Annotated in this window: 46 protein-coding genes and 3 tRNA genes (1 of these 49 running past the window's edge); 22 read left to right on the plus strand and 27 right to left on the minus strand. The window is 70.3% G+C overall.

Features of this window, described 5'->3' with window-relative positions:
* Positions 1-238 precede the first annotated feature (238 nt).
* Positions 239-312, minus strand: a tRNA-Arg gene (locus tag YWY_RS0104325).
* 124 nt (positions 313-436) lie between these two features.
* Positions 437-934, minus strand: a complete 498-nt coding sequence (locus tag YWY_RS0104330) for a MarR family winged helix-turn-helix transcriptional regulator (RefSeq protein ID WP_028846609.1) — start codon at positions 932-934, stop codon at positions 437-439.
* A gap of 110 nt (positions 935-1,044) precedes the next feature.
* On the opposite strand from YWY_RS0104330, the gene YWY_RS20225 reads away from it, so the two are divergent.
* A complete protein-coding gene (locus YWY_RS20225) occupies positions 1,045-4,338 on the plus strand; it encodes an efflux RND transporter permease subunit (RefSeq protein ID WP_038044501.1) in 3,294 nt (1,097 codons plus the stop codon).
* Positions 4,339-4,494: 156 nt separating this feature from the next.
* On the opposite strand, the gene YWY_RS0104340 is transcribed toward YWY_RS20225, so the two are convergent.
* From YWY_RS0104340 to YWY_RS20235, 4 genes are read right to left on the minus strand one after another with little or no spacing between them, the layout of a single operon-like run.
* Positions 4,495-6,216 carry a GMC oxidoreductase gene (locus YWY_RS0104340; RefSeq protein WP_028846610.1) on the minus strand — a complete coding sequence of 574 codons (1,722 nt, stop codon included), beginning with the start codon at positions 6,214-6,216 and terminating at the stop codon, positions 4,495-4,497.
* A gap of 41 nt (positions 6,217-6,257) precedes the next feature.
* Positions 6,258-6,848, minus strand: coding sequence for a hypothetical protein (locus YWY_RS0104345; RefSeq protein WP_156899102.1), 591 nt, complete (start codon positions 6,846-6,848; stop codon positions 6,258-6,260).
* Positions 6,836-8,215: an FAD-binding oxidoreductase gene (locus YWY_RS23055; RefSeq protein ID WP_051309724.1), complete on the minus strand. Its 1,380-nt coding sequence runs from the start codon at positions 8,213-8,215 to the stop codon at positions 6,836-6,838. The genes YWY_RS0104345 and YWY_RS23055 overlap by 13 nt, the downstream gene beginning before the upstream one ends.
* A gap of 6 nt (positions 8,216-8,221) precedes the next feature.
* Entirely contained in the window at positions 8,222-9,325 is a 1,104-nt protein-coding gene (locus tag YWY_RS20235) for an alpha/beta hydrolase family protein (protein ID WP_038044502.1), read from the minus strand.
* A gap of 314 nt (positions 9,326-9,639) precedes the next feature.
* Between YWY_RS20235 and YWY_RS0104360 the strand changes: the two genes are divergently transcribed.
* The 5 genes from YWY_RS0104360 to galT all read left to right on the plus strand — a co-directional run bounded on the left by YWY_RS0104360 (position 9,640) and on the right by galT (position 13,021).
* Positions 9,640-10,392 (plus strand): TetR/AcrR family transcriptional regulator, encoded by a 753-nt coding sequence (locus YWY_RS0104360; protein ID WP_028846612.1) that lies wholly within the window; start codon positions 9,640-9,642, stop codon positions 10,390-10,392.
* A 111-nt stretch (positions 10,393-10,503) separates the two neighbouring features.
* A complete protein-coding gene (locus tag YWY_RS0104365) occupies positions 10,504-10,842 on the plus strand; it encodes an ArsR/SmtB family transcription factor (RefSeq protein WP_156899103.1) in 339 nt (112 codons plus the stop codon).
* Positions 10,839-11,348: an SRPBCC family protein gene (locus tag YWY_RS0104370; protein ID WP_028846614.1), complete on the plus strand. Its 510-nt coding sequence runs from the start codon at positions 10,839-10,841 to the stop codon at positions 11,346-11,348. Before YWY_RS0104365 ends, YWY_RS0104370 begins: the two co-directional genes overlap by 4 nt.
* Before the next feature lie 130 nt (positions 11,349-11,478).
* Positions 11,479-11,982: a GNAT family N-acetyltransferase gene (locus YWY_RS0104375; RefSeq protein WP_028846615.1), complete on the plus strand. Its 504-nt coding sequence runs from the start codon at positions 11,479-11,481 to the stop codon at positions 11,980-11,982.
* Between the two features lie 10 nt (positions 11,983-11,992).
* Positions 11,993-13,021, plus strand: a complete 1,029-nt coding sequence (gene galT / locus YWY_RS0104380; protein WP_028846616.1) for a galactose-1-phosphate uridylyltransferase — start codon at positions 11,993-11,995, stop codon at positions 13,019-13,021.
* Positions 13,022-13,129: 108 nt separating this feature from the next.
* On the opposite strand, the gene YWY_RS0104385 is transcribed toward galT, so the two are convergent.
* The 6 genes from YWY_RS0104385 to YWY_RS0104410 all read right to left on the minus strand — a co-directional run bounded on the left by YWY_RS0104385 (position 13,130) and on the right by YWY_RS0104410 (position 18,947).
* On the minus strand, positions 13,130-14,170 hold the full coding sequence (locus tag YWY_RS0104385) for an asparaginase (RefSeq protein WP_281168971.1): 1,041 nt from the start codon (positions 14,168-14,170) through the stop codon (positions 13,130-13,132).
* Positions 14,171-14,235: 65 nt separating this feature from the next.
* Positions 14,236-15,159: an SMP-30/gluconolactonase/LRE family protein gene (locus YWY_RS0104390; RefSeq protein WP_028846618.1), complete on the minus strand. Its 924-nt coding sequence runs from the start codon at positions 15,157-15,159 to the stop codon at positions 14,236-14,238.
* A 66-nt stretch (positions 15,160-15,225) separates the two neighbouring features.
* Entirely contained in the window at positions 15,226-15,867 is a 642-nt protein-coding gene (locus YWY_RS0104395) for a histidine phosphatase family protein (RefSeq protein WP_028846619.1), read from the minus strand.
* Positions 15,867-16,943, minus strand: a complete 1,077-nt coding sequence (locus YWY_RS0104400; RefSeq protein ID WP_028846620.1) for a phosphotransferase family protein — start codon at positions 16,941-16,943, stop codon at positions 15,867-15,869. The genes YWY_RS0104395 and YWY_RS0104400 overlap by 1 nt, the downstream gene beginning before the upstream one ends.
* A 19-nt stretch (positions 16,944-16,962) precedes the next feature.
* Positions 16,963-17,718, minus strand: coding sequence for an SDR family oxidoreductase (locus YWY_RS0104405; protein ID WP_028846621.1), 756 nt, complete (start codon positions 17,716-17,718; stop codon positions 16,963-16,965).
* A complete protein-coding gene (locus tag YWY_RS0104410; RefSeq protein WP_028846622.1) occupies positions 17,715-18,947 on the minus strand; it encodes an acyl-CoA dehydrogenase family protein in 1,233 nt (410 codons plus the stop codon). The genes YWY_RS0104405 and YWY_RS0104410 overlap by 4 nt, the downstream gene beginning before the upstream one ends.
* A gap of 64 nt (positions 18,948-19,011) precedes the next feature.
* Between YWY_RS0104410 and YWY_RS20240 the strand changes: the two genes are divergently transcribed.
* Together YWY_RS20240 and YWY_RS20245 are read left to right on the plus strand one after the other, a co-directional pair.
* Positions 19,012-19,611, plus strand: coding sequence for a TetR/AcrR family transcriptional regulator (locus tag YWY_RS20240; protein WP_051309726.1), 600 nt, complete (start codon positions 19,012-19,014; stop codon positions 19,609-19,611).
* A 301-nt stretch (positions 19,612-19,912) separates the two neighbouring features.
* Positions 19,913-20,311, plus strand: a complete 399-nt coding sequence (locus YWY_RS20245) for a hypothetical protein (protein WP_425426110.1) — start codon at positions 19,913-19,915, stop codon at positions 20,309-20,311.
* 205 nt (positions 20,312-20,516) lie between these two features.
* Here YWY_RS20245 and YWY_RS0104425 read toward each other — a convergent pair whose 3' ends face one another.
* Both YWY_RS0104425 and hrpA read right to left on the minus strand, forming a co-directional pair.
* On the minus strand, positions 20,517-22,088 hold the full coding sequence (locus YWY_RS0104425; RefSeq protein ID WP_211227481.1) for an acyl-CoA synthetase: 1,572 nt from the start codon (positions 22,086-22,088) through the stop codon (positions 20,517-20,519).
* 378 nt (positions 22,089-22,466) lie between these two features.
* Entirely contained in the window at positions 22,467-26,381 is a 3,915-nt protein-coding gene (gene hrpA / locus YWY_RS0104430) for an ATP-dependent RNA helicase HrpA (RefSeq protein WP_028846624.1), read from the minus strand.
* Positions 26,382-26,837: 456 nt separating this feature from the next.
* Between hrpA and YWY_RS0104435 the strand changes: the two genes are divergently transcribed.
* Genes YWY_RS0104435 through YWY_RS0104455 form a run of 5 tightly spaced genes read left to right on the plus strand, consistent with a single transcriptional unit; the run spans position 26,838 to position 31,679 of the window.
* On the plus strand, positions 26,838-27,485 hold the full coding sequence (locus YWY_RS0104435; protein ID WP_028846625.1) for an ABC transporter permease: 648 nt from the start codon (positions 26,838-26,840) through the stop codon (positions 27,483-27,485).
* A 31-nt stretch (positions 27,486-27,516) separates the two neighbouring features.
* The gene (locus YWY_RS20250) at positions 27,517-28,731 is read left to right on the plus strand and encodes an ABC transporter ATP-binding protein (protein ID WP_051309860.1); all 1,215 of its coding nucleotides are present in this window, start codon (positions 27,517-27,519) and stop codon (positions 28,729-28,731) included.
* The gene (locus YWY_RS0104445; protein WP_028846626.1) at positions 28,728-29,501 is read left to right on the plus strand and encodes an ABC transporter permease; all 774 of its coding nucleotides are present in this window, start codon (positions 28,728-28,730) and stop codon (positions 29,499-29,501) included. Before YWY_RS20250 ends, YWY_RS0104445 begins: the two co-directional genes overlap by 4 nt.
* Positions 29,498-30,484 (plus strand): glycine betaine ABC transporter substrate-binding protein, encoded by a 987-nt coding sequence (locus tag YWY_RS0104450; protein WP_051309728.1) that lies wholly within the window; start codon positions 29,498-29,500, stop codon positions 30,482-30,484. The genes YWY_RS0104445 and YWY_RS0104450 overlap by 4 nt, the downstream gene beginning before the upstream one ends.
* A gap of 28 nt (positions 30,485-30,512) precedes the next feature.
* Positions 30,513-31,679 carry an aldose epimerase family protein gene (locus YWY_RS0104455; protein ID WP_028846628.1) on the plus strand — a complete coding sequence of 389 codons (1,167 nt, stop codon included), beginning with the start codon at positions 30,513-30,515 and terminating at the stop codon, positions 31,677-31,679.
* A gap of 187 nt (positions 31,680-31,866) precedes the next feature.
* On the opposite strand, the gene YWY_RS20255 is transcribed toward YWY_RS0104455, so the two are convergent.
* Positions 31,867-33,855 (minus strand): Hsp70 family protein, encoded by a 1,989-nt coding sequence (locus YWY_RS20255; RefSeq protein WP_245566551.1) that lies wholly within the window; start codon positions 33,853-33,855, stop codon positions 31,867-31,869.
* 344 nt (positions 33,856-34,199) lie between these two features.
* Here YWY_RS20255 and YWY_RS0104465 point away from each other — a divergent pair, with 344 nt between their 5' ends.
* Genes YWY_RS0104465 through YWY_RS0104475 form a run of 3 tightly spaced genes read left to right on the plus strand, consistent with a single transcriptional unit; the run spans position 34,200 to position 37,019 of the window.
* A complete protein-coding gene (locus YWY_RS0104465; protein WP_028846629.1) occupies positions 34,200-34,745 on the plus strand; it encodes a histidine kinase in 546 nt (181 codons plus the stop codon).
* Positions 34,700-35,410 carry a response regulator transcription factor gene (locus YWY_RS0104470; protein WP_245566552.1) on the plus strand — a complete coding sequence of 237 codons (711 nt, stop codon included), beginning with the start codon at positions 34,700-34,702 and terminating at the stop codon, positions 35,408-35,410. The genes YWY_RS0104465 and YWY_RS0104470 overlap by 46 nt, the downstream gene beginning before the upstream one ends.
* Before the next feature lie 7 nt (positions 35,411-35,417).
* On the plus strand, positions 35,418-37,019 hold the full coding sequence (locus YWY_RS0104475) for a hypothetical protein (protein WP_028846631.1): 1,602 nt from the start codon (positions 35,418-35,420) through the stop codon (positions 37,017-37,019).
* A gap of 20 nt (positions 37,020-37,039) precedes the next feature.
* On the opposite strand, the gene YWY_RS20260 is transcribed toward YWY_RS0104475, so the two are convergent.
* The 6 genes from YWY_RS20260 to YWY_RS24770 form a co-directional block, all read right to left on the minus strand.
* Positions 37,040-37,681, minus strand: a complete 642-nt coding sequence (locus YWY_RS20260; protein WP_051309732.1) for a VanZ family protein — start codon at positions 37,679-37,681, stop codon at positions 37,040-37,042.
* A 304-nt stretch (positions 37,682-37,985) separates the two neighbouring features.
* Complete coding sequence (locus tag YWY_RS23060; RefSeq protein WP_051309734.1) at positions 37,986-38,918, minus strand: hypothetical protein; 933 nt, start codon at positions 38,916-38,918, stop codon at positions 37,986-37,988.
* 82 nt (positions 38,919-39,000) lie between these two features.
* On the minus strand, positions 39,001-41,844 hold the full coding sequence (locus YWY_RS0104490; protein WP_156899104.1) for a hypothetical protein: 2,844 nt from the start codon (positions 41,842-41,844) through the stop codon (positions 39,001-39,003).
* 283 nt (positions 41,845-42,127) lie between these two features.
* On the minus strand, positions 42,128-43,105 hold the full coding sequence (locus YWY_RS20270) for a sensor histidine kinase (RefSeq protein WP_051309736.1): 978 nt from the start codon (positions 43,103-43,105) through the stop codon (positions 42,128-42,130).
* A gap of 62 nt (positions 43,106-43,167) precedes the next feature.
* Complete coding sequence (locus YWY_RS20275; protein WP_051309738.1) at positions 43,168-45,405, minus strand: ATP-binding protein; 2,238 nt, start codon at positions 45,403-45,405, stop codon at positions 43,168-43,170.
* Between the two features lie 240 nt (positions 45,406-45,645).
* Complete coding sequence (locus YWY_RS24770) at positions 45,646-47,847, minus strand: ATP-binding protein (RefSeq protein ID WP_156899106.1); 2,202 nt, start codon at positions 47,845-47,847, stop codon at positions 45,646-45,648.
* A 245-nt stretch (positions 47,848-48,092) separates the two neighbouring features.
* On the opposite strand from YWY_RS24770, the gene YWY_RS0104510 reads away from it, so the two are divergent.
* From YWY_RS0104510 to YWY_RS20285, 5 genes are all read left to right on the plus strand, one after another.
* Positions 48,093-48,464: a hypothetical protein gene (locus YWY_RS0104510; protein WP_156899107.1), complete on the plus strand. Its 372-nt coding sequence runs from the start codon at positions 48,093-48,095 to the stop codon at positions 48,462-48,464.
* Between the two features lie 283 nt (positions 48,465-48,747).
* A complete protein-coding gene (locus YWY_RS0104515) occupies positions 48,748-49,392 on the plus strand; it encodes a helix-turn-helix transcriptional regulator (protein ID WP_245566553.1) in 645 nt (214 codons plus the stop codon).
* A gap of 676 nt (positions 49,393-50,068) precedes the next feature.
* On the plus strand, positions 50,069-50,584 hold the full coding sequence (locus YWY_RS0104520; protein WP_038044503.1) for a sigma-70 family RNA polymerase sigma factor: 516 nt from the start codon (positions 50,069-50,071) through the stop codon (positions 50,582-50,584).
* Positions 50,585-51,003: 419 nt separating this feature from the next.
* On the plus strand, positions 51,004-51,753 hold the full coding sequence (locus YWY_RS20280) for a M23 family metallopeptidase (protein ID WP_084609025.1): 750 nt from the start codon (positions 51,004-51,006) through the stop codon (positions 51,751-51,753).
* Between the two features lie 76 nt (positions 51,754-51,829).
* Positions 51,830-52,144, plus strand: a complete 315-nt coding sequence (locus YWY_RS20285; RefSeq protein ID WP_156899108.1) for a hypothetical protein — start codon at positions 51,830-51,832, stop codon at positions 52,142-52,144.
* A gap of 228 nt (positions 52,145-52,372) precedes the next feature.
* Here YWY_RS20285 and YWY_RS0104535 read toward each other — a convergent pair.
* The 4 genes from YWY_RS0104535 to gltX all read right to left on the minus strand — a co-directional run bounded on the left by YWY_RS0104535 (position 52,373) and on the right by gltX (position 54,998).
* A tRNA-Glu gene (locus YWY_RS0104535) sits at positions 52,373-52,445 on the minus strand.
* Between the two features lie 53 nt (positions 52,446-52,498).
* Positions 52,499-52,570, minus strand: a tRNA-Gln gene (locus YWY_RS0104540).
* Positions 52,571-52,657: 87 nt separating this feature from the next.
* Positions 52,658-53,350 (minus strand): HAD family hydrolase, encoded by a 693-nt coding sequence (locus tag YWY_RS0104545; RefSeq protein ID WP_028846637.1) that lies wholly within the window; start codon positions 53,348-53,350, stop codon positions 52,658-52,660.
* Positions 53,351-53,510: 160 nt separating this feature from the next.
* Positions 53,511-54,998 carry a glutamate--tRNA ligase gene (gene gltX / locus YWY_RS0104550; protein WP_028846638.1) on the minus strand — a complete coding sequence of 496 codons (1,488 nt, stop codon included), beginning with the start codon at positions 54,996-54,998 and terminating at the stop codon, positions 53,511-53,513.
* A 98-nt stretch (positions 54,999-55,096) separates the two neighbouring features.
* Between gltX and YWY_RS0104555 the strand changes: the two genes are divergently transcribed.
* Positions 55,097-56,326: an FAD-dependent oxidoreductase gene (locus tag YWY_RS0104555; RefSeq protein ID WP_028846639.1), complete on the plus strand. Its 1,230-nt coding sequence runs from the start codon at positions 55,097-55,099 to the stop codon at positions 56,324-56,326.
* A gap of 55 nt (positions 56,327-56,381) precedes the next feature.
* On the opposite strand, the gene YWY_RS0104560 is transcribed toward YWY_RS0104555, so the two are convergent.
* Positions 56,382-57,140: a fumarylacetoacetate hydrolase family protein gene (locus YWY_RS0104560; protein WP_028846640.1), complete on the minus strand. Its 759-nt coding sequence runs from the start codon at positions 57,138-57,140 to the stop codon at positions 56,382-56,384.
* Positions 57,141-57,268: 128 nt separating this feature from the next.
* Positions 57,269-57,671, minus strand: partial view of a citramalate synthase gene (gene cimA, locus YWY_RS0104565; protein WP_028846641.1) — the end only. The gene runs 1,226 nt beyond the window's last position; only the last 403 of its 1,629 coding nucleotides appear in the window; its start codon lies off the right edge, out of view; its stop codon occupies positions 57,269-57,271.

Raw genomic sequence — 57,671 nt, forward strand, 5'->3', positions numbered from 1 at the left:
CACCTGGTCGCCACCCACCTCGATGAGGCCGGGCTGACCGCACGACAGATCGCCGACTACCTCGGCCACGCCCAGGTGAGCATGACCCAGGACGTCTACATGAACCGCGGAGTGGTCGGGGGAGCAGCGGCGGCAGCGCTCGACGTCATCGCGCCCGAGTGACGAGGGCAAAGATGGGGGTAAAGCGTGGGCCGATCTCCTCGGAGATCGGCCCACGTGCGTTCCACCTGGTCTTCTGCGCCCCCGGCAGGACTCGAACCTGCGACCAAGAGATTAGAAGGCTCTTGCTCTATCCAGCTGAGCTACGGAGGCATCCGTGCGGTGACCGCACGCCCGTTAGTTTATCGATCCGGTCGCCGGGCGCGCGAGGGCGTGGCCGCCGTGTCGGGCCGCTCCTCACCCGTTCGTCCGGCGCCGTCACCTCCCCAGTCAAACCTCACCGGCGGCCCTCCCGCACCGGTCCGGCGCGGTCCCCGCTTCGCTCGTCGCGCAGCTGCCTGGCCGCCGCGATCAGGGAGTGCATCACCTGCTCGAACTGGCGCAGCGTCTCCGTGTCGAGCCGTTCCAGCACCCGCCGGAACTGCGCGGCCCCCGCATCCAGCATGCGGTCGGCCATCGCCTGCCCTTCGTCGGTCAGCTCCACCCGGCGGATCCTGCGATCGTCCGGGTCCACCCTGCGCGCCACCAGCCCCTGCGCCACCAGCCGGTCGACGATCCCGGTGAGCGTGCCCATGGCGACCCGCAACTTGGCCGCCAGCTCGTGACTGGACGCGGGCCCGTCCAGCGCCAGGTGCACCACCAGGCGTAACTGCTGCATGGTGAGCGACGACGTGACGAACGGCGGCTGATGATCGGGGATCAGCGCCCGGGCCAGATCGCGCTGCAGGCAGGCCAGGCTCGTCACCAGTCGCTCCCGCTCGCCCGACCCCGTCACGGCGCCCTCCCAGCCTCGGTCGACTGCTGCGACGCGCAAAAATTTCGCCTGAGGCTAAATGTTAGCATCACGCGAAACGAACGTCCGCCGTTCGACCGAAGGGGTTCGCCATGACCGGGTTGACCAGGCTCAGCCTCGCCAACCGCGCACTGGTCATCTTGATCTCGCTGGTGATCAGCGCCGTCGGCGTGTTCGCCATTCCGCAGCTCAAGCAGCAGCTGTTCCCGTCGCTGAGCCTGCCGATGGTCTCGGTGGTGACGCCCTACCCCGGCGCACCGCCGGAGACGGTCGAGGACCAGGTCACCGAGCCGATCGAGAACCGGCTGCGCAGTTTGGACTCGGTCGAGGAACTGACGTCGGTCTCGGCGGAGAACGTCTCCACCGTGCGGGTCGCCTTCGACTACGGCAACGACCCCGACGAGCTGGTGAACGACATCAAGGCCGCCGTCGCCGAGGTGGAGAACGAGCTGCCGGAGGGTGCCGAGCCGCAGGTCGTCGCGGGCAGCACCGACGACATCCCGGTGCTCGTGCTGGCCGTCAGCAACGGCGACGGCCAACGCAAGCTCGCCGACAAGCTGGAACGGATCGCCGTCCCCGAGCTGGAGGCGATCCCCGACGTGGCGGACGTCGCCATCACCGGCGCGCGCGAGGATCGCGTGGTCATCAAGCCGGACGCGGACGAACTGGCCGAGCGCGGACTGACCACCGCCGCGATCGTCCAGACCCTGCAGGCCAACGGCGTCGTGGTGCCGGCAGGCAGCCTGACCGCAGGCAACCGGTCGATCACCGTGCAGGTCGGCAGCAAGCTGACCAGCATCGCCGACATCGAGAATCTGTACCTGCCACCGGCCGCCCCGGCCACGCCGGGTCAAGGCCCGGGGGCGCAGGCGCCGGGGGCCGGCGGGCCGAACCCCGCCGGCCAGGCCCCAGCGGGGACGCTCGGTAGCCAGAACCCCGCCGCGCAGCAGGCACCCGGCGCCGGGCAGCAGGCTCCCACCGGGCAGCAGGGACCGGCCGGTCAGGCCCGGCCGCAGCCGGTCAAGCTGGGTGACGTCGCCTCGGTCCGCCTCGAGCCGGAGGAAGCCACCAGCCTGACCCGCACCAACGGCAAGCCGAGCCTCGGCCTGTCGATCACCATGGTGACCGACGGCGACGCGGTGGGGATCTCGCACGAGGTGCGCGACCGCATCGACGACATCGCCGCACAGCTCGGCAACGACACCGAGATCACCGTGGTGTTCGACCAGTCGCCCTACGTCGAGCGTTCCATCGAGGACCTGACCACCGAAGGCGTCCTCGGCCTGGTCTTCGCCGTCCTGGTGATCATGATCTTCCTGCTGTCGCTGCGGTCCACCCTGGTCACCGCGGTGTCCATCCCGCTGTCGGTGGTCATCGCGCTGATCGCGCTGTGGATCGGCGACTACTCGCTCAACATGCTCACGCTGGGCGGGCTGACCATCTCCATCGGCCGCGTGGTCGACGACTCCATCGTGGTGCTGGAGAACATCAAACGGCATCTCGGCTACGGCGAACCCAAGCATCGCGCGGTGCTGAACGGCGTGCGGGAAGTCGCCGGCGCGGTGACGTCGTCGACACTCACCACGGTGGCGGTCTTCCTGCCCATCGCGTTCGTCTCCGGCCTGGTCGGCCAGCTGTTCTCGTCGTTCGCCATCACCGTGACGGTCGCCTTGCTCGCCTCGCTGCTGGTGTCGCTGACCGTCATCCCGGTGCTGGCCTACTGGTTCCTCCGGCGGCCCAAGCAGGCAGGGGCGGAAGACGACGAGGAAGCACGCGAGCGGGTGCGCTCGCAGGCCGAGGCGGCCGAGCTGCGCTCGCCGTTGCAGCGGGCCTACATCCCGGTGCTGAGGTTCGCCACGCGGTTCCGCGCGGTCACCATCCTGATCGGCATCGCCGTGCTGATCGGTACCGGGCTCCTGCTGCCCGGGCTGAAGACGAACTTCCTGGACTCCACCGGCCGGGACACCACGCAGGTCAGCATGACCATGCCCGCGGGCACCGACCTGGCGACCACCGACCGCGCGGCCAAGAAGATCGAGCGGGTGCTGGCCGAGACCGACGAGGTCGCCTCGTACCAGGCGAACATCGGGGCGGGCAACCCGATGCTCGGCGGCATCGGTGCCGCCGCCGATCGCGCCACGTTCTCGGTGACGGTCGACGACGAGGCGGAAACCCCCGATGTGGAGGCCAAGCTCAGGGAGCGGATCGCCGAGCTGGACGGTGTCGGCGACGTGACCGTCGGCATCCGCGGCGGCAACGAGGAGATGGGCGGCAACGCCGTCGAGGTCATCGTCACCGGGTCCGACCGCGAAGCGCTGGCCGAGGCGGCCGAGCAGGTCGAGGCGGTGATGACCGACATCGACGGCCTACGCGACGTGACGTCCGACCTGCGCGATGCCGCACCTCGGGTGCAGATCTCGGTGCGCAAGGAGAAGGCCGCCGAGCTGGGGCTGTCCGAAGCGACCATCGGCCAGTACGTCGCGCAGGCGTTCCGCGGCAGCCCGGTGGGCGAGGTGACGGTCGACGGCCGCACCGTCGATCTGGTCCTGGCGTCGGCACAGCGGAAGCCGGCCACGATCGCCGACATCGAGAAGCTGGAGATCCCGACCGCGGCCGGGCCGGTCCGGCTCTCCGACCTGGCCGTGGTGCGCGAAGTCGACGGGCCCACCCAGATCAGCAGGCTGGACGGCGAACGGGCGGTGACGATCTCCGCCGCCGCCGACATCGACGACCTCGGCGCGGTGACCAACGAGATCACCGTGGCGCTGAGGGAGCTGGGCCTGCCGGACGGCACCGACTACCAGATCGGCGGGACCAGCGCCGAGCAGCAGGAGGCCTTCGCCGACCTGCAGCTGGCCATGCTGATCGCCATCGCGCTGGTGTTCATCATCATGGTCGCCACGTTCCGCAGCTTCGTGCAGCCGCTGATCCTGCTGGTGTCGGTGCCGTTCGCGGCCACCGGCGCGATCGGGCTGCTGCGCCTGACCGACACCCCGCTCGGCGTGCCCGCCATGATCGGGTTGCTGATGCTGATCGGCATCGTGGTGACCAACGCCATCGTGCTGATCGACCTGATCAACCAGTACCGGGCACAGGGCATGTCGGTGCGCGATGCGGTGATCGCGGGCGGCAGGCGCAGGCTGCGGCCGATCCTGATGACGGCGGTGGCCACCATCTGCGCGCTGATCCCGATGGCGATCGGCCTGACCGGCTCCGGCGGATTCATCGCACAGTCACTGGCCATCGTGGTGATCGGTGGCCTGCTCACCTCGACGCTGCTCACGCTGGTCCTGGTGCCGACGCTGTACAGCTTGGTCGAGGGCGGCAAGGAACGGATCCGCCGCGGATTCCGCCGGCGCATCGCCAAGCCGAGCGCGGCGGAGTAGCGCACGCTGCTCCGCCGCCTCCGGGCGGGTCGATCGGCCTGCCGTCACCGCGGGCCCGGCATGCCACCGGCGAGCACCGCCGCCCGCCGTCCAGCGGGCGGGTGCCGCTCAGGCGGCTCCGGCCGCGCGGTTCCCTCCCCCACTCCGGAGGTGGCCTCAGGCCGGCCTGCCGGCCCGCTCGAGCATCCGGGTGCACATGCGGTCGGCCATCGCCGCGATGGTCAGCGACGGGTTCGGCCCGACCGGCCCCGGCATCGCGGCGCCGTCCGCGACGTAGAGGCCGGGGTGGCCGAACACCTCCCCGTCGGCGTCGCACACCGCTTCGCCCGGGTGGTCACCGATCGGCGCGCCGCCCAGCGGATGCACGGTGACGATGCGACGGAAGAACCACATCGGGTTGTCCACGAACCCGGTGCCCAACACCTCGGCGATCCGCCGCATGGTCGACCGCAGGCGCTCGAAGTACGCCATGCTCGTCTCCGAACTCCACCGCACGTCGAGCCGGTCGCCGTCCAGCGTCATCACGCCGTCCGGGACGTCCCGGCCCATGCCGAGCAGCGGCAACGCACCCGCGGACAACACACCGTCACCGAGCAAGTCGGACAGCTCGGCGCCCAGGCTGTTGTCCGGCGCCAGCTTCAGCGCGGTGAGCAGCCACCTGCCCAGGAAGGCCCCGATGCGCCACAGGCTTTTCGGCCCGGACGTCTCGGCGATCCACTCGGCGAACGCGGGGTACCCGCCGTCCTGGATGTAGAAGCCGCGATCACGACAGTCCTCCGACACGTCGTCGCAGTCGACGGCATCCGGTACGCGCAACGCGCTGGTGATCACCGGCCCTTCGGTGGCACCGAACTGCCGCACGTTCTCCGCGTCGTCATCGGCGGGCGTGAGGAAGGTGAGCAGGTCGCCGTTGCCGGAGAACTTCGTGCCCAGCGCATCGCTGAGGCCGGGCAGCGTCGCGCGGTTCCGCAGCAGCAGGAACGTCGTGCCGTAGGTGCCCGCGGCCAGGATCAGCTTCCGGCACACGATGCTGCGCCGGGGCATCTCGTCCCAGTCGACGTCGCGCCCCTCGTTCTCCGGCAAGTGCTCCACATAGCCGACGCGGTAGCCGCCGCCGTCCAATGCCTCGATCGTGCGCACTTCGCAGCGCGGCCGGATCTCCGCCCCTTTCGCCACGGCCGCGGACAAATACGTGTGGTCCAGGCTGTTCTTGGCGCCGTCGTTGCACCCGAGGTTGCACTCACCGCACAGGCGGCACGACCTGCGCTGCGCCCCGTGCAGGTTGCCGTACGGCGGGTCGGCCAGCGGCAGGCCGATCGCCGGCGGCTGGCCCGGCGCCGGGGCGAAGCTGACCGCCAACGGCGGCAGCGACCATTCCAGACCCAGCTTCTCCGCCGCCTCCCGCATCGCCTGCGTCTTGCGCGAACTCGCGTATGCGGGAGACTCGAACGGATACGGCGTCACGTCGAGCATCCGCTCGACGGCGTCGTAGTGCGGGTCGAGCTCGGCACGGCCCACCGGCCACTTCTCGTAGCCACCGCCGGGCAGCGGCTCGCACACGAACCAGCGCTCGTCCTTGCGGATCATCACGTTGGCGTAGATCAGCGAGCCACCGCCCAGCCCGCTGCTGACGATCGAGTCGAACCCGCGGAAGGTCCACACGTCGAACAGGCCCTGCAGGCCCTCGGTGGGGTCCCAGAAGGCCCGGCTCATCTGATGCGGGTTACGCGGGAAGCTGCCGGGCGGATACGCCTTGCCCCGTTCCAGGAGCACCACGTCCAACCCGGCTTCGGCCAGCCGGTATGCGGACACCGATCCTCCGAACCCGGAGCCGACCACCACCGCGTCGGCTCGCTCCTCCGGCGCCGCGCTGCGCATCGTGTGAACCTCCCGGCGAATTTCCGACGTGGCGGGGCGTGTCAAGGAAGGTACGCCGCCGCCAGTTTGCGGGCGAAGAGCCAGCCGTACGCGCCCACCGCCCCGACGAACTGCGCTGCCGTGCGTGCTCCGACAGCACGCATCGAAGCGACCGCGCCCAGCAGGCCGAGCAACCCCAGCCGCAGCTCCCCCGCCCCGACGACGTCCGCACCGGCGTCCTTGCCGCGATGCAACGTCACCGACAGCCGGGTGGTGTCCGACCACAGCCGGCGCAGCATCGGTTTGTCCCGCCAGCATTTCACCCCGGCGAGATGGAACCGGCCCTGCTCGCCGAATGCGCTGGTCAAGGGCACCTGGTAGCGCATCAACGCGGTGCCGTCGGCCGGAAACAGCTCGAACACACCGTCGGAGAACGGCACCGGGTCGCGCACGCCGGGCATCGCCACGGTTCCGGACATGCCGGCTCGTGGGGTCTGGGCGCCGACGAACGCATGGATGTCCGCGATGTGCACGACGGCGTGCAGCGTCATGGTCCAGCCGGTGCGGCGGCCACGCTCCGCCGCCTGCTCCGCGTCGGCGACCCCGAGCACGAACGGACCGGACATCCGCTCGCGGAACGTCAAGCCAACCATCGCGCCTCCGGGCCGCTTTCCTCGTCGCCGTAGCGCGCGTTCGGGTCCAGCCGCCTGCGGCGATGCGGATCCGAGCCGGTGCGCGTGTGCAGGTAACGGAAGGCGCCGTGTGCAAGCGCGACGTCGTCGATCCGCTCGACGACGGTGGACAGGACCCGCTCGGTCATTCTCGCCGGGTCCACGGTCGCGGTCACGGTGATCTCCGCGTGGCGGACGCCGTCCCGGTCACCGCTGAGGTAGGCGGACCGGATCGGCTTGAAGTACAGCGTCAGCGGGCCGATCGCGCCCGCCCGGCGGGCTGCCGCGCACGCGTCGAGCATGCCGCGGGCCACCTCCGCGGCGGCTTCGGCCGGCGCGATCGTGATGAACATGCGGGTGGGCGCACCGACCGTGGCGTCCGCCAGCTCGTCCGCGAACCGCTCGACCCGGTCGGCCGTCGTGTAGACCGGCGGCAGCACCATGGCGGCGACCCCGGCGTACTTGGCGACCGCCGCGGCGGACCGCGGCAGGAACGCCGTCGCGGCACCGATCGCCCGCTGGCAGCCCCGGGCCAGACGGCTCCGCACCACCCTGTCCGCCCGTTCCGCCGCCGGGTGGTACCGCGAGATCTGGCCGCAGCCCGCCTTGCCGAGGTCGATCCAGAACGCCCGGGCGTACCACGCCTGCCCAGGGGAGACGAGCATTTCCGCCGCCTTGGCCAGGAACTCCGGCAGCTTGCCGGTGACGATGCGGTCGTTGCGCAGCAACGTCCGCCGCTTGTCGATCCGCAGCACCTCGACGGTCAGTTCGGTGATCACGCCGTGCCGTCCCAGGCCGGCGAGGACGCGCCGGAACGCCGGGTCGGTCCGGCCACAGCGATGGACCTCGCCGGCGAAGTCGACGTACTCCAGTTCGCTCACCGTGTCGGCGAACAAGCCGAACCGGTGCGACGCCGGGCTGATCCCGCCGACCGAGGCGAACCCACCCGCGGTGAGGTCCCCGTGGTCACCGACGACCTTCAGGCCGAGTCCGCGCTCGGCCAGCCGCCGGTCCACGTCGCCCAGCCGCACCCCGGCCTGCATCGTACAGGTGCCTGCCCGCTCGTCGATCTCGACGACGCGGTCCATCAGCTCGGTGAGCAGCACCGCACCGCCCTCGGCGGTGACCAGACCGTTGCTGGAATGACCGCTGCCGCGCACGATGAGCCGCTCGCCCGCGGCGGCCGCTTCCCGCACCGCCCGCACGACCTCCTCGGTGGAGCGCGGCAAATACACCTTGAACGGCCAGCGTGGCCGTGTCGTGGGGTCGCCTACCCGTTCCCAGTCGTACGCCAGCCAGGACAGCGCGGCATGAGACAAGGCGCGGTGCCCGGCCGACCGATCCCGCATGTGCAATCAGCCCGCCTGACGCTTGAGGAAGTCCACCATCCTGGGGAAGACGTCGCGCGCGACGTACCGCCCCATGAACACGTCCTGGTGACCATAACCGTCGAAGATCTCCAACTCGTGGCGGCCCGGCGCGACGGCTTCCAGCCGCTCGTAGCACACCTGGTTGGAGTCGGTGAAGACGCGATTGGCCGTCCCGGTGGTGAGCAGCACGGGGGTGCGGATCTCGGCGGCCGCGGCGAAGTAGTCCTCGGGCAGGTCCGGGTGGCGCCGCCGGTCGTAGGTCACCGCCTGCCCGGCGCGCACCATCTTGGCCACGTGCCGGTAGTAGGAGAACCCCGTCGGGCCGTACAGGTCGGCGCTGCGCTCGTGGGTGACCGGGTGCAGGTTCTCGTGCCGGTACAGCGCGGGGTGACCGCTTCCCCACATCAAGCTGAGCATGTGGCAGGCCGACGTGTCGCACTCCGGGTGGAACAGGCCGATCAAGCGGGCGATGAACCCGCCGCGCGAGCAGAGCGGCTGCTCGCTCCACTTGGGCCCGATCCAGCGCAGCCCCAGCAGATCTTCCAGGATCACCGGCGCCACGGCCAACTTGATCCGGGACCACAGCGGCACCCGCGGGGTCAGGCCGACGCTGTTGGCGACGATGCTGCGCACGCGCCCGGCCACCCCGTCGACCTGGCCGAACACCGCCATCATGATGGCGGTCGAGCCGAGGCAGTGGGCGATGACGTGCACCGCGTCCACGCCCGTGGTCCGCGCAATCAGCTCCAGCGCCGGGGCGAAGTCGTAGCGGGCCACTTCGTCCAGCGTGTCGCGCCTGCCTTGGGTGTTGTACGGGTGCCGGTTGCTGAACCGGACGTCGGCCGTCCAGACGTCGGTGAACCCGTTGTCCAGCAGAAAGCTCACCAGGTTCCGGTGCTCCGGCATGATGAACATGTCGCTGGACGTGGTCAAGCCGGACACCACCAGCACCACGTCGTCGCACGGCTGACGGCAGAACCGCAGCAGGCTCAGCTCCAGGCCGTCCTCGGTGCGGTAGCGATACGTGGACACGTCGGCGCCGCGGACACCGTCCAGCGTGTACTGCGGAATGGAACGCTGGGGACCCACTTGGCACCTCCGTCCCGCCGGCTGCGCACCGCGCGCTCCCTCGCGTCAGCACGGTAGCCGACCGATGTGCGCCCGCGCGCCCCTTGCCGCCCGGCGTGCGGGCACGGTGGGCCAGTGCCGGAGGCGGGGCCCCACCCCCAGAAGCGGCCCCGCCCCCGCGAGAATCCCTCCCCCTGCCGTCGGATCCCTGTACACTGGTCTTGACAGAGAACACTGTTCTCGACGGAGAGAGTAGTCAACCAATCTGTTCTCCGTCAAGAACACGCGATCAGAAAAGTTGACGGTGTTCTCGTCGACGAGTAAGGATGCCTGACATGCCGAGCGCCGAAGCCGCGAAGAGCGCACCACAGCGCGTCCCGTCGCGGCGCGAGCGATTCCGCCAGGCCACGATCGACGAGATCAAGATGTACGCCCGCGAGCAGATGGCCGCGGGTGGCCCGGCCAGCTTGTCGCTGCGCGCAGTGGCCAGGGACATGAACATCACGCCGTCGGCGTTGTACCGGTACTTCTCCGGTATCGACGACCTGATCACCGCTTTGTGCGTGGACGCCTACCACGCCGTCGGCGACGCGGTGGGCGCGGCAGTGGGCGAGCTTCCCGAGGACGATCACGTCGGCCGCTGGCGCGCCTACGCCAACAGCTTCCGCGGCTGGGCGCTGGCCAACCCGTCGGACTTCGCCCTGATCTACGGCACACCGTTGCCCGGGTACAAGGCCCCACCGGAGATCACGCAGGCGGCGGCGTTCCGCTACCTCAGCGTGGCACTGCGCACGGTGGCTTCCGCAGTCGCCGCGGGTGCGATCGACCTCGAGCGCAGCTTGCTGTCCTACACCCCGGATCTCGACCCGGACCTGGTGGCGCACTGGGACAAGCTCGGCCTGCACCTGGATCCGCAGGTGGCCGCGATCACGGCGGGCGCGCAGGTGACCGTGCAAGGCCACCTCACGCTGGAGCTGTTCGGCCACTTCAACTGGCTGCGCAACGACATCGACCACGTGTGGGAAGGGCACCTGCGGGCGATGATGATCGCCATGGGCTTCGACCCGCAGGAGCTGCCGGCAGCCTGACCGGCAGGACCGCGGCCGCCCGGGGCGATCCGGCCGGAGACGCACACCCCTTGACCGCACTCCACCGTCGGCGTACATTGAACCGATCAGTTAATTAACCAGATGGTTCCCATGGCGAACGATCAGCTCAGCGTGGTTTTCGCGGCATTGGCCGACCCGACACGGCGTGCCATCCTGGCGCGGCTGGCCGAGGGCGAGGCCACCGTCGGCGAGCTGGCCGAACCGTTCGAGATGAGCCTGCCCGCGGTCTCCAAGCACCTGAGGGTGCTGGAACGTGCCGGGTTGATCACCCGCGGCCGCAACGCCCAGTGGCGGCCGTGCCGGCTCCAGGCCGCCCCGTTGCGTCAGGTGGCGGACTGGGTCGGTAACTACCAGCAGTTCTTCGACGACAGCTACCGGCGCCTCGACGACTATCTGGACCGCATCCGGCACCAAGGAGACACCCCATGAGCGGCACCACGGGCAGCGCGGTCATCACCACCCCGGCCGACACCCAGATCGTCATCACCCGGACGTTCGACGCACCACGCCAGCTGGTGTGGGACGCCTTCACCAAGCCGGAGCACGTGCGCAACTGGTGGGGGCCGCGGAAGTACGACAACCACATCACCGAGATCGACCTCCGTCCGGGCGGATCCTGGCGATTCGGCCAGCGCGGCCCGGACGGCATGGAGGTCGTCTTCGGCGGCACGTATCGCGAAATCGATCCGCCGCGGCGCGCCGTCTACACCGAGCGCTGGCTGAACATGCCCGCCGAGCTCGGTGGCGGCGCGGACGGCAGCCCGGAAGCGGTGATCACGGTGACGTTCGACGAGCACGACGGCCGCACCACGGTGACCACCGTGTGCGAGTACGGCTCGCGCGAGGTCCGCGACGCGGTGCTGGCCTCCGGCATGGAATCCGGGATGCAGGAGTCCTACGACCGCATCGACGAGATCCTGGCCACCCTCGGCTGAGGGCTGCCAGCCGGCCACCGCGGCGGACCGGAAGCGTCGCACCGGCCGGCCCGCGACGCGTCGGACCAGGTGCGACAAGCCGGACGAAATTCGCTTGCCCGCCCGCGACGCGGCTGGGCAAGCTGGCGCCATGCAGATCAGGCAGGCGGAACCTGAGGACTGGGATTCGATCTGGCCGTTCTTCCAGCGGATCGTCGCCGAACAAGAGACCTACACCTACGATCCCGCGATCGACAAGGACAGCGCCGAACGCTTGTGGATGCAGCTCGAGCCGCCCGCGCACACCGTGGTCGCGGTCGACGACACCGACCCGGACCAGCGGATCGTGGGCTCGGCGACCATGTACCCGAACCGGCCGGGCCCGGGCTCGCACATCGCCAGTGCCTCGTTCATGGTCGACCCGGACCGGCACGGCAAGGGCATCGGCCGCGCGCTCGGCGAGTACATGATCGATTGGGCCAATCGCAGCGGCTATCGGGGCATTCAGTTCAACGCCGTGGTGGAGACCAACGCCCCCGCGGTGCACCTGTGGCAGTCGCTGGGTTTCCGCATCATCGGCACGGTTCCCGGGGCGTTTCGCAGCCGCAAACACGGATACGTCGGCCTGCACGTGATGTTCCGCGAGGCCGGGTAGCGTTCGGCACATGCACAAGAGCACGATCCGTCTGGCCGACGGCAGGCAGCTGATCTACTTCGACCGCGAGCCCGGCGCCGATCGGTCCGCGGAGGACAAGCGCGACCTGCCGCCGTTGTCCGCGCAGAGCCAGCTGCGGCACGACGTGTTGCAGGACGAGTACGTCGTGGTCGCCACCCATCGGCAGGGCCGCACGCACCTGCCGGCGGCGGACGAGTGCCCGCTGTGTCCTTCGCGGGAAGGCAGGCTCACCGAGATTCCCGCCGAGGACTACGAAGTCGTGGTCTTCGACAACCGCTTCCCGTCGCTCACCCCGCCCGGCGGTCACTGCGAGGTGATCTGCTTCAGCAGCGACCACACCGCATCGCTCGGCTCGTTGCCGGACGACCGGATGGAGCTGGTGCTGGCCGCGTGGGCGGACCGCACGGCGGAGCTGACCACCCAGCCCGGTGTCGAGCACGTCTTCCCGTTCGAGAACCGGGGTGTCGAGGTCGGGGTGACGCTGCATCACCCGCACGGCCAGATCTACGCGTTCCCGTTCGTGCCGCCCAGGGCCCGGCGGATGCTGGAACAGGCCCGCAACCACTACCACCGCACCGGCAGCAACCTGTTCGCCCAGGTGTTGGCCAACGAACTGGACGCGGAGGTGCGCATCGTCGAGCACACCACGCACTGGACGGCCTTCGTGCCGGAGGCCGCGCGGTGGCCGGTGGAGCTGCACGTCTACCCGAACCGGCAGGTGGCCGACCTGACCGAGCTCACCGCGGTGGAGCGGCAGGACTTCGCGTCGCTGTATCCGCGGCTGCTGCGCAAACTCGACGCGCTCTACGACCAACCCCTGCCCTACCTCGCCGGCTGGCAGCAGGCCCCGGTGGCCATCGACCGGGACATGGCCTACTTGCGGCTGGAGCTGGTCTCGCCGCGGCGAGCCGCGGAGAAGCTGAAGTACCTGGCCAGCGTCGAGACGTTGATGGGCGCGTTCCTCAACGACGTCCGCCCCGAGGACACCGCCCGGCGGCTGCGCGAACTTCCTGGCTGATCGGCGACCCGGCCGGGCAGGCAGCGGGCGGACAGTCAACCGACAGCCGCCCGCCGGACAACCAGCACACCAACCGAAAAGCCAGCCAGGCAGGCACCAGCCGGGCGGTCAGCCGGGCTGCACCACGCCGGACCGCTGGACGACCGGCGCCACCCGCTCGGCCAGCGTCCCGGCCAGGCGCACGCCGTCACCGCCGGAACCGGCCGCGTCGGCGAGAAACCCAGCAACCCGGTTCGGCTCGACCCCGCAGAGCACCAGCCCGGCGGCGGTGAGCTGGTCACGCGGGCGTGGTGAGCCGTCGGCGACCTTCACCGCCACCGCCGACCCGTCGGGCAGCGCCGCGATCTGCACGCCTTCGTACCCGTCCTTGGCGATCAGCCCCGGCACCTGCCGGATCAGCCTGGTCACCGACCGATCGGTGCCGCCGAGCATCTCGGGATGACGGCGGATCGCCTCGGCGACGGCGGCTTCGGCCGTCTGCGGCTGCGCGGTGGCGATGGCCGCGGCGGCACGTGCCAGCCCGCGCAGCGTGACGGCGAACAGCGGCGCTCCGCAGCCGTCGACGGCCACATGGGCCGGACGCTCACCGGCCAGCTCCGTGACCGTCGCCGCGATCGCCTGCTGCAGCGGATGCGCAGGGTCGAGATAGCCGGCGGTCGGCCAGTCGTTGCCGCGCGCCGTGGCCAGCATCGCCGCATGCTTGCCAGAGCAGTTCTGTACCAGCCTGCTGGGTGGTTGCCCGGCCGCCACGTGCGCGTCACGCACCGCCTGGTCGAGCGGGCGGTCCGCGGGGTTGCGCAGCTCGTCCTCACCGACCCCGGCCTCGGCCAGGATCCGGCGAACCCCGTCGACGTGCCGTCGTTCCCCGGAGTGGCTGGACGCGGCCAGCGCCAGCAGGTCCGGCGGCAAGCGCAGACCGAGCCGCACCATGGCCGCCGCCTGTACCGGTTTCATGGCCGAGCGGGGATAGTGCACCGCATCCGGCTCCCCGGTCGCGAACACCACGTCGCCATCCGGCCCCAGCACGATCATCGAGCCGTAGTGCACGCTCTCGACCAGACCCGAGCGCAGTACGTAGGCGAGTGGTTCGTGTTTCGGCGGCAGGTCGGCACGAAGCGTGGGGCGGCCGGATCCGGCTGGCGATGACAGGCTCACCCGGCCAGTCTCCACACCGCCCGGCAGGCGGGTCAAAGCGGCGGACACGAAATGTGTCCTCACGCCCACCCGGTCAGCCCGGACGGCATGACCACGACGTTCCTCCCGATCGGGCTGCCGAAGTACAACCAGCCGTCCCGCTCCCGCACCGCACTGAGCACCGACACCCCGGCGATCCTTCCCCGGTACTGCCGCACCACGGTGCCCGACTCGTCCATGGCGGCCGCCCCCACCGACGACGTGATCCGCAGTCGCTGCGGCAGCCGGCCCACGACGTCACGGACCGGCTTCGGCGCGTGCCGCAGCACGTCGAACGACCGCACCCTGGGGCTGGCCAGCGCGACCCAGATCAGCCCGTCCGATCCGGTGGAGGCGTTGTCCGGATAACCGGGAAGGTTCGCGGCGAACACGTCGCTGGTGCCCGCGCGGCTGCCGGAGAGCCGCAGCCGGGTGATCCGGCGCTCCGCCGTTTCGGCCACGACCACGAACGACTCGTCCGGGGCGAGGGCCACCCCGTTGGCGAAATGCAATCCGGTGAGCAGCTCCTCCACCCTGCCGTCCGGGCAGCGCCGCAGCAGCCGCCCGGTTCCTGCCCGGTGCAGCAGGCTTCTGCGCCACTGGGCCGGGTCGAAGTGGGTGGACGAATCACTGAAGTAGATCGTGCCGTCACCGGCCACCGCCGCGTTGTTGCACGCCCGCAGATCGCCGCCGCCCACCAGCGTGCGCGCGGCGCCACCGGCGAGCGACACGACCGCCAGCCCGCGTGGCCCGCAGCATGCCAGCAGCTCGTCCTCGCCGTAGAACTCCAGGCCGTAGACGCGCCCGTCGAGCTGGGCGATCGTCTCGACGGCACGGCCGGTCTGGCTGACCCGCAGGATGCGTCCGTCGGACAACCCGGTGTACACGCAGCCTTCGGCGTCGACGAGGACGTCCTCGGGGCCCTCACCGGTCAGCGGGACGAGCTTGGCGTCGCGAAACCCCATGACGTCCCTTTTCTACCGGAGTGCCGCCACGGCGACACCGCACAGGCGACCGGACGCAGGCAGCGGCTACCGGAACGTGAACAGGTGCCTGCGCGGTCCCTCGAAGTGCCCGTGCTCGTTCAGCGACACCAGGGTCAGCCCGGACCGGCCGCTGATGATCTTGGTGATCGCACCGTTGGCCATGAACCGGTTGAACACCCAGAACAGCCCGGCTTGATCCCCGACCACGCGGGCGGCGAGCGCGGCGATCACGCCGCCGGAGGTGAACACCAGCGCGTTCTGGCCAGGACCGAGCTCGCCGACCACGGTGTCCAGCGCCCCGTTGACTCTGGCGGCGAACTCCTGCCAGCTCTCCGCGGACCGGCCGTCCCCCGGTCCTGCCGCCACCCACGCCTGCAGCGCCCGGTCCAGCACCCGCTGGTAGGCGCGCTGGTCGGTGGTCTGCGGCTCTTCCGGCGCGTAGGCGAACACGTCGGCGAAGTCGTACTCGTTCCACCTGGCGTCCTGATCCGGGGTGAAGCCCGCCGCGACGGCCGTGTCCCGCTGGCGCGCCATGCTGCCGCTGCGCACCACGGCGAACTCCACCTCGCGGCGCCGCAGCTCCTCCCCCACGACGACGCTCTGTTCCTTGCCCAGCGGGGACAGCTTGTCGTAGTCGGCCGCGCCGAACGACGCCTGGCCGTGCCGGACGAGATAGATCGCGCCCATCAGCTCACCGCCTTCGCACCGGAGGAGATCAGCTCCCGGCAGTACCGCTCGGCGTACACCACGTGCTGCCACATGTCGGCGTAGATCGGATTGTGCGTACCGCCTTCGGCGTACCTGCGGTACAGCTGCTGCAGGATCACCGCCAGCCGGAAAACCCCGTACACCCGGTAGAACGTCCAGTTCCGGGCGACCTGGTCGTGGCGTCCGGTGCGCTCGGCGTAGTACTGCACCACTTCGTCCCTGGTCAGCATGCCCGGCAAGTGCGTGGGCTGCCTGCGCATCTGCTGCAGGAACTCGTCGTCGTCGGCCTGGGTCCAGTAGGCCAGGGTGGCGCCCAGCTCCATCAGCGGATCACCCACGGTGGCCATTTCCCAGTCCAGCACGCCGATGACCCGCAGCGACGAGTCGAGTACCAGGTTGTCGAACCGGTAGTCGTTGTGGATCAGGCACGCTCCGACGTCCTCCGGCTGGTTGTCGTTCAGCCAGCCCATCACTTCGACGCAGTCCGGCACGTTGGCGGTGCGTGCCCGCTCGTACCGGCGGCACCAGCCCTCCACCTGCCTGCGCACGTAGCCGGGGCCCTTGCCCAGCCCGGCCAGGCCTGCCGCCTCGACGTCGACCTGGTGCAGGTCGATCAGGCGGTCGATGGCCTGCAGGCACAGCGCGCGGACCTGCTGTTCGGTCAGCTCGAGTCCGTCCGGGAGATCGCGGCGCAGGATGATGCCCTCGAGCTTCTCCATGACGTAGAACTCGGCGCCGATGACGCTCTCGTCGTCGCAGAACGCCAGCACTTTCGGCACGTACGGGAACACCGGGCGCAGGCGCTGCTGCACCCGGAACTCCCGGCGCATGTCGTGGGCGGACGCGGCGCGGTGGCCACGCGGCGGCCGCCGCAGGATCAGCGACCGATCCGGGTAGTCGAGCTGGTAGGTCAAATTGGACGCGCCACCGGGGAACTGCTGTACCGAGGGCACCTCGGTCAGCCCGTCCAGGCGCTCCGACAGCCACGCGTGCACCGCTGCCGGATCGAACGCGTCCTCCTCGCGTACCGGCCCTGGCCTGTCCTGCACAGTCACACCGACCTCACAAACGTCCTCACATCACCTTCCGCAGCAGCCAATCCGGTGCCATGCGCACCAGCCGGGCGAGCACCGCCCACGGCCACCGCGGCACGAACGCGGTGGCGGGCTCGCGCTCGATCACCGCGACCATCTCCCGCACGCCCTTCTCGGTCGAGACGATGAGCGGGCTCTTCGGCGCGCGGGCGGTCATCTCCGACTCGATGTAGCCGGGTTTGAGCGTGGTCACCTTCACCGGGCCCCGCCCATGGTGCAGGCGGATGCCTTCGGCCAGCGAGGCCGCGAACGCCTTGCTCGCCGCGTAGGCGGTCAGCGTGCGCGGGGCGCCGCGCTCGGCCAGCACGGACGCCAGCACCACCAGGTGCCCGTCGCGCTGGTCGAGGAAGATCTCCATCGCCGCCTCGCACTGGGCCAGCAGGCCGAGCACGTTGGTCTCCAGCGTCTGCTTGTTCGCCCGCTCGAAGTACCCGGTGCCCAGCGGCTGTCCCTTGCCGAGGCCCGCGTTGGCGATCACCCGGTCGATCCGGCCCAGCTCGGCACGAAAGTCCCGGAACACGGCGAACACCGCATCGTGATCGGTCACGTCGAGCTGCCTGGTGACCACGCGGATGCCCGGGTTGTCCCGGCGCAGCTGCCCGGCGAGCTCGTCGACCCGCTCGATGCGCCGCGCACACAACGCCAGGTTACGCCCTTTCGCGGCGAACTGCCTGGCCATTTCCACACCGAGGCCGGAGCTGGCCCCGGTGATGAGGATGTTCTGCCGGACGGTCATGCCTTGTCCCCTTGCCGGTACCGGGCCAGCTCCATGCGGGAGACGACGCCCAGGTGCACCTCGTCCGGCCCGTCGGCCAGCCGGAGGGCGCGCGCCCAGGCGGCCGCGGCGGCCAGCGGGAAGTCGTCGGTCACGCCCGCGGCGCCGTGCAGCTGGATGGCGAAGTCGATGACCTCCTGCGCCATCGCGGGCACCGCGGCCTTGATCTGGGACAGCTCGGACAACGCGCCGGCAGCGCCCTTGGTGTCCAGCAGCCACGCGGTGTGCAGCACGTGCAGCCGCGCCTGGTTGATGGCGATGCGCGCCTTGGCGATCCGTTCCCGGTTGCCGCCCAGGTCGGCCAGCTGCTTGCCGAACGCGGTGCGCGACGTGGCGCGCCGCAGCCCCGCTTCCAATGCCCGCTCGGCCAGGCCGATCGTGCGCATGCAGTGGTGGATGCGACCCGGCCCGAGCCTGCCCTGCGCGATCTCGAATCCCCTGCCGAGCCCGGCGATCACGTTCTCCTTGGGCACCCGCACGTCGTCGAACACCACTTCGCCGTGCCCGTACGGCGGGTCGAGGTAGCCGAACACCGGCAGCATGCGCTCCACCCGCAGGCCGGGGTGGTCCCGCGGCACGATCACCATGGAGTGCCTGGCGTGCCGGGGCGCGTCCGGATCGGTCAGGCCCATGAAGATGACGAATGCGCACTTCGGGTGGCCGATGCCGGACGAGAACCACTTCCGCCCGTTGATCACCACCTCGTCGCCGTCCGGCACCGCGGTGGCCGCCATGTTGGTCGCATCGGACGAGGCCACCGCGGGCTCGGTCATGCAGAACGCGGACCGGATCCGGCCTTCCAGCAGCGGCTTCAACCACCGCTCGCGCTGCTCGTCGCTGCCGTAGTGGACCAGCACCTCGGCGTTGCCGGTGTCCGGTGCGTTGCAGTTGAACACTTCCGGCGCGAACGGATACCGCCCCATCAGCTCGGCCAGCGGCGCGTAGTCCACGTTGGACAGCCCGGGGTACCCGGTGATGCCGGCCTTCGCCGGGGGCAGGAAGAAGTTCCACAACCCCTGCTCGCGGGCCTTCTGCTTGAGCTGTTCGATCACCGGCAGCTCGACCCACGGGTCGTCCAGCTCGCGCAGCGTCCGCAGGTAGTCGTCCTCCACCGGGGCGATCTCGGTCTCGATGAAGTCGGCGACCTTCTGCCGGAGCTCAGCCGCTCGCGGCGACAGTGCGAAGTCCATGCCCGCACGGTACATTCTTATTGAGTATTGCTCAATAGCGTGCGCACCGACGGGAGGCCTTCCGATGAGCACCACACCGCGCAGGCGGAGGCAGCACCCCGTGGAGCGCCGCAAGCAGCTGATCGGCATCGGGCTGCGCATGCTCACCGAACGGCCGCTGCACGAGATCACCGTCGACGCGGTCGCCGCCGAGGCCGGGATCTCCCGCTCGTTGCTGTTCCACTACTTCCCCACCAAGCAGGACTTCTACGCCGAAGTGGTGCGCGCCGCCGGCCGGCGCATGCTGCGCTCGGCCTTCCCGGCGGGCAAGGACGAGCCCAGCGAGCTGAGCGACGTGCTGGAGGGATACCTGTCGTTCATCGAACGGCGGCACGAGCTCTACACCGGCCTGTTCCGGCACACCGCGCCCGGCGACTGGCTGCACGACATCGCCCAAGAGACCCGCACCCGGATGGTCGACCAGTTGCTGCTCAGCCTGCGTATCGAACAGCCGGCACCTATGGTGCGGGCGGCTGTCGGCGCGTGGCTGTCGTTCGCCGAGCAGCTGTGCCTGGAGTGGGCGGCGCACCGCCACGGGAAGCGGGAACGGGTGCTGGCCCTGCTGCGCGGCAGCCTGCACACCGTGGTCGCTCTCGCCGCCGACGAGGACGCCGCCGGTTCTTGACCCGGCACGAGCGGAGCCTGCGTCCCGACGAAAGACGGCGGCCGATGCCGGGCTCGGCGCGCCGCCGGGCACCAGCCACGCCACCCCTCGCCCGGTTTTCGTGACAGTTCCGCGCTGCGGCCGGACAAGGACCGAACGACGTAGTAGGCCAGACGGGTCACGATCGGATTCCAGCGAATCGATTCCGTGTGGCAGAATCACGCCACATTCTCACCGGGAATACCGGCATTTCGGGGCACGACCGGAACAATTCGGACGCGCATTCCGTCGGCCGGTGACGAGAATAGCGAGGGCAGATTCCATGACCGTGTCGCCGATCCAGGGGCAGCACGCCCCGACCGATGACCACTCCACACCGTTCTCCCGAGAGCTGCGCGCGGCGATCAAAGCCAGCGGCCTCGGACTGGACCGCATTCAGGTGCGGTTGCGCAACCGCGGCATCCCGATCAGCGTGACGGCACTGTCGTACTGGCAGTCCGGCAAGCGCCAGCCGGAGCGGGCCCGCTCCATCTCGGCGGTGCGCGCACTGGAGGAAATCCTGGGCCGACCTGCTGGTTCTCTGGTTCGCCTGCTCGAGCCGCCGCGCCCGCGAGGCCGCGCCGCGCGCAATGCACAAGCCCGCAGGACGACAAGCCGCCAGCCGGAACGGACGGCTTCCCCACCGCAGGCGAAATCGTTCGGCGGCCTGGTCACCCCGTAGGCGAGCCGACCACGATTCCGGCCCGGGGTGCCTTCCCCGGGCCGCATCGCCTGCCGTCCGGAAGCGGCACCGCGAAAACGACATTCGGCTACTGCGCATCACCCGACGATCGTCGGTAGCGCAACCGCATTCAATGCGCTATACCACGCCGCGGCAGCGCGGTGATCGCATTTCGTAATTGCCGACCGACCGGATTCCGTCCCGCTCACCGGGCGGCCAGCTGCTTACGCAGCAGTTTTCCGGTCGCGTTTCTGGGCAGCTCGTCCAGGAATATCACGTCACGCGGGACTTTGTACCTGGCCAGATTGTCCTTGACGTACCGGCGCAGCTCGTCCGCCTTGGCCTCGTCCCCGGGGTGCCCGTCGGCCAGCACGACGTAGACGCGAAGCCGCTGACCGAACTCCTCGTCGTCCACGCCGACCACCGCGGCCTCCAGCACGTCCGGGCGGCTGGAGAGCAGGTTCTCCACCTCGAGCGGATACACGTTCTCCCCGCCGGAGACGATCATGTCGTCGTCTCGCCCCACCACGAACAGCTGTCCGGACTCGTCGAAGTAGCCCATGTCCCCCGTGGCCAGCAACCCGTCGACGACCTCTTTGTTCGCTCCCCCGGTGTAGCCCTTGAACGACAGGATGCTGCCCACGAAGATGCGGCCGACCTTGCCCGGCTCGGTGATCGGCTTGCCGTGGTGATCGTAGATGCGCACCGAGCAGCCGACCGGCGGCCGTCCCGCGGTACGCGGATCCCGCCTGAGCTCGTCCGGCGTGGCGACGGTGGCGACTGCGACTTCGGTGGAGCCGTACAGGTTGTAGAGGACGTCACCGAAGGTGTCGAACGTGCGCTCGACGACGTCGACCGGGATCGCCGACCCGGCGGAAAAGATGATCTCCAACGACGAGGTGTCGTACCGCCGGCGCACGTCGGCCGGCAGGTCCAGGATGCGCTGCAACATCGTGGGCACCACCACGAGCACGTGGCACCGGTGCTCGGCGACCGCACGCAATGTGGCTTCCGCGTCGAACCGTCGCCGCATCACGACCTTGTTGCCCAAGGCCAGGGCGAGCAACAGCTGCGCCAGCCCGGTGCCGTGGAACGCGGGCGCGGCCATGAACATCGACTGCTGCGGCCGGAGCGGGATACGGTCCAAGAACTGCGCGCTGGCTATCGGCGACGTCTTCTCCCGCGGAGCCCCCTTGGGCGTCCCGGTCGTACCGCTGGTGAGCAGGATGAAGCTCCCCGGACGCGGTGGGGTCGGCATCGGATCGGCGGACGTCTCGGCGATCAGCTGCTCCATGTCGAGCACACCGTCGGGGACCGCCGCCGGGTCGTCGGCCCACGCCAGGTAGCGCTCGACGTCTCCGTCGACAGCTTCCAGCAGCCGCGTGAACTCCTGGTCGTAGACCAGCTTGACGGCGCCTTCCCGCCGCATCACGTCGGCCAGTTGCTGCTTGCCGAAGCCGGTGTTGAGCAGCAGCAGCTTCGCCCCCGCCTTGCCGGAGGCGGCCATGACCGTCACCAACCCGCGATGATCACGGCACAAGGCGCCGATCACCGTGCCCGGGCCGACGCCACGCTCGGCCCAGGCCCGCGCCAGCGCGTTCGAGCGGCGGTCCAACTCGGTGTAGGTGAGCGGTCCCGCCTCGTCGACCAGCGCCACCGCGTGCGGGTTCTTCCGTGCGCCGACCGCGAGCACACCGGCGAACGGCCCGTACTTGTGCATGGTCAGCAGCGAGCGGATGCCCTCGTCCGGCCGCCCCACCAAGCCGGCCCGCTTCATCACCCACAGGCTGCGCACCGTGGTGGCCGCCTTGCTCGTCACCGACTTCGCCACGTCCAGCAGCACCGTCGCCACCTCCACTCCCTCGCCGCGGAGCGTAACGAGCGTTGTGCGGAGCGAATAGAGATCAGCGGCCAATCCATCCGGTCGGCGTTCTCGCCCGCTGAGCAGTCGACACCGCCGCTGATACTCCATCCGGGCCGCGAACGTGGTGCCCGCGCCACTCGGAAGCCCGATCCACGCTGTTGGACGTCGCCAGCTCAGCCCCGGGACCGCGCGCGAAGAACGCCGCGGTGGCACCGTCGCCGACCACAGCGTCCACGTCGGCAACCGGCGAAGCAGCACCGCGCGACGCCGTCTCGCACGGCAGACCGTGCGCTATCCCGCGATCGCGTCGAGGGCGCGGAGGATCCGCTTCTCCGAGACCGGATACGCGGTGCCCAGCGTCTGGGCGAAGAAGCTGACCCGCAGTTCCTCCAGCATCCACCGCACCTTGGCCAGCTCGGCGGGCACGTCGTGCCCTGGTGGCACCTCGGCAAGCAGGGCACGGTATTCGTCGGTCAGCTCGCGCACCACGCGCATCCGCTCCGCATCCCGCAGGCCGTCCCTGGGCAGCTTCTCCAGCCTGCGCTGCACCGCCCGCAGGTACCGTTCGACGTCGGGCAGCCGCTCGAACCCGGTGTCGGCGACGAACCCGTCGTAGACCAGCCCTGCCACCTGCTCGTCGATGTCGGCCATGGCTTCGTCGAAGCCCCGCATGGCTTCGCGCGCCGACCGGACGTCGTGCCAGGCGACGAGCACACGCCGTACCCGTTCGACGGTTTCGACAAGCGTCGGCCCCAGCCCGGCGCGGACCGCCTGGACGAGCGCGGCGAAACCGTCCGCGTCCCACGCCGGCCCGCCCGCGCCGGCGATCAGGTGGTCGGCGGCACACGCGATGCAGTCGTCGAGCAGCCCGGCCACGCTGCCGTGCGGATTCTGCGCCAGCTGCAGCTTCTCCCGGGTGGTCAGCGCGTGGCGGAGCATCTTCTTCGGCGACGGCACCGACAGCAACACCAGCTTCCGAGTGCCCCGCCGCATGGCCGCGCGCTGCTCGCCGACCGTCGGGTAGACCCGCACGTCGACGGCATCCCCGGCGTCGGTCAGCGCCGGGTACCCCTGCACGGTCGAGCCGCCGGCGTTGGCGGTGAACTCCTGCGGCAGATCGCCGAAATCCCACGACGTCACGCCGCGCCGTTCGATCTTCTCGGCCGCCCGCGCAATGGCCGACTTCACCTTGGGGGCCAGGCGCTGCCGCAGCTGGCCGAGGTCCTTGCTTTCGCCGAGGGTGCGCCCCTTGCCGTCCACCACGCGGAAGGTCATCCGCAGGTGGTCGGGCAACGCGGTGAGATCCCACGCATCGACCGGGACGTCGACGCCCCTGAGCTTCCACAACGCGTCGCTGAGCGCCTTCAGCAGCGGTTGGTCCTGTCGCTCCTGCAACAGCTCCTGCACGGCCATGGCGGTGTCCGGGGCGGGTACCAGCTGCCGCCGCAGCTGCTTGGGCAACGTCTTGATCAATGCGGTGATCAACTCGTGCCGCATTCCGGGCACCAGCCACTCGAAGCCGCGCTCGTCGACCTGGTTGAGCGCCTCGAGCGGCAGATGCACGGTCACCCCGTCGGCGTCGGAGCCCGGCTCGAACTGGTACGTCAGCGGCAGCTCCAGCTCGCCCTGCCGCCACTGCTCGGGATAGTCGTCGTCACTGATGTCGGCTGCGGCGTCGGTGACCAGCATCTCCGGGTCGAAGTCCAGCAGCCGCGGCCGCCGCTTGCGCTCCTTCTTCCACCACGAGTCGAAGTGCTGAGCCGAGACCACGTGGTCCGGGATGCGCGCGTCGTAGAACTCGAACAGCGCCTGGTCGTCGACCAGGATGTCGCGCCGCCGCGCCCGGTGCTCGAGCTCCTCGGCTTCCTCCAGCCGCTTGCGGTTGGCGTGGAAGAACTCGTGGTGGGTGTCCCAGTCGCCCTCCACCAGGGCGTGCCGGATGAACAGCTCGCGGCACAGCCCGGGATCGATCCTGGCGTAGTTGACCTTGCGGCCGGACACCAGCGGGACGCCGTACAGCGTCACCGTCTCCAGCGCCATCACCGCGCCGCGTTTGCGCTCCCAGTGCGGCTCCGCGTAGCGGCGTTTGACCAGGTGACCGGCCAACGACTCGACCCATTCCGGCTCGATCCTGGCGCAGATCCGGCCCCACAGCCGGGAGGTCTCCACCAGCTCGGCGGCCACCACCCAGCGCGGCGTCTTGCGGAACAGCGCCGATCCGGGGAACACCGCGAACCGGGCGTTGCGGGCGCCCAGGAAGTCGCGCGTCTCCGGGTCCTTCAGCCCGATGTGCGACAGCAGCCCGGCCAGCAGGCTGGTGTGGATGCTCTGATAGTCCGCCCGGCCGGTCCGCTTGCCCGCGGTGATGCCGACCTGCTTGGCGGTCTCCTTCAGCTGCGCGTACAGGTCCTGCCACTCGCGCACCCGCACGTAGTTGAGGTACTCCTGCTTGCACAGCTTGCGGAACTTGCTCGACGACAGCTCACGCTGCTTCTGGCGCAGGTAGTCCCACAGATTGAGGTAGCTGAGGAAGTCCGAGGTCTCGTCGGCGAACCGGGCGTGCAGCGCGTCCGCCGCCTGCTGGTGCTCGGCCGGCCGCTCCCGCGGGTCCTGGATGGACAGCGCCGAGGCGATCACCAGCACCTCGTGCAGGCAGCCGTTGCGGTGCGCCTCCACCACCATCCTGGCCATCCGCGGGTCCACCGGCAGCCGGGCCAGCTTCCGGCCGATCGGGGTGAGCCGGTTGCCGTCCAGCGCGCCCAGTTCCCGCAGCAGGGTCAGGCCGTCGGCCACCTGGCGCCGGTCCGGCGGGTCGATGAACGGGAAGTCGGCGATGTCGCCCAGCTCGGCGGCGGCCATCTGGAGCAGCACCGACGCCAGGTTGGTGCGCAGGATCTCCGGGTCGGTGAACTCCGGCCGGGACGCGAAGTCCTCCTCCGAGTACAGCCGGATGCAGATGCCGTCCGACGTCCGGCCGCACCGGCCCTTGCGCTGGTTGGCCGATGCCTGCGAGATCGGCTCGATGGGCAGCCGCTGGACCTTGAGCCGGTGGCTGTACCGGGAGATGCGCGCCGTACCCGGGTCGATCACGTACTTGATGCCGGGCACGGTCAGCGACGTCTCGGCGACGTTGGTGGCCAGCACGATGCGCCTGCCACGGTGCGGCTGGAACACGCGGTGCTGCTCGGCTGCGGCCAGCCGGGAGTACAGCGGCAGGATCTCGGTGCCGGGCAAGTCCATCGCCTGCAGCGCGTCCGCGGTGTCCCGGATCTCCCGCTCACCGGACAGGAAGACCAGGATGTCGCCCGGCCCTTCGGCCTGCAGCTCCTGGACCGCGTCGCAGATGGCCTGGATCTGGTCGCGGTCCTTGGTGGCCGGGTCCTCGGGGTCCACCACTGGGCGGTAGCGCACCTCGACCGGGTACGTGCGCCCGGACACCTCCACGATCGGCGCGGGCTTGCCGTCACTGGCGAAGTGCTGCGCGAACCGCTCCGGGTCGATGGTGGCGGAGGTGATGATCAGCTTCAGGTCCGGCCGCTTGGGCAGCAGCCGCTTGAGGTAGCCGAGCAGGAAGTCGATGTTGAGGCTGCGCTCGTGCGCCTCGTCGATGATGATCGTGTCGTAGGCGCGCAGCATCCGGTCCCGCTGGATCTCGGCCAGCAGGATGCCGTCGGTCATCACCTTGACCAGCGTCTGGTCGCTGACCTGGTCGGTGAACCTGACCTGCCAGCCGACCGTGGTGCCCAGCTCGGTGTCCAGCTCGTCGGCGATCCGCTCGGCGACCGTGCGCGCGGCGATCCGCCGCGGCTGGGTGTGGCCGATCATGCCGTGCACCCCGCGGCCGATGTCCAGGCAGATCTTGGGCAGCTGGGTGGTCTTGCCCGAACCGGTTTCGCCGGCGACCACCACGACCTGGTGCTCCGCGATGGCCTTGGCCAGGTCGTCCACCCGCTTGCTGACCGGCAGCTGCGGCGGATACGTCACCTTCGGCACGGCCGCCCGCCGGGCTTCCAGGCGCCGTTCCGCCTCTTCGACGTCGGCGGCGAGCTCCAGCAGCACGTCCTCGGGTATCCGCTTGCCCGCTGCCTTGTCCCTGGCCTTGGTCAGGCGCCTGCGCAGCCGGTACCGGTCGCGCAGCACGAGCTGGTCGATCCTGCGACGCAGAGACGAAGGGGTGACGGCACTGCCGGCGGAGGTGGTGGACATCGGCCACCCAGCCTATCCGGCCGCCGTCCCGGCATGCAGGCGAATATCCCCTCCGCGGCCGCCGCGGCGGGCCTGGCGCCCCCGCATTCCCGGCGCCGACCACCAAGGCACGCCGCGCACGGTCCGCCAGGCGGCCAAACAAAACAGCCTCTCATATCCCGGTGCCCTCCGCCAGCAATCAGCGACAGTTTGATCACATTCAGGGGGCAGAAATGATCAAATCGATCGCTCGATCACCGTCATTTCATCCGACGGAGTGACCCCCGAGTACGGGCATCAACGACGACATTTGCCCTGGTCAGAGCCCGTCCGAAGATCACATCTGCGGTTCGCTCATTTCGTACAGAAGCGGACAATCCACACTACCTCGCCCATGCAGTGCAAATACCCGGAATCCATTGACCGGATGGCTAGACTTGTCGACCACCCAACGGCAGGAGAAAGGTGGCGCCGTTTGTGAACCTGTGGGAATACGTCGTCGATCGCTGGGACAAACTGTCGTTGCAGGTTTGGCTGCACACCAGCGAGGTCGTCCAGGCGACGCTGCTGGCGACCGTGATCGGGGTCGGCATCGGCATCGCGGTGTACCGCTCCCCCGCCGGGTCCGCCGTCGCCACCGCGCTGGCCAGCGCGGTGCTGACGATCCCGTCGTTCGCGCTGCTCGGCCTGCTGATCCCGGTGCTCGGGCTCGGCGTGGCGCCGTCGATGACCGTCCTGGTGCTGTACGGCCTGCTGCCCATCGTGCGCAACACCATCGTCGGGCTGTCCGGCGTCAACCCGGCCGTCGTCGACGCCGCGCGCGGGATCGGCATGAGCCGGTTCAGCGTGCTCACCAAGATCGAACTCGCGCTGGCCTGGCCGGCCATCCTGGCCGGCATGCGGGTGGCCACGCAGATGCTGATGGGCATCGCCGTCGTGGTCGCCTACGCCAAGGGTCCGGGCCTCGGCTCCGAGGTGTTCTCCGGGCTGACCCGCGCCGGCAGCGCCAACGCCACCAACCAGGCGCTGGCGGGCACGCTCGGCGTGGTCGTCCTCGCGCTCGTCCTGGACGGGATCTACCTGCTCATCAACCGCTACACCACACCGAGGGGCATCCGTGACTGACGTGACCGCATCCGCTTCCACCGGGGAGGAGCTGCCGCGCGACGCCGCCGGCACGGCAAGCGACGGCACCACGACCGGCGCGGAGATCACCTTGACCAACGTCACCAAGCGCTACCCGGGCAGCAAGACACCCGCGGTGGACGACGTGACCATGACCATCCCGGCGGGCAAGATCGTCATCCTGGTCGGCCCGTCCGGCTGCGGCAAGACCACCACCATGCGGATGATCAACCGGCTGATCGAGCCCACGTCGGGCACCATCCGCATCGGTGGCGAGGACACCCAGTCGCTCAACCCGGACCGGCTGCGCCGCAAGATCGGCTACGCCATCCAGCAAGCCGGCCTGTTCCCGCACTTCACCGTGGCGCAGAACATCGCCGTGGTACCGAAGCTGCTCGGCTGGGACAAGAAGAGGATCGACGACCGGGTGGACGAGCTGCTCGACATGGTCGGGCTGGACGTCGGCACGTTCCGCGACCGCTACCCACGGCAGCTCTCCGGCGGCCAGCAGCAGCGAGTCGGGGTGGCGCGCGCGTTGGCGGCCGACCCGCCGGTGCTGCTGATGGACGAGCCGTTCGGCGCGGTCGACCCGATCACCAGGGGCAACCTGCAGGACGAGCTGCTCCGCCTGCAGTCCGAGCTGCACAAGACGATCGTGTTCGTCACGCACGACTTCGACGAGGCGGTCAAGCTCGGCGACAAGATCGCGGTGCTGGGCGAGGCGTCGAAGATCCTGCAGTACGACACTCCGGAGGCCATTTTGGCCACCCCGGCCGACGACACCGTCGCCGGTTTCGTCGGTGCGGGCGCCTCGCTCAAGCAGCTCACGCTGCTGCGCGTCCGGGACGTCGAACTGCGCCAGGAAGCGGTGACCGTGGACATCGACGAGTCCCCGGCAGCGGTGCGCGAGAAGCTGTCCAGGTCGCACAACCCGTATGCGCTGGTGCTGGACCGGCGAAGGCGGCCGTGCCGGTGGGTGCACGCCCGTGATCTCCCCCGGGCGACCTCGCTGGCGACCGCGGGCAAGCCGCTGCGCGACGTGGTCAGCACGCAGTCGACGCTGCAGGACGCGCTGGAGGCGATGCTCGCCGAGGGCGGAGCGGTCCCGGTGACCGGCCCGCAAGGCCAGTACGCGGGCACGATCCACCTGGAGACCGTCATCGAGACCATCCAGACGTTGCGCGAAGAACACAACGGCGGCGACAGCACCGGTGCGGACGGCGGGACGCAGCAGGAGGCGCGATGACCACCACGCTCGAGCTGTCCACCGAGTCCAGCTCGCGGCGCGCCGAACGGATCCGGCTGCTGGCCCAGCCTGCGGTGGTGCTGATCCTGGTCGCCGGTGTGCTGGTGTGGGCGTTCAGCCAGGACTTGGACGCCACCGACCGGGAAACGCTCAACGGCCCGTCGCTGCTGCAGATGCTCTACGAGCACATGCTCATCACGGTGCTGGTGTCCGCGCTGGTGGTGGTGATCGCCGTGCCGCTGGGCGTCCTGCTCACCCGGCCGGGATGGCGGCGGCTGGCGCCGCTCTTCATCGGCATCGCCAACATCGGCCAGGCGGCGCCCGCGCTCGGCGTGCTGGTGCTGTTCTTCTTGGCCACCGGCGCCGAGGGCGGACTGTGGGTGGTCGTGCTGCCGCTGGCGTTCTACTCGTTGCTGCCCGTGCTGCGCAACACCATGGTCGGCCTGCAGGAGGTCGACCCGGCGCTGATCGACGCCGGGCGCGGCATCGGCATGTCGGCGGGCGCGGTGCTGGCGCGCATCGAGCTGCCGCTGGCGGTGCCGATGATCCTGGCGGGCCTGCGCACGTCGCTGGTGCTGGCGGTGGGCACCGCGACGTTCGCTGCGTTCGTCGACGCGGGCGGATTCGGCGTGCTGATCGACACCGGCTACAAGCTCAACCGGCTGCCGGTGCTGCTCACCGGCGCGGTGCTGGCGGTGGCGCTGGCGCTGATGGTGGACTGGCTCGGCGCGGTGGCCGAGCGGTATCTCGGACCGAAGGGGCTGCGATGAGGCGCGTGCGCAGGGCACTGACCGCACTGCTGGCTGCCGTGTCGGCGGCGCTGACGCTGGCCGGCTGCGGCCTGACCACCAACGCCGCACTGCCGTTCGAGGTCGCCCCCGGCAAGATCCCGCACATCCCCGAGCTGGAAGGCGTCACCATCACCGTCGGCTCGAAGGACTTCACCGAGCAGATCCTGCTCGCCTACCTGGCCGAACTGGCACTGTCGGCCGCGGGGGCAGACGTGCGCGACCTTTCGGACATCAAGGGGTCCAACACCTCCCGGCAGGCGTTGCTGTCTGGGCAGATTGACATCTCGTGGGAGTACACCGGCACGCTCTGGATCAACTACGAGGGCCACGAGCTTCCGGTGCCCGGCGGCGAGGAAGCCCAGTACAAGGCCAGCGCCGAGCTGGACGCCAGGAAGAACGGCATCACGTGGTTGCGGTACTCCCCGCTGAACGACCAGTACGGATTCGCCGTCACCGAGGAATACGGACGCAAGCACAACCTGCGCACCATCTCCGACCTGGCCGCGTTTCTGAAGAAGAACCCGGACGAAGCCGTCTTCTGCCTGGAGACGGAGTTCATCAGCCGGCGGGACGGATTCCCGGCGGCGGTGAAGAAGTACGGGTTCAGCGACCCGGTGATCAAGCAGTTCGGCACGGGGGCGATCTACGCCGCGGTGGCCGGCGGAACGTGCACCATCGGCGAGATCTTCACCACCGACGGCCGGATCGCCGGGCTGGGGCTGCGCGTGCTGGAGGACGACAAGAACGCCTTCCCGCAGTACAACGCCGCGGTCACGGTGCGCACCTCGTTCCTGCGGGCGCACCCGCAGATCCGCGACGTGCTCGAGCCGATCGCGCTCGCCATGACCAACGATCAGATGATCGAGCTGTGCAAGCGCGTGGACATCGACGGTGAGGACCCCGGGAAGGTGGCGTTGGACTGGTTGGTCAGCAAGGGCTTCGTGACCGTGCCGGAAACCTGATCCCCCGACACAAGGAAGTGAGGCGACGATGTCAGGTGTCGACCGGAGGAACGTGCTGCGCGCGGCGGGCGCGCTCGGCGTCACGGTCCCGGTGGCGTCCGCGATGAGCGGCAGCGCCAGCGCCAAGCCCAGCCACGGCAAGCTCACCATCCGCAAGGAGAAGTTCGGCAGGACGCCGGACGGCGAGCAGGTCGACGTCTACATCTTCGGCAACGGCCGGATGACCGTGTCGATGCTGAACTGGGGCGCCACCGTGCAGCGCATCGAGGTGCCCGACCGCCGCGGCCGGCTCGCCAACGTCAGCCTCGGCTTCGACAACATCGACGACTACCTCGAGCTGAGCCCGAGCTTCGGGTCGACCATCGGCCGATACGCCAACCGGATCGCGGGCGGCAGGTTCACCCTCGACGGCGAGACCTACCAGATCCCCACCAACGACGGCGACAACGCGCTGCACGGCGGGCCGGAAGGGTTCGAGAAGCGGATCTGGTCGGCGAAGGTGATCAAGCGGCCGGACGCGGTCGGGGTCGAGTTCACCTACGTCAGCCCGGACGGCGAGATGGGCTTCCCGGGTGAGCTGACCACGACGGCCACCTACCTGCTCGACCGGCGGGACCGGTTGCGCGTCGACTACCACGCCACGGTGTCCGGCAAGGCGACGGTGCTGAACCTGACCAACCACACCTACTTCAACCTGGCGGGCGAAGGCAGCGGCACGGTCGACGACCAGTACCTGTACCTGAACGCCGATCGGTTCACCCCGGTCGACGAGACGCTGATCCCCACCGGGGAGATCGTGCCGGTCGCGGGGACGCCGTTCGACTTCACCAAGCCGCATCGGTTCGGGGAACGCAACCGGGACGACCACCAGCAGCTGCTCTTCGGACGGGGCTACGACCACAACTTCGTGCTGCGCGGCTCGGGCATGCGCGTGGCGGCCAAGGCGTGGGACCCGCGCAGCGGGCGCAAGCTGACGGTCACCACCGACCAGCCGGGCATCCAGCTCTATCAGGGCAACTTCCTGGACGGCACGTTCACCGGGATCGGCAACCGTTCCTACCGGCAGGGCGACGCGTTCTGCCTGGAGACCCAGCACTTCCCGGACTCGCCGAACCAGCCGAACTTCCCGTCCACGGTGTTGCGGCCGGGCGAGGAGTTCCGCTCGACCACGGTGTTCGGCTTCTCGGCCTTCTGACCCACCCGCCCGAACCAGCCACCGGAAAGGGGGCCCGGCATCCGCCGGGCCCCCTTTCCTCATGATCGGTCACAGAACCGCCGAACCGTCACCGTGCTCACCGGAACGCACGGCACGCACGGCACGCCGGCCGCCCGGTCGCAGGACCCACCCCGGCGACCGGTGCCGCTTGCCCGAGCCCGGCCGATCAGCCGAGCTCGTCGCAGGAAATCGCGTCCTTGCCCGCGCCTGCCTTGGCCACCCAGCGGATGTTGGAGAACGTGGCCGACAACTCCCCTTCGGTGTAGACCAGCCACGCGGTGTTCACCCGCTCCTGGTTCAGCTGGTACGCCTTGTTGCGGTTGAAGCACGCCAACGGGACGGTCAACCTGGTCTGCCTGCCCTGCTCGAGCCGCTTGAGCACGCCGTCGATGGACACCATGGTCCGGCAGGGGTAGCCGCAGTGCACCTCCAGCGTGGTCTCCCGGGTCGGCGGCCGGTGCACCACCACGTCGAACACGATCGCCCCGTCGGAGTCGAAGAACCGGGTCAGATCCCGCGCCTTGCTCAGGTCCGGCGAGCTCTGGAAATACACCTGCGCCGCGCCGCGGCCGTTCCAGGTGGCCCGCACGCCGTGCTGGTCGATGCGCGCGGTGATCGTGCCGTCCCGGACCGTCCCGGACACCAGGTCGGTGCCGCTCCAGCTCGAGTCGGCCGAACCGATGTAGCCCTCCCACGGCGCCACCGCGGTGCCGTCGAACACCGCCATGGGCCGCGGTGCGCTGCCGTTGGTCGCGGGCGGCTTGGCCTTCGACGTCGCCTTGGCCTGCGGGACCTGCGCCTCGGCGGTGCCCGGAGCCTCCGAGGCCTTCGAAGGACCGCTCGACGGTGCCTGGGACGCGCCGCTCATCGGCGTTTCCGTGCTGGGAGTGACGCTGGACGCGCCAACCGACAGTGCCGTGCCGTAGGCACCTGCCGCGGCGTAGCCCGGCTCCTGCGAGCGCGTCACCGCCACCAGCACGGCGGAGCCGACGCCGACGACCGCGGCGACGGCTGCCGCGGCCAACGCCATCCGTGTCTTCCTGTTGCGGGCGAACCTCGCCTTCGGGGACTTGCCTGCCTGGTGAAGCGCGGCAACGCCGAGCGCCGGATACGTGCCGGTGGCCAGCGGTTGCGCCGGTGCCTGCGGGGCCGGAGCCGGCGAAGGAAGCACCGGTATCGGTCCGGAGCTCACCGGCGGCTGCGGCTCCACCTGCTGCTGGGCCGCGATCGCCGCGGCGCCGAGCGCCACGGTGAACTTCGGGTGCAGGCTCAGCCGCACCGGCCTGCCGAACTCCTTCGAGATCAGCTGGGACACCAGCGGGATCCGGGACGAGCCGCCGGCGAGCAGGATCGCGGCCAGGTCGTTCGGTTGCAGGCCGGCACCTGCCACCGTGCGGCGCAGGGTGTCCGCGGTCATCTGCACCGACGGCCGGATCATCTCGTTGAACTCCAGCCGGGAGATCGTCACCTCTCGCGGCCCGGACGGCAGCGGCACCGACAGCGTCACGTCCGGCTCGATGGACAGGTCCTCCTTGGCCTTGATGCACATCGCACGGATCCTGGCCAGCGCGGACGCCTGCTCCGGGTCCTCCAGGTCCAGCGCGCTGATCGCACCGTCCAGCCGCTCGTCGACGTTGGCCAGCAGCGTCTCGTCGAAGTCGACGCCGCCCATGTGCTCGATGCCCTCGGGCGTGCCGAGGATCTCCATCCGTCCGCCCCTGACCCGCAGCACCGTGGTGTCGAACGTGCCACCGCCCAGGTCGTAGACCGCGACCACGGCGCCTTCGCCGAGCCGCCGTCCGTTGGAGTAGTGGGTCGCGGCCGCTTCCGGCTCGGTGACCAGCCGGTAGTTGGTCACCCCCGCCATCCTGGGCACTTCGGCGAACTGCTCGCGCCGGTACGGGCCCCAGATCGCCGGGTAGGTCAGCACCACCGACGACGGCAGGCCGCCCTGCACCCTGTGCACGGTGCGCAGCGCGTCGCGCAGCTGCGCGGCCATCAATGCGGTCGGGGTGTAGGAGGAACCGCCGAGCACCAGCCGGGACGGGTCACCGAGGCGCCGCTTGAACCCGCGGGCCAGCATGCTCGGGTCGCGCGCCGCGGTGAGCGCTTCCAGCCCGGTCAGCAGGGCGCCGTCCGGCCCAGGGCACGCCACGGAGGGAACCACCACGTTCGGCGACAAAGGGATCATCCGGGTGCCGCCAGGACCCCCCACGGCTGCACAGGCAAACGAGGTCCCGAGATCGATTCCCACGCTGAACCACATGGCGCACCCTTTCGAAGCGCACGAAAGTGCAGGCAATCGCAAGCAAACAACAATGTAGCCTTCGCACCGGGCCGAATCCACCACACCGGCGAGAGGTAGTCCGGTCGGGCACAGACCTGGCCCACCAGCGCAACACACCCGGATCGCGGGATTGCACAAAGCGTCGGGTTATCCCCCAGGAAAGCAGGGATGACCCCCTTGAGCCCGCTTGCCGTTCTCGCCACGCTTGACCGGTGACGGGTTACGCACTGGTGTTCTCCGCGAAGGCCGGGCGTCTGCCACGGCTGCTGCGCATGCCGACCCTCGCCAGCGCAGCCTTCCGGTACGACCTCGAGCGCCAGCTGCACGACGAGGTCGCGATCGGCATGTCCGCGATGGCCGCGCAGCTCGACCTGGTCGCGGTCACCGCGAGCGATCCGGATCTGCACGCCAGGATCGGCACCCTGCGTGCCACCTTGTGCCGCGTCGTGGACTTCGTCCGCGACGTCGGCAAGAGCATCTATCCACCCGTCCTCGGCGGCGCCGACTTCGGCGCGGCACTGCGCGCCGTCGCCGACCATCGCGATCTGAAACTGCAGCTCGATCTGCCGCCGTACGAGTTGGCCGCGCAGACACGCGCCCGGGTGGGTCTTTTGGTCAGTGATCATCTGAATACGCTCAGTCCGGGCACCGTGGTCAGGGTGCGAGTCCGGGGCAGGAGGTTGGTACGGGTGAGCATCACCGAGAACCCGCAATGTCGCCGTTCGCGCAAGCGCTGGTGGGGGGCGGCTCGGCCATGAAGGTCGCCATCGCCGAGGACGGCGCCCTGTTCCGCGAGGGCCTGGTGCTGCTGCTGGAAGCCGCCGGGCACGAGGTCGTCGGCTGCGTCGGGGACGGCGACGCACTGTACGGGATCGTGTCGACCACCGACGTCGACGTGGCCATCCTGGACATCCGCATGCCGCCGGAGCCGGACGGCGGGCTGACCACCGCGGCACGGATCCGCGCCGCGAAGCCGGACGTCGGGCTGCTGCTGTTGTCCCACTACGCCGAGACGCACTATCTGATGAAGGCGCTGGAGATCGGCGCGGAGCGGATCGGCTACCGGCTCAAGGAACGCGTCGCTGGCGTTCAGGTGCTGGCCGACACCCTGGACCGGATCGCCGCAGGCGAGATCGTCATCGAACCGGTGCTCGCCAAGCGCCTGGTGCAGAACCCGTCCGAACGCACCGACAGCCCGCTGGCCAAGCTGACCGACCGGGAGCTGGACGTGCTGCGGCTGATGGCCGAGGGCCGGTCCAACACCGCCATCGCCAAGGAGCTGTACGTGTCGGTCAAGGTGGTGGAGAAGCACATCGCGTCGGTGTTCACCAAGCTCGGCTTGCCCAACGACCAGACGATGCACCACCGGCGGGTGCTGGCGGTGTTGACCTACCTGCGCGCATCCAAGATCGACGGCAGCTGACCACGCCATGCGGAAGTCCAGGCGGCTGCCGGAGTCGTGGCCGGGAGCGGCACGCATCCTGCATCAACTGCAGGAGCAGCATCAGCGCGCCGCGGCCAGGGCCAAATCGCTGCAGGCCGAGCTGGCCGCCGCGCACGCCAACCACGCGGAGGTCCGGGCGCTGGAACGCCGGCGGCTGGTGCAGGCCGTCACCGCGACCACGTTGCGCGATCTCGACCAGGTCCGCTCGCGCTTGTGGCGCTTGCGCGACTTGCTGGCCGAAGGCCTGCCGCCGGAGCCTGCCATGCAGGAGCTGGCGAAGATCCGCACCGCGCTGGACGAGATGATCGACAGCTTCCGCACCACGGTGCGCGGCGTGTACCCGGCCATGCTGCCGGACCGCGGGCCGCGTGCGGCGCTGGAGGAGCTGGCCGCCACGCTGCCCCGGCCGGTGCGGTTCGACGGCGACCTCGGCAGGCGCGTCGAGTGGCAGATCGAGTCGGGGCTGTATCACGCCGTCGCGGCGGTGTTGAACCTCTACGCGGGGACCCACGACGGCGCGGGTGAGCGGTCGGCCGCGCGCTCCTCGCCGATCACCGTGGTCTTCGGCCGCGACGAGGCGCTGCAGGTGCGCATCACCGCAGAGATGGACGACATGTCACTGGCGGACCTGCGCTCCGCACTGGCTCACGACGCAGCGCGCCTGGCGGTGCTCGGCGGCGCGATGCGGTTCGCCATGACCGGTAACCGCGCCACCGTGGACATCACGCTGGCGAAGCAGGTCCTGCCCCCCGACCTGGACACCGTGCCGTCGCAGTACGCGACTAGCGCGGTGTTCCGGCAGGTGTGGGAGCTTGCCAGGCAAGGACGCCGTTACGTCGGTTACGGCCCGGAACGGGCCGCGTGGCTCGCGGTGGCCGAACGCATGTCGAAGCTGCCGCGCATCGCGGTGGTGCTCGGCACCGCCCGCGAGGACCCGACCCTGCCGTCGGTGCCGTACGTCAACGTCATTCAGGTCCACCAGGCGCCGAACGCCTCCCTGGCCGAGGAGTTCCTGGCCGACGACGGCCCGCGCGGGCGCGTCGACGCCGTCGTCTGTCTCGTGCCGCCGGACACGGACTTCCGGACGGCGCTTCGGTACGGACGGCATCGCGTGATGCTGATCGAAGCCGACGACGTGGCCGTCGTCGCCGACGTAGCCAAGCAGCTGCAAGCCCAAGCGCCGACCATCGCGGCCCGGCGCGCTTTGGTGTCGATACGGGAACTGGTGCAGGGCCTGCCCGCGGACCACGAGCTGCGCCGGGCGTTGGATCAGGTCAGTGCCGAGCGGCACGAGTTCGCCGAGCTCGACTTGCTCGTCGAACTCACCGCCCAGGACACCCCGCTGCTGCGGACCGCAGGCGAAAAGGTGCGGGCCGCGGCGGCGCGGCTGCTCGGTGCGGAAGGGCCCGAGCCGTGGATGCGGCTGGGCTTGAGCCCGAACGCGGACAAGGCAGTGGTCCGTGCGACGGCGCAGCATTCTGCGCGCTATTGGCGTTCCCGTGCGCAGTTGCCGACCACGGGCGGCAAGGATCGGGAGGTGTACGAGACGCTCGCCGCCACCGCCGAGCGCCTGGTCGACCTCGCCTGACACGGCGGTTCCCGCAGGTGTCAACGCGCAGCGGTGGCCGCCGGGACCAGCATCCGGCGCGTGTCGGCCAAGGCGTCCTTGCGGTTCCGGCGAAGCACCGCCGCGGCCAGGAGCCACCCGAGGAACGCTCCAGCCGTGTTGGTCAGCAGGTCGTCCACGTCGAAGACGCGGTACACCATCGGCGCGGTACCGAAGTTCGCCGTCAGCTGGGTGATCTCGACGGTGAACGACACCAGGGCACCCGTCTTCACGGTGCTGCGCAGACCCTTGCGCCACACGAGGCGCAGGAACATGCCGAGCGGGACGAACAGCGCCACGTTCAGCATCGCCTGCTGGAACGTCTGCGTGCTCACCGCATTGAGCAGGGTCGGCGCCAAGCCGTACTTGCGCATCTCCGTGCCCACGTCCTCGATCCACTGCAGCGGAACGAGCTGAACGGTCTGTTCCAGCGGCGGCGTCGTCGGGCCCGGCAGCGGGAACACGACGACCGCGACCGCGAGACAGCAATACAGGAGGAAGGCACCGACCGCAATCATCCGGCGAAGGTCGACTGCGCCGCGCCGGACGTAATCGACCAGCGCATACGAGGGCAACATCACCGCCGCCACGACGACAAATCCGATACATCCGTAAACGAGTGCGATCAGCTGCGCTTCCGTCATGCCGATGACGGTATGGAAATCGCGTCGCCGGCACTTCGGTCGAACAGCTCGAGCGCGCCAGGAACCCCTCGGCCGATCGGCCGAGGGGTCGGCGGCCACGCCTCGGCCGATTGCCCGAGCGATGACATCACAGCAGGTCAGAGGGCATCGCCTGGACGCAGGCTTTCCGGTGCGACGAAGGGCACAGGCTTGTCGTGGCCGCCCTGACCCTTCATTCCACCACACCTTTTCGACAAACAGATCCAATGTCCGGAAAATGGATCGTTCTGTCGAATTCTGCTGATCTCAGCGCGATGCGCCGTGGTCACCACCGAGATGACTTGCCTTTCGCAGGCGGCGAAGCCGCGCGCGCCGAGTTGCCGCTGGGGCTTTCGCCGTTCCGCCCAGGATCGGGCGGGCGATGGTCGTGCCGGGACAGCGCGGAGTAGACGTGGAAACGATCGAGCGGTGACAGCGGCCCGCGCGGCGGGTTCGCCAAGGCATGCGCGGCCAGGTCGGGTTCCGGAGCCAGCTGGTAGCGCTTCAAGTAGTAGGTGGTCGCGGCCGACCACACCCACCGGCCGTCGCTGTACAGGTCGGCCGGGACGGCGTCACGGTGCCCGGCGATCACGTCCGGCAACCGGTTCTCCGCCAGCAGCACGACGTCGCCGGACTCCAGGAACTGCACCATCGCGGCATGCTGGGCGGGGTCGACGACCAGCTCGCGGTGCGGGTTGAACCACGGGCCGGACGGCTGCGAGCCGTCGAACGTCCGCGCCACCCGAATCGGGGGTGGCGGCTCGCGCGACCACAGCAGGTCCGAGGCGCGCAGGGCGGACTCGTGATACGGCGGCAGCGCACTGTCCGGGGCGAACACCTCCACTCGCGGCGAGTCCATCGGGCTGACCAGCACCTGCTGCGCCGCCTGGGCGATGGCCGGGAGATCGGCTTGTCCGTCGGCTTGCACCAGGTACAGCCGTTGCCTGCCGTTGCGCATCGTCGCCCAGCAGGCCTGGGTGCCCGGGATGCCGCTGACCACGCCGACGACGGCGCGGTCGGCTTGCTCGTGGCCGCGCAGCTGCGGAATGAAGTGGTGGGCGGAAGACTGCTGTGGCTGTCCGTCGAGCGCCTGACGCAGTTCGTCGAGCCGTGCCATGTCCCCCGCCGCCAGCGCGTCGCGCGCCACCGCGAGCCAGCCGTCCGGCGCCCGCCCGGCCAGCCCGAGCAATTCGTGGTGGGCATCCATCGCCATCGTCATCGTGCCGGTGTGTCTCGCTCGGTTCGATCTCAATGCCTGCTTTTCGTGTCGTCGTCTGTTCGTTCCGGTGTCGCCGGCGCCGTCACGGTCGAACGGGCTGGCCCGGCGCCTTCGTCGTGCGCTGCACCGACCGGAGCGACGAAGGCGCGTGCGGGTGCAGCTGGCCGGGGAGCCGGGGCTGCGGCCCTGGCATGCGGGCCCGCGCGGATCCGGGCGTGTCCGTGGTCGTCGCCCCATGCGGGCCGGTGGCCGCGGGGCCACGGCCGAGCCGCTTCGGCGGCACCACCAGGCTGGCCGGCGGAGTGCCCGGCTCAGGCGCACCGGACGTTTCCGGGTGTGCCGGCACCTGAGGGAATGCTTGCGACGCCGCCGAAGGCGAAGGTGGTTTCGTGGGTGGTTGATTCGTCGTGGCCGTTCCGTGCCCGTTCGGCGTGCCGTCTATCGATCCTGATTTCAGGTCCGCTGCCCCCTGCGGTACCTGCCCCGAAGGACACGGAGCTTGCGCTGCCAGGCCCGGACCGAGCTGCCCGGCGTACGGACCGGGTACTTGCGGAGTCGCCCCTGACGCAGCCAGGGGTGCATCGGTTGCAGGCATCGGAGACGCATCGGGTGGCGGCCCGGGCGGACCGGCCGGCACGGGGAAGGAACCGGTGACCGGCCCGGATGGCTGGTGGAGGCCGGCTGCCACGGCGACCGGCGACGCCTTGCCGGTGGCCCTCCCCGGACGTGACCCCTTCTCGTCACCACGACGCTTGGCGAACAGCCGTTTCCGCCACCACGATTCCGCCTTGGCTTTGGTCCCATCCGTGGATCGCGACTTCGGCGGCGGCGGCAACGGGGCAGGCGCCGGCCGGAAGGACACCCGGACCAGGATCGGCCGTGCCGGTATCACCCGGCCGTCCTGGGTCACGGCGACCCGGCCCGAGGGCAGGTGGTCCGCTGCGGCCGGGGAGCGTTCTTTCGCCTGCTCCTGCGCTTCGTCCCGCCTGTCCTGCTCTCCGCCGTCCGGATCCCGAGCAGCCCAGCTCCCGCCCGGCGTCGGGCCGGTGGTCGCGAGTGATTCGGCCGGGCCGTCACCTGACCCAGGCGGCCGGGCGGGTGACCCCGCCGGGCTACCACCTGACCGAGGCGACTGCGACTGAGCCGGCCGTGACGGGAGGATGACGCCGGGGTGCTTGGCGTCCCACTTCGGCAGCGGTCGCGGTGGTTGCGCTCCGCCGACCGGCTGCTGCGGCTGCTTCGGTGTGCTTGTGGCGGCCGCGCTCGAAGACCGGCCCGCCGGTGTCGTTCCGGCCGTGGCCGCCTCGGCGGCTTTCGCCTGCTGTCCGGGTTCGGCCACGATCGCCACCTCCGGGGCACTCGCCGCCTCGGCGGCTTTCACCTGCTGTCCCGGTTCGGCCACGATCGCTGCCCTCGGGGTCTTCGCCGCCTCGGCGGTCTTCGCCATCGCTCCGTACGTGGTTGCCGACGGGGGCTTCCACGCCGTCGGCACGGAACCCACGAAGACCGGGGCCGGTGGCCGAGCCTGGCCTTTCGCATCGTCCGCCTGCTCCGGCTCGTCCTTCGGGTGGTGGTTCGCCGAGTCGTCCACGACGTCCGCAGCTTCCGCCTCCTCGTCGTCGGGGACGTCGCCCTCGCCGGAATCGTGGCTGTCGTCCTGGCCGAGGACGTCGCGGTCGTACTCGTCGCGGTCGTCCGTGTCGGCGTTCTCGAGTTCGCCGGGCTGGCTGGCCCCTGGTTCGTCGGCGAGGGCTTCTCCGGTGGCATGCTCGTCCGCCGGGTCGACCACGACGTCCTGCTCGTCGAACTCCTCGACGTCCTCGACCACCACCGGGTCGTCGGCGGCCGCCAGGTCCGTCGGCTGGCCGGCCTCGTCCTCCTGCAACCCCGGCATGTCCGGCGCGGGCTCGTGCTCCTGCCCGGCGGACGCCTGGCCGCCGGGCTCATCGGCTTGGGCAGCGGTTGCCGAATCGTCGGCATCGGCAGAGCTTTCGCCTTCCGACGATGCGGAGACGATCGGCAGGCCCGGCTTCGGCGCGGACGCGGTGAGCCCTTCCGGCCACGGCAACGGCTCACCGACGACTACGGCGTGCCTGCTCAAGGCAAGCGCTCGCCCCGCGGTGGGACCGACCGGCAGGATGCGCAGGCAGGGCACGTCCTCAGGCGGAACGATGTCCAGGACGTCGTCCAGAGATTTCACGACATCCGTAGGCAGGTCCGTACCAGGCGCGGACACCACCAGGACGTCGAAGAACGATCCCGTCTCGCCCTGCCACTCCGCGCGCGCGGGCACGGAGTCCGGCCGCACCAGCAGCCCGCGTGGCACGACATCCAGCCGCCAGCCGTCGGCCAGCCGGTACGCCGCCATCTCGATCTTCGTCAGCCCCGGCGGGGCGACCCAGCGTTGCGCCTTCGGCGACTTGCCGGGCTCGAAAAGGCTCTCCTCCACCCACGGCTGCCAACGCTCGGCACCGCGCTCGTCGACGAAGATCATCGATCCGCCGGACGGCACACCGTGCACCGCCCGCACCGGGGAGTTCAGCTCCTGAGCCACCTCGGCCGCCTGGACGGGACCGCCGTACCACGACAGCACGGTCACTTCGCGGACCTGCTTCGGCAGGGCCCGGACGACGTTCGCCACCACCCGAGGCGACGGGTGCTGTTCGGCGGGAGCCCCGACGACGACGAACACCCTGTCGTCCTGCGGTGGCTCGCTGTGCAGCTCGTCGGCGGACAGGTCACGGCCGCCCGGGCGGCGCACCCACACACCACACGGGATGCGCTGGATGTGCGCCCCGGGGACGGCCAGGTTCTCCGGGATCACCGGCCGCACCCCTGGTGCCTCGGCCGGGTGCTGCGCATCGGGCTCGACAGGACCAGCAGCGGCTTGCGCAGCACTCCCCGTGGAGCCGTTCGTCTCGTCCACCCGCCGCCTCCTTTCACCTGGCCACACGGGGCACGACACGCACACGGTTCACAAACCGTCCGGGTGACCGTGGTCGCTGTGGAGCACGCCACGCGGAAGGCGACAGTGATCGAAACCCGGACGACGCGCCGCGGGCGGGCGGCGTCCGCTAGGACAGCGTCACCCCGACCCGGGTCGCCCTGCGACGCGCCGCAGACGGGCGGCGTCCGCGCTCGCCCGATCGAACGACCACGAACCGGGTCACCCGGACCGCACGTCCAGGCACCGGACGGACCGGTCCCGGTCAGGCCGATCCGGACTGCGCCGCGCCCTGTCCGTACGGGACGATGCCGGAGATGGTGGTCCCGTTCGACGACGAATCGATGCGCACCTGCCCACCGACCGCGGCGATCCGCGAGCGCAGATTGAGCAGGCCGGACTTCAGTGCCGCGTCGGTGAACCCGGGGCCGTTGTCGGCGACGGCGAATTCCAGCCCGTGTGCGCCGTCGCGCACGGTGACCCGGATGGTGGCCCCCGGCGCGTGCTTGTGTGCGTTGTTCACCGCCTCCAAGCAGGCGAAGTACACCGCGGCCTCGACCGCGGACGAGTACGTGCGGCGCAACTGGCTGATGTCCAGCGACACGTCCGAGTGCTCGGCCAGCTCCGCCTCCAGGCCCGCGGCCAGGCCGCCGGAGGCCAGCGCCAGCGGCAGCACCCCTGCCGCGGTGTCGATCAGCACCCGCTCCGCGGTGTCCAGCCGGGTCAGCAGGTTGGGCAACCGCTCATGGATGGCGTCGGCGGAATGCTCGGCCAGCGCCATCATCATGCGCAGCGACACCAGATGGTGCTGGGCGCCGTCGTGCAGGTCGCGCTCCAGCGCGCGGCGTTCCTGCTCCATCTCCACCGTGACTCGCCAGCGGTGGTCGAGCAGTTCGCGGGCCGCGAGGTCACCGGCCCGGCGATAGTGTTCGGTCTCCACCGCGAGCCGGACTGCCAGCATGGGCGCGCCGAGCGCTTCGATCAGCGTCGACAGCGGACCGATGTCGTCCGGCGACAGGGAGATCGCCCCCTGCGGCACTCCCCCGAACTCCACGTCGTAACGCGCCCACTGCCCGGCACCGAGGCCCCACCGGAAGTGCTGGCCGGCGACGCTGACCACGCACCCGGTCGCCTCGACCGCCGTGCCGACGACGGCTGCCAGCTCCTCCGGGTTCGGCGCCCCCGACAGGCGCGACAAGTAGGCGGCCAGCGCCTCGGTCGCGTACCTGTCCCTGCATCGCACCGACCGATCGTAACCAGGCCGGCCGTCACCGGTCGGTGCCCAAGGGGCCGCGGCCCGGCGGCTCAAGCCGCCTCGATGCCCGCCGACCGGCGCAGCATCCCGAGCAGCTTCCGCATGTCGGCCTCGTCCACCGGATCGGTCGCCACGTCGACGGCCTGCTCGGCCAGCTTCAACGGATTCCTGCCCAGCCTGGTCAGCACCCGCACCAGCTCGGGAAGCAGCACGGCACGCTGCTCCGGGGTCGCCGCCTCGCTGTCCAGGGCCCGTTGCACCAGGTCCGCGGCGAGCAACGGCTCACGGCCGGACAGCTCCTTGCGATGATCGACCAGCCAGGCCACCGTCCACGCGTCCGCGGGCGCGGTCACCGCGGCCAGCTGGTGCGCGACCACCTCGATCGGGCATCCGCTGCCGGACAGCGCTTCGGCCGCCCGGCGGTGCGCCACCGTGCGCGCCGCCTCGGACCACCGCTGGTACAGCGCTTCCCGCTGCAGCGGATGCCGGAAGGTGACCGCGTCCTCGGCCGGTTCCAGGATTCCTGCGGCGATGGCGGCCGCCACGTGCTCGGCGACCTCGAGCGGCGCGGCGTCGGCCACCGCGAGCAGGTGGCTCACCGCGAATTCCTGCCCGAGCAGGGCCGCCGTCGACAGCAGTCGGAGCGTCTCCGGCACGACGAACTGCAACGTCCGGTCGACGATCGCCTGCATCCTCCGCGACAGACCTGGCTCCTCGGCGTCCACGTCGGCCACGCCGTCGGAAATGTGCAGGACGCCGCGCCGGAGCAGATCTTCGGCCATCGCGGTGGCGAACAGCGGGTTGCCGACGGCCCGCCGCAGCACCGAACGCAAGGTGGCGCCGGCCCGCGCGTCCAGCATGTCCTCGACGAGCCCGACCACGTCGTCGTCGCAGAGCCGGGACAGCTCGACGACGTCGGCACCGCGAGCCCGCAGACAGCGCTTCACCGTGGCCAGATCGGACCTGCCGTGGCCCGAGGATGCCGCCGCGACGAGCAGCAGCGGCAACTGGCGGGTGCTCGAAGCCAGGCGCTGCCACACGACCACGCTGGCCTCGTCCGACCAGTGCATGTCGTCGACCACCACCGCCAGCGGCCCTCGCGAGCACGCTTCGCGGACGAAGTCGACGAGGTGATCGGCGGCGGTCTCCAGCACGTCGTCGTCGACGTCAGCGGGAACGTCGAGCACCCCCGCATCGGGGCCGAAGCACGCGGTGATGGTCCGCAGCGGCTGATTCCGGTGCGCCGGATCGGCCACCGCCCACGCCAGCTGGAAGCCCCCGCGACCGGCTGCGGCCAGCGCAGCACCCAGCAGGGCGGACTTGCCCGCCCCGGGCTCTCCTTCGACGAACAGCACCCCGCCGCGGCCGGCCAGCAGATCGGTGATCAGCTCGTCGAAGTGGGCCAGCTCGTCGTCCCTACCGCGCAGGCGAACGCCGTGGCCTGCGGCTTTGCACCGGGCCGGGGGCGTCACGCAGAGCCAGCCGGTGTGCCGCGCGACGGGGTGCGCACCGGAACCGGTGAGCAGTTTCCGGTGCAGGGCGTGCAGTGTGTCGGAAGGTTCGACCCCGAGTTCGGCGCGCAGGACACGGTGCGCGGTGTAGTACACCTCGAGCGCTTCCCCGGTGCGGCCGTCCCGATGCAGTGCCTGCATCAGCGCCGCGTACAGCGATTCCCGCAACGGATGTCGCTCGGTCAGCTCGGTCAGCTCGGGGATCAGCTCACGGTGCCCACCGAGCGTCAGCATCAGCTCGGCGCGCAGCTCGAGCGCACTCAGCCGCAGCTCTTCCAGCCGGGCGCGCTCCCGCTCGGCGAACGGGCCGGGCACGCCGAGCAGTGCGTCCCCCGACCAATCGGCCAGCGCCTCGTCGACCAACGACAATGCCATCTCGGGACGGCCGCGGGCCACGGTGCGGGCCTGCGCGACAGCCTGCTCGAACCGGGCCACGTCGACCGCGTCCCTGTCCACGACGAGGCGATACCTGCCCTGCTGGGACGCGAGCACTTCCGTCGGGTCCACCGGAGCCCCGGTCGAGCGCAACGCGCGACGCAGCCCGCTGACGTAGGTGTGCAGGCTGCCACGCGCGCTGGCCGGCGGCGCACCTCCCCACACCCCGTCGAGCAGCTCCGCCACGGTGACCCAGCTGCCGGACCGGCCCACCCCACGGCCGGCCAGGATGGCGAACACCGCCACCTGCCGCGCCTGCCCGAGTGCGACCTCGACCCCGTCCAGCCACGCCCGTGGCTGGCCGAGCAGCTGCACCCGTAGGCCGGAGACGTCCTTGGGCACGTCGACAAACCTCCGAGACTGCCCGCACGGCTCAGCCGCGCTCCCGGCGCTTACCTTCCGGGCAGGCACCGGTCGCCGACGTCCCGGCCTGACGGGACCGCAGTCGGCACACCATCCCGCGGTGCGAGCACTCCCCGTCGTCACGTCAGGACGCCCTCACGCGTTTCCCGGCGCTCTCCCTGCCGCACCTTCGCGGCCACCTGCCTGTCAGCAAGTGCACGGATGCGCGCCGGAATTGGTTCATTGCGTGCCGACCGGAATCTTCCGGACAGGGTGGACGACGCCCCCTGCGGCCTGCAGGCGCGCACTCGGCAAGGCGCCGACGCCAGCGAGCCCGCGGGAGGGCAACAGGATCCTGGTCAGCGCGGCCAGCATCGCCGCGCGCTGCGCCTCGGTGGCGAACGGCTGCCGGATCGTCCTGGTGAGCAGCTCGGTGGCCAGCGACGGAGCGGACGCACCGAGTTCGGCGACCGACGCCAGCAGCCAATCGGGCACCCAGTCCTTGACCAGCGCACCCGGCGCCTTCAGCAGCAGCTTCCCAACCAGCTCGGCGGCCATGCCCGCCCTGGCCAGCCGCGCGGCCAGTTCCTCGTGGAGCACGGACCGGACGCTCTGCGGTGTCCTGCTCGCGAACGCCTCGCGGACCACCGGGATCCGGAACCGCATCACGTCGCCGTCGGCATCGATCACCCCGGCCGTCGTCGCCTCGTCGATCGCCTCGGTCAGCACACCGGGGGCCGCGTCCAGCGCCACCGCCAGCGCCGCGCGCGGCACCGAACCGCCCAGCAGCGCGGCCGTCGCCAGCATTCGCATGGTCGGTGCGGACAGCACGGAGTACTGGGCGGTGATCAGTTCCACCAGCGCCTGGCACCCCGGGGCAGAGACGGGCCCGGTCTCGTGGTCTCGGCCGCCGAGCCGGGCGTGTCCGTCGACGGCCAGGAAGCTGCGGGCGTAACCCGGGATCCCGCCGGTGAGCCGGTGCGCCGTGGCCACCGCGTCGGGCGTCAGCGCGCGGCCGAGCATCGCGCTGCCCAGCTCGTGCAGTTCGCCGGGGGACAGCGGACCGAGTTCGATGCAGCCACCGCCGGCGCGGATCCGCCGGACCACGCGCTGGAGCTCCGCGCCGCGCGGGTACGGACGGGCGCCGAGGACCACCAGCAAGGGCAGGCCGGCCGCGGCGTCCAGCACGTCGCGCAGGTCCCGGACGATCCGATCGCGCGCCCAGTGGCAGTCGTCGGCCACGATCACCGTGGGCGCCTGCGCGGCCAGCGCCAGCACGGCGGACTTGCACCGGTCGAGCTGGTGGAGACCGTCGACCACCCCCGCCGTGGCGTTGGCTTCGGCGGCCGTGCACACCAGGTCGACCGACGTCATCGCGGCGAGTTCGTCGGTGGCCGACCACAGGACGGTGTGCCCTGCCGCGCGTGCCGCGGCGACCGTCTCCAGCAGCAGGGCGGTCTTGCCCGTTCCCGGACCACCCTCGACCAGGAGGCTGCCGCCCCGTCCCCGGCCCACCGCGGCCAGAGCCTGCCCGATCCGCTCACGTTCGGCGGCCCGCCCGACGAAGGGCTGCGCCCTGGGCGGCAGCTGCACCTGTCGACGTGCACCGGGGCCGCACGTCCGCGGCGACGGCCGTTCCCCCGCCTTGATGCGCTCGTACACCTCCGTCAAGGCACGCCCGGGTTCGATTCCCGCCGCGTCGGCGATCAACTGCTTCGCCTGCCGGTACACCGCCAACGCGTCGTCCGCGTGCCCGCCCTGCCACATGGCGAGCATCAGCAGGCGGTGCATGTTCTCCCGCAGCGGGTGGTCGCACACCAGCTCCGCCAGCTCGGCGACGACCTCCTCGTGTCGGCCGTCCGCCAGCCGCAGCTCGGCGTGCCGTTCGACAGCGCTCAGCCACAGTTCGGTCAGCCGCGCGCGCTGGGTGGCGGCGGCCGGACCGGGGACCCCGGCCAGCGGCTCGTCCTGCCAGATCGCCAACGCCTCGCCCAGCGCCTTGCGTTCGCCGTCGGTGTCGCGCAGGCTCCCGCATCGCCTGGCGTCCTCGAGCAGCCGGGTGAACTGGAAGACGTCGATCCGCTCCGCCGGAACGGTCAAGCAGTAGCCCGCCCTGCTCGCGGTCAGCACCGGCTGACCGGACGGCGCGGGGATCTTGTCAAGAACGCGCCGCAACGCGGAAATGTGCGTGTACACGCTGCCGGTCACCTTTGCCGGCGCGTCGTCGCCCCAGACAGCCGCGACGAGCTCGTCACGGGGGACGACCTGGCCAGGACGAAGGGCCAGCGCGGCGAAGACCGCCCGGCGCTGGGCAGGCCCGATCGCAACGTCGGATCCGGGCAGTTGAATGCGCGGCACCCCGACGAGTCGCACCTGGTACTGGTCGCTGACCATGGGATCCGTCCCAGTCGTCCCTGCGTTGAGCGCTACCAGAACCGTCACGGCCTCGGTGCGGCCGGGCGTTCACGGCGCCGCCCTAGGATATGCCCGAATCAGTGTGGGACTCAACCCGTCTTTGTGGGAATCACGTGGGTTAGCGTTGGTTTACTACGCGGTCCGATACCGGCGCACGACTTATGGGCAGTGCCACCGCATGCTCGGGCAACCCGCGCGGCGTGGCGTAGCGCGACCGTGGGGTCGCTGGTTGACTGAGGCTCCTAGCCGGCGAATCGCACTCGGAGACCGCTGTGGAAGAGGCAACGCACGTGTGGACTGGCGAGGCATTGCATCGCATGGCCTCCGACGGCAGGCTCGTGCTGTCCGCCGAGGCGGCAGCCAAGGCGCTCACCAGTATCGAGCACACGCTGGCCACCGTGCACAGCTACCTCCACGACCTGCATCAGGCACGCGAGAACGGGCCGAGCGGGTTCACCGAGGGCCGGCTCGACCAGCAGGTCATCGATCTGTACATCTCGGAGATGGCCCAGCCGGGCAGGCTGGCCCACCTGCTCGACGAACTGGCCAAGTTCGCCGCGGCGCTGCGGCTCGTCGCCACCACGTCACCGGCCACCGAGGCGGCACCGACGAATCGAGCATGCCCCGGGTCCGGTTCCGCCTGACCGGGCGGCCCCGCACACGCTGCGAACCGGGCCGAGCTCGCCCGGCACCACAAAGCTGAGAATTGGTCGAGACCATTTCGGTTCCCGTCTTGAGCCAGCTCCCACCCGTCTACCAGCAAAAACAACGGCGAAGACGGTACCGGCGACATCGCGTGGGGACCACGCGGGAGCGCACGTTGAGATTTGCTGAAGCGGGCCCGCCCATTCTGCTGGCGTTCCACCCTGTGTGCTCACCCCCGCACGGTGAGCAGCGTTGACACCAAGCTTGTGACGCGGAGGGCATGTGAGCGACGCGAAACTGGAGGCTCCGATCCGGGTGGCGGTGTGCGCGCCCGACCCGGTGACGGAAGCCGGCCTGACCAACCAGATCAGCAGCCAGGCCCACTTGCAGCTGGTTCCGTGGTCCGGCCGCGCAGGCGCCGACGTGCTGGTGTTCTGCGCCGGCGACCTGGCCGCCAACCGCGGAATCCTGACGTTGCGGCGGCTGGCGTCCGAGGTCAGCAAGCCGGTCGTGCTGGTGATCGACAAGATCGACGAGAAGGACCTGATGTCGGCGATCTCCTGCCGGGTGGTCGCCGTGCTGCCACGGGTGGCCACCACCGGCGAGCGGCTCGCGCACGCGGTGCGCACGGCGGCGTCCGGCGGCGGCGTGCTGCCACCGCACATGGTGGGAGACCTGCTCAAGCATCTGGAGCGCCTGCAGCGCGAGGTGCTGGACCCGATCGGCGCCAACAGCGCGAAGCTGACCACGCGCGAGATCGAGGTGCTCCGGCTGCTGGCAGACGGCTACGACACGGCCGAGATCGCCGAGAAGATGTGCTACTCCGAGCGGAGCGTGAAACACATCATCCAGGGCGTGACGCAGCGGTTGAACCTGCGGAACCGTCCGCACGCGGTGGCCTACGCGCTGCGCGCGGGCATGATCTGAGCGGAAGCAGCCCCACTCGCCGTTCTCCCCGACCGTACCGCTGCGGCTACTCGGCCGATCATCCCGCCGGGCCGTCCCGACCACGGTGCCGGACGAGCTGGCCGCGCGCTGGGACGACCGTTCACCGCGACTGCAGGCTTGGCGAAGTCGCTCTCACGCCGCCACTCCCTCGGACCCGGCACACCCGCTCACCCGGTGGTGCGCCGCCGATCATCGACCAGGCAATTCCTTGTTCAGCACCTGGAGAATCGGCGACAGAGACTGACCACCCCGGATATCGTCCCGATCGGGTCACAATTCGTGCCTCGTTCCGGCGGATATTCTGCGTTCCGCCGGACATTCTGCGATCCCACGGTGGAGTCAAGTCGGTCACGACTTGCTCCGCCGTCGTCCTTTTCTTGAAACCTGTTCACGTATTTCCCTGTCGGGCAAGTGCGCGCGTCCTCCCGGGCAATCACAACCGTTCCGTATGCCTCACCCGGACGCCGCCACCTGCGGTTTTGCCGGAGGTGGGGGTTATCCCTACCAATCGGTTCGGGACACCCCTGAAACATCGCGGGACGCCACCCAAGAAATAGAGGGACAGACCGCACGACGGCCGCCGGAAAAAGAACCATCATCGCTTTCAGCTTCAAGGAAACGTTCCCCCTGCGACGACATCCGAAAGGCTCCCGCGATGACCGGCACCGACATCAACCAGGTGATCAAGGAACACGGCCCCGCGCTGCTGGCATATGCCATCCGGCTCACCGGCGGCGACCGCCACCTCGCCGAGGACGTGCTGCAGGAGACCTGGTTGCGGGCCTGGAAGAACGCCGACCGGCTGACCGAGGAGCTGGGCTCCATCCGCGGCTGGCTGCGCCGGATCGCCCACAACGTGGCCATCGACCTGCACCGCAGCCGTAAGGCCCGGCCGACCGAGGTCAACCTGTCCGACCCGATGCTGCACAACGCGGCGACCGTCGCCGACCCGACCGATCTGATCGACACCAGGATCGACCTGGACGAGGCGCTGGAGAAGCTGTCCCCGTCGCACCGCACCACCGTCAAGAAGATCTACTTCGAAGACCGCACCACCGCCACCGCCGCGTCCATGCTCGGCATTCCGGCGGGCACGGTGAAAAGCCGCATTCACAACGCGCTGAACAATCTGCGCGCGGCGATGGCGGTGCCCAGCAGCCAGGCGGCCTGAACCGGACGGCCACCGCCAGCGGGTCTGCACTCGCAGGCGCACTCCGCAATTGCCCACTGCAGGCGATCCCGACCCCGCCTGCAGTGGGTTTTCGTTTTCCGGCCGGACGGCAGCCGAATCCGCGCACCGCGGCCGGCCGGGCGTCGCCCGGCCGCGCCCGGTCCACCGCTTCGGACCATCGCCGGACACAGTCGGAAAATCACCACCCGTCGCACACCGGTTGCCGGCGCCGCCAAATGAACCGGGACATGAACGCTTCTCGTGAAGTGATCGCGGACACAGCGGGCCGTCGCTGCCTACGACTCACGTACCGAACGCGCGACAGCCCAGCGCATTCCGTTCCCGGTGTCACGGAAAGGAGCGCCGTCATTTCTCCGCTTCGCGACAAAGTGGTGAAAACGGTCCTCGGGGCAGCGGTGATGTGTTCCCCGTTGGTGTTTGGCGACGACACCGACGACGCCCAGGACCAGCCGCCGGAACCGGCCCATGGTGCCGCCCGCCCCGCCTCGTTCGGCACGACCGACTTCACCGCGGTCGGTGCCAGCGCGCTGGCCACCGTCTCCGCCGACCGGCCGATCGGGGCGGCGGGGACACAGCTCGCGTCGGCGGCCGCAGTGCCGGTGCAGGACGATGCGCTCCGGACCAGGCGGCCTCCCGCCGTGACCGGCGCGGACGACCGGCCCATCGGGAAGGCACCCGAGATCGTGCTCAGCAACGACCTGGAAGCCCGCGTCACCGCGCTCCGTGGTGGCGCCACCGGCGCCATGCGGCAGGCCTACCGGCCGAAGTTCGTCGCCCCCACCCACGGCACGCTGACGTCCGGTTTCGGGCCCCGCTGGGGCACGATGCACCGAGGCATCGACATCGCCAACGCGCTCGGCACACCGATCGTCTCGGTCGCCGACGGGACAGTGATCGAAGCCGGGCCGGCCAGCGGCTTCGGCCTGTGGGTCCGCATCCGGCACGACGACGGCACGATCACCGTCTACGGGCACATGTACGAGTTCTCGGTGCACGCCGGGCAACGGGTGCGCGCCGGACAGCAGATCGCCACCATCGGCTCCAACGGCCACTCCACCGGCCCGCACCTGCACTTCGAGGTGCACGTCGGCGGCACGCCGGTCGACCCGATCCCGTGGCTGCGCGCCCGTGGCGTGTCTGTCGGCTGAGCAGGTGAACCGGCACGGTGATCGGATCCGTGCCCACAGTGAACAAGCCGGCCCTTCCACCAGTGGGGTGATCACCGTGGTGAACCGCGAACTGTGGGTGCTGTACCAGCACTCCCCCATGTACGGCGCGCCGACGTCGCCGGTCGGCGTGCTGGGCATCGAGGAGACCGTCGAAGGGGTGACCACGCACGTCGAGTGGTTCGCCGAGCAGCCGAGCGGCATCTGGCCGGAGCGGCTGGGCAAGGTCGACCCGCAGGACCTGCCCTTCCTGCTGGGGATCTGGCAGCACGACACCGTGGCGCTGGCCGCGCCCGTGCCGGACGTGTCGGTCGCCGACGACCTGACCTCGGCCGTCCGCGCCCAGTGCACGGAGCTGCTGACCGCCGCCTGAGGCTCGCCCGAGCGCTCCCGGGTTTCCCTCCCTCCGGCGGTCCGCGCTGCTCCCGGCCGCCGGCCGCCTGCCCGGTCATCGGTCCGGTGCAGGCGGATCCGCTTCCCCGGCTTCCCGGACCGAAGTTCCGCCGGCCGGCGCGGTGCCGACGGTCACCGAGCGGGAATGCCGGAAAACGAAATCGCCGCCGGCCTCGTCGGCCGACGGCGATTTCGCCTTTTCGGAATGTACCCCCGATGGGATTCGAACCCACGCTACCGGCGTGAGAGGCCGGCGTCCTAGGCCGCTAGACGACGGGGGCTAGCTGTTTGCGACTGACTGGAATCCTAGTGGATGCCGTTTCGTCGATCGCAGCTGGGGTACCAGGACTCGAACCTGAACTAACGGAACCAGAATCCGTCGTGCTGCCAATTACACCATACCCCAAGGGCACGATCTCTTTCGTGCACACAAGATGCTAGCCGATCGGCTGCAAGCGCCGTCGCCGGGGGTCGCCTCCGCCGTCGTGCCAGGTCAGCGGGGTGTGGGCACCACGGTGCCCGCGATGGCGTACTCCACCTGGTCGGCCAGCTCGGCCAGCGACCCGATCTCCGTGACCCCCTCGGGCACCGTGGCCCGGGCACCCGACCGGTTCAACCAGACGCCGCGCAGGCCGGCCTTGCGGGCACCTACCGCGTCGGTGCGGAGCCGATCCCCCACGTGCATCGCCTCGTGCGGCTCGCAGTCCACCGCGGCGCAGGCCGAGTAAAAGATCAACGGATCCGGTTTGGCCGCACCCACCTCGCCCGCGATGGCCACGTGGTCGATGTACGGGCTCAGCCCGAGCTCCTCCAGCTTGGCCCGCTGGTGGGTGCCCGAGGCATTGGTCACCGCGGCGATCCGCAGACCGTTGGCGCGCAATCTGGTCAGGCAGGGCAGCACGTCGTCGAACAGCCGGAAGCGGGCCCGCATGCCCGCCGCCCGCCTGCGCTCGAAGCGCGCCGCGTCCGCTTCGTCCACGGCCACCCCGATTGCTTCCAGAAAGGCCGCCGTGCGGCGCCGGTGCATGGTCGGGTAGTCCAGCTCCCCGGTCACCACGCGGGCGACGTACTCGTCGGTGATCCGCTCCCACAGCGACCACATGTCCGAGCGGCCGATCATCGCCGTCAACGCGGCTCGGCTGGCGGTCGTGAAATCAACGAGCGTGTCGTCGATGTCGAGAAACACCGCGCGCACGACGGAACCGTCCCGGATTTCCGGGGGGTTCGCTCCGTTTCGCGGCCTGGTCGGGGCAAGCGCGAACTCCACCACGCGAGGTTAAAGGTTCCGCCCCGCCCGGCGACTCTGCCAACGGTGTGAATGCGGTACCGCCAGTTGGCGGTTTCGTTCACCCTTCGAGGCGGCTGAGCGCGTCCGTCAGCCGCGCCAGCGACTTCTCCCGGCCGAGCAGTTCCATCGATTCGTACAGCGGCGGTGACACTGTGCGCCCGGTCACAGCGACCCGCACCGGCTGGAACGCCTTGCGCGGTTTGAGGCCCATGCCCTCGATGAGCGCTTTGTGCAGCGCGGCCTCGATGCCCGCCGCGTCCCACGTCCGGAGCTCCTGCAGCGCGGACAGCGCGGCCCGGAGCACCTCGGCCGCATCGCCCTTGAACGCCTTGGCCGCCGAGTCCTCCTCGACCACGAAGTCGTCCTCGGCGAACAAGAACCTGACCATGGGCACGGCGTCGCCCAGCACCGTGACGCGTTCCTGCACCAGCGGCGCGATGGCGGACAGCGTCTTCAGCTGGTCCTCGCTCGGCTCCTTGGGCAGCACGCCCGCGTCGATCAGGTACGGCAGGACGCGCTGAGTGAAGTCCTCCACCGCCAGCGCCCGGATGTGGGTGCCGTTGATCGCTTCGGCCTTCTTCTGGTCGAACCGGGCGGGGTTGGCGCTGACGTCGGCGATGTCGAACGCCTCGACGAGCTCGTCGACGGTGAAGATGTCCCGGTCCGGCGCGATCGACCAGCCGAGCAGCGCCAGGTAGTTGAGCAGGCCCTCGCGGATGAACCCGCGCTCGCGGTAGTTGAACAGGTTCGACTGCGGGTCCCGCTTGGACAGCTTCTTGTTGCCCTCCCCCATCACGTACGGCAGGTGGCCGAACTCGGGGACGAAATCGGTGATACCGGCCCGCTGCATCGCCTGGTACAGCGCGATCTGCCGCGGCGTGGACGGCAGCAGGTCCTCCCCGCGCAGCACGTGGGTGATGCCCATCAGCGCGTCGTCCACCGGGTTGGTGAGCGTGTACAGCGGGTCCCCGTTCGCCCGCACCAGCACCGGGTCCGGAATCGTCTCCGCCTGGAACGTGATCTTGCCGCGCACCAGGTCGGTCCAGGAGATCTCGCCCTCCGGCATGCGCAGCCGCAGCACCGGCTTGCGCCCCTCGGCGCGGAACGCCGCCTTCTGCTCCTCGGTGAGCGTGCGGTCGTAGTTGTCGTAGCCCTTCTTCGGGTCCTCGCCCGCTTCCCGGCGGCGCTGCTCGACCTCCTCCGGGGTGGAGAAGGACTCGTACAGCTCGCCCGCCTCCAGTAGCCGCTTGGCCACGTCGGCGTAGATCTCCCGCCGCTCGCTCTGCCGGTACGGCCCGTAGTCGCCGCCGACCTCGGGCCCCTCGTCCCAGTCCAGCCCGAGCCAGCGCAGCGCCTCGAGCAACGCCTGATAGGACTCCTCGGAATCGCGCGCGGCGTCGGTGTCCTCGATGCGGAACACCAGCTTGCCGCCGTGGTGCCGGGCGAAGGCCCAGTTGAACAACGCGGTGCGGATGAGGCCGACGTGCGGGGTACCCGTCGGGGACGGACAGAACCGAACGCGAACCGGACGTGAGAGCTCAGTCATAGCGCTCATCAGGGTATCCGGCGGCAATTCGCTTGACGCGACGGCGTCGGCCGCGGCATCGTGGAGTTATTCAACAGGCGATGAAAAAGGGGGCGGCCATGAAGCTCACCACGACGGTCGCCGTGTCCGGCGGCGGACCGGCGGGCATGGTGCTGAGCCTGCTGCTCGCCCGGGCAGGCATCGAGGTCACCGTGCTGGAGAAGCACGCGGACTTCCTGCGGGACTTCCGCGGTGACACCGTGCACCCGTCGACGCTGACCCTGCTGGACGAGCTCGGCCTGGCCGACCGGTTCGCCGAACGGCCGCACAGCAAGATCACCGAGGTGAGCTTTCCCACCCCGGACGGCGAGCAGGTCGTGGTGGTGGACCTGAAACGGCTGCGGGTGCCCCACCCCTACATCGCGATGGTCCCGCAGTGGGAGCTGCTCGACCTGCTCGCCGAGGCCGCGGCGGAGGAACCTGGCTTCACGCTGCTGCACAACGCCGAGGTGACCGACGTGCTGCGATCGCGCGGCGGCGCGGTCACCGGGGTCCGGTTCACCGACCGGGTCACCGGCGAGGAACGCGAGCTGCACGCGAAGCTGACGGTCGCGGCCGACGGCCGGTGGTCGATCGTCCGGAAGGCGGTCGAGCTGCCGGTGGTGGAGTTCCCGGTGCCGTTCGACGTGTGGTGGTTCCGGCTGCCGCGCTACCCGAACGACCCGCCGACCACGCTGCGTCCGGCGCTGCAGGACGGCGAGCTGGCCCTGGCCGTGCCGCGCGAGGGCTACTACCAGATGGCCCTCATCGGCCGGAAGGGCACCGACGACCAGCTGCGCGCCGCAGGCATCGACGCTTTCCGGGAACGCATCGGCAAAGTCTTCCCGTGGGCGGCGGAACGCACCGGGGAGATCGGCTCGATGGACGACGTCAAGCACCTCGACGTCCGGCTGAACCGGGTCAAGCAGTGGCACCTGCCCGGCCTGCTGTGCATCGGCGACGCGGCGCACGCCATGAGCCCGGTCGGCGGCGTCGGCATCAACCTGGCGGTGCAGGACGCCGTGGCCGCCGGGACGCTGCTGGCCGAGCCGCTGCGCAAGGGCCAGGTCACCACGGACGACCTGGCCAAGGTCAGGCGCAGGCGGTGGCTGCCCACGGTCGCCGTGCAAGCCATGCAGCGCACCATGCACCGGCAGCTGGTGGATCCGGTGCTCCGCGGGAAGGTGGCCGAGCCGCCGATCGCGATGATGGCGCTCATGCGCCGGATGCCGTGGCTGTCGTACTTCCCGGCCCGGTTGATCGGGATCGGCATCCGCCCCGAGCACGCTCCGGCGTTCGCCCGGCGCTGATCTCCCGCGGCGCGGCGCCGGACGATCACCGGCGCACGCGGACACCGGTGCGGTGTCAGGCGTCGACCACCGGGTTGGTCAAGGTGCCGATCCCGTCGATGGTGACCGACACCTCCTGCCCGGCCACCATCGGCCCCACGCCCTCCGGGGTGCCGGTGAGGATCACGTCGCCCGGCAACAGCGTCATGATCTCGGAGACGAACGCCACCAGGTCGGCCACCGAGTGGATCATCTGCGCCGTGCTGACGTCCTGCTTCACCTCGCCGTCCAGCGTGGTGCGCACCCGCAGGTCGGACGGATCCAGGTCGGTCTCGATCCACGGGCCGAGCGGGCAGAACGTGTCGTAGCTCTTCGCCCTGGTGAACTGCACATCGGCCTGCTGCTGGTCACGCGCGGTCACGTCGTTGGCGATGGTGTAGCCGCGGATGACGTCCTTGGCCCTGGACGCAGGCACGTTGCGCACCGGCTGCCCGATCACCACGGCCAGCTCCCCCTCGTAGTCCACGCGCGCCGAACTCGGCGGACGCTTGATCGGCGCGTTGGGCCCGATCACGGCGGTGGACGGCTTGAGGAACAGCAGCGGGGTGGACGGCGGCTCCCCGCCCATCTCGGCCGCGTGCGCGGCGTAGTTCTTGCCGACCCCGATGATCTTGGTCGGCAGGATGGGCGCCAGCAGCCGCACATCGGCCAACGGCCACCGCTTGCCGGTGAACTGGGGCTGGCCGAACGGGTGGTCGGCGATCTCGGCGACCTCGTCGCCCTCGATGACGACGAAGGCGACACCGGACGGATGTGCGATTCGAGCCAGACGCATACCCGCACACTACCGGGGCGGCCGAGACGTTCCGATCACCACCTGACCAGGTCCGGCGCACCCGGACGGGCCGCGAACCCGCGCCCGCCCCGAGCGCGCCGAGGTCCGTCGCAGTGTCGTTCGCCACATCACACCCGCATAGACTTGTGCACCAGCGCGTCGCACAGCGCCAGCCAGCTGGCCTCCACGATGTTCTCGTGCACCCCCACCGTGGTCCATTCCCGTTCGCCGTCGGTGCTGTCGATCAGCACCCGGGTGACCGCGTTGGTGCCGTGCGTTCCGCTCAGGATGCGCACCTTGTAGTCGGCCAGGTCGACCTCGTCCAGCCAGGGCAGGTACGGCGTCAGGGCCTTGCGGAGCGCGGCGTCCAGCGCGTGCACCGGTCCGTTGCCCTCCGCGGTCGCGATCACCCGCTCCCCCGCCACGTGCACCTTGACGGTGGCCTCCGAGATCACCTGGCCGTCGCTGCGGTGGTCCAGCACGACCCGGTACGACTCCAGCTCGAACGGCGCCTCCGGCGCCATCCGCTCC

Source organism: Thermocrispum agreste DSM 44070 (assembly GCF_000427905.1).
Taxonomy (GTDB): Bacteria; Actinomycetota; Actinomycetes; order Mycobacteriales; family Pseudonocardiaceae; genus Thermocrispum; species Thermocrispum agreste.

Coding starts and splice junctions, on each gene's coding strand:
- YWY_RS0104410 (WP_028846622.1), bottom strand. CDS start 18,947: ATGGACTTCGCACTGTCGCCGCGAGCGGCTGAGCTCCGGCAGAAGGTC.
- YWY_RS0104520 (WP_038044503.1), top strand. CDS start 50,069: ATGACCGGCACCGACATCAACCAGGTGATCAAGGAACACGGCCCCGCG.
- YWY_RS0104340 (WP_028846610.1), bottom strand. CDS start 6,216: ATGCGCAGCGCGGCGCCGGAGGAGCGAGCCGACGCGGTGGTGGTCGGC.
- galT (WP_028846616.1), top strand. CDS start 11,993: ATGCACAAGAGCACGATCCGTCTGGCCGACGGCAGGCAGCTGATCTAC.
- YWY_RS20245 (WP_425426110.1), top strand. CDS start 19,913: ATGACCGTGTCGCCGATCCAGGGGCAGCACGCCCCGACCGATGACCAC.
- YWY_RS0104365 (WP_156899103.1), top strand. CDS start 10,504: ATGGCGAACGATCAGCTCAGCGTGGTTTTCGCGGCATTGGCCGACCCG.
- YWY_RS0104475 (WP_028846631.1), top strand. CDS start 35,418: ATGCGGAAGTCCAGGCGGCTGCCGGAGTCGTGGCCGGGAGCGGCACGC.
- YWY_RS0104425 (WP_211227481.1), bottom strand. CDS start 22,088: ATGAAGCGGGCCGGCTTGGTGGGGCGGCCGGACGAGGGCATCCGCTCG.
- YWY_RS0104375 (WP_028846615.1), top strand. CDS start 11,479: ATGCAGATCAGGCAGGCGGAACCTGAGGACTGGGATTCGATCTGGCCG.
- YWY_RS20225 (WP_038044501.1), top strand. CDS start 1,045: ATGACCGGGTTGACCAGGCTCAGCCTCGCCAACCGCGCACTGGTCATC.
- YWY_RS20280 (WP_084609025.1), top strand. CDS start 51,004: ATGTGTTCCCCGTTGGTGTTTGGCGACGACACCGACGACGCCCAGGAC.
- YWY_RS0104470 (WP_245566552.1), top strand. CDS start 34,700: ATGTCGCCGTTCGCGCAAGCGCTGGTGGGGGGCGGCTCGGCCATGAAG.
- YWY_RS0104360 (WP_028846612.1), top strand. CDS start 9,640: ATGCCGAGCGCCGAAGCCGCGAAGAGCGCACCACAGCGCGTCCCGTCG.
- YWY_RS0104345 (WP_156899102.1), bottom strand. CDS start 6,848: ATGGTTGGCTTGACGTTCCGCGAGCGGATGTCCGGTCCGTTCGTGCTC.
- YWY_RS0104390 (WP_028846618.1), bottom strand. CDS start 15,159: ATGGGGTTTCGCGACGCCAAGCTCGTCCCGCTGACCGGTGAGGGCCCC.
- YWY_RS0104395 (WP_028846619.1), bottom strand. CDS start 15,867: ATGGGCGCGATCTATCTCGTCCGGCACGGCCAGGCGTCGTTCGGCGCG.
- YWY_RS0104445 (WP_028846626.1), top strand. CDS start 28,728: ATGACCACCACGCTCGAGCTGTCCACCGAGTCCAGCTCGCGGCGCGCC.
- YWY_RS0104560 (WP_028846640.1), bottom strand. CDS start 57,140: ATGCGTCTGGCTCGAATCGCACATCCGTCCGGTGTCGCCTTCGTCGTC.
- YWY_RS20240 (WP_051309726.1), top strand. CDS start 19,012: ATGAGCACCACACCGCGCAGGCGGAGGCAGCACCCCGTGGAGCGCCGC.
- YWY_RS0104450 (WP_051309728.1), top strand. CDS start 29,498: ATGAGGCGCGTGCGCAGGGCACTGACCGCACTGCTGGCTGCCGTGTCG.
- gltX (WP_028846638.1), bottom strand. CDS start 54,998: ATGACTGAGCTCTCACGTCCGGTTCGCGTTCGGTTCTGTCCGTCCCCG.
- hrpA (WP_028846624.1), bottom strand. CDS start 26,381: ATGTCCACCACCTCCGCCGGCAGTGCCGTCACCCCTTCGTCTCTGCGT.
- YWY_RS0104370 (WP_028846614.1), top strand. CDS start 10,839: ATGAGCGGCACCACGGGCAGCGCGGTCATCACCACCCCGGCCGACACC.
- YWY_RS23060 (WP_051309734.1), bottom strand. CDS start 38,918: ATGACGATGGCGATGGATGCCCACCACGAATTGCTCGGGCTGGCCGGG.
- YWY_RS0104405 (WP_028846621.1), bottom strand. CDS start 17,718: ATGACCGTCCGGCAGAACATCCTCATCACCGGGGCCAGCTCCGGCCTC.
- YWY_RS0104555 (WP_028846639.1), top strand. CDS start 55,097: ATGAAGCTCACCACGACGGTCGCCGTGTCCGGCGGCGGACCGGCGGGC.
- YWY_RS20260 (WP_051309732.1), bottom strand. CDS start 37,681: ATGACGGAAGCGCAGCTGATCGCACTCGTTTACGGATGTATCGGATTT.
- YWY_RS0104455 (WP_028846628.1), top strand. CDS start 30,513: ATGTCAGGTGTCGACCGGAGGAACGTGCTGCGCGCGGCGGGCGCGCTC.
- YWY_RS23055 (WP_051309724.1), bottom strand. CDS start 8,215: ATGCGGGATCGGTCGGCCGGGCACCGCGCCTTGTCTCATGCCGCGCTG.